Source organism: Streptomyces sp. NPDC059917, assembly GCF_042730635.1.
Taxonomy (GTDB): Bacteria; Actinomycetota; Actinomycetes; order Streptomycetales; family Streptomycetaceae; genus Streptomyces.
Genome location: NZ_JBHWLC010000068.1, coordinates 1 through 43,173, shown reverse-complemented (window position 1 = coordinate 43,173; position 43,173 = coordinate 1). Strand labels below are relative to the sequence as shown.

Below are 43,173 nucleotides of genomic sequence, written 5' to 3'. Positions count from 1 at the left end.
GTGCCGGGCGCGGTGCCCGGCTCGGCGGCGGTCGATGCGTGGGGGGTCATCTGCGCGTCAGCCGGCGATCGCCTTGGCCCAGCCGCCGGCCAGGGTTTCCTTGGCCTTGGCGGTCTGCTCCTGGCTCGGGAACTTCGGGGTGCCGGTGACCGGGGGCAGCGCGGCGGCGGCGGCCTTGTCGAGGGTGCCGTCGGCCTCCATCACGGGCATCAGCACGGGACGGGCGTGGCCCTTCAGCCACAGGTTCTGGCCCTCGGCGCTGTAGAGGTACTCCTGCCACAGGCGGGCGGCCGCCGGGTGGGGGGCGTCCTTGTTGATGGCCTGGGAGTAGTACTGGGCGAACTGGCCGTCGGCGGGGACGGCGACCTTCCAGTCGATGCCCTTGGGCTTGAACTGCTCGGCGTAGCCGGCGTTCAGGTAGTCCCAGTCGATGCTGATGGGCGTCTCGCCCTTCTCGACGGTGGCGGGGGTGGACTCGACGGGGTTGTAGTTCCCGTTCTTCTTGAGCTTGCCGAAGAAGTCGAGGCCGGGCTGGATGTCGTCGAAGGAGCCGCCGGCGGCGAGCGAGGCGGCGAAGACGCCCGCGTAGGCGGAGCCGGACTTGGTGGGGTTGCCGTTGAGGGCGACCTGGCCCTTGTACTCGGGCTTCAGGAGATCGGCGAAGGTCTGCGGGCAGACCGCGACCCGCTTGGCGTCGCAGCCGATGGAGACGTAGCCGCCGTAGTCGTTGGCCCAGCGCCCCTGCGGGTCCTTCTGGGCCTCGGGGATCTTGTCGAAGGCGGCCACCTTGTAGGGGGCGAGGAGGTTCTCGGCGGCCGCGGACTGGGCGAAGGCGGCGCCGAGGTCGAGGACGTCGGGGGCGCGGTCCTGGCCCTTGCGGGACTTCACCGCGTTGATCTCGTCCTGGCTGGAACCGTCCGGGTTCTCCACCTTGACCTGGATCCCGTACTTCTTGGTGAAGCCGTCGATCAGGGCGCCGTAGTTCGCCCAGTCGCGCGGGATGGCGATGGCGTTGAGGGTGCCTTCCTTCTTCGCCGCGGCGACCAGGGCGTCCATGCCTCCGAGGTCGGCGACGGAGGCCGCGGTGGCCAGGTTCTTGCCGTTCCCGGCGGTGGTGACCGCCTTGTCGGGGGCGGCGCCGCAGGCGGACAGGGCCAGGGTGGAGAGGACGAGACCGGCGGCGAGGGCGACGGTCCGGGTGTGGGCGGTGATCACGTGGAGGCTCCAAGTTGTATGGACAACTGAGCCCATTACCGGAGTCCCGGATGTCGCCCCGGTGAATGGCACGCGGCATCCGGACAGCGAGTGGTGGTCGTTTCCGGCCACCACTCGCCGATGCCCTGCGTCACCCCATGAGCCGCGCCGCCTGCCGGACGGTGTCGGCGAGCGCGCGCACGTCCGTGTCCCGGGTCATGTCCGCCACCCCCGAGGCCCGGTCGGCGAGCCCGTCGAGCGGGAGCGCGCCGGGTACGGGCTCCCAGCCGCCCCCGCGCTCGCGCAGGGCGGAGGCGAAGTACGCGGCCACGGCGGTGACCTGGAAGCGGGCGTCGGCCTCGGTCCAGGTCCGGGCCGTCAGCCCGGCCACCTCGACGGCGGCCGATTCCTCGTGCGGGGCCCGGGTGGTGGGGTCGAGCCAGCGGACGGTGGCCGTCGCCACGTGACCGGCGGCCCCGGGGCGCGTGCGGACGGCGTACAGGGCGGTGACGCTGTGCCCCGGGCCGACCTCGCCGCCGTCCACCGCGTCGTTGCGGAAGTCCTGGTCGGCGACGCGCCGGTTCTCGTAGCCGATCAGCCGGAACGACTCCACGGTCCGCGGGTCGAAGGCCACCTGGGCCTTGGCGTCGCGGGCCCGCAGGTCTATCTGGGCGGGCAGGTCGTCGCAGAAGACCTTCCGCGCCTGCTCGGGGTCGGAGACGTAGGTGGTGTGCCCGTCGCCCCGGTCGGCGAGGGTCTCCATCAACTGGTCGCCGTAGTCGCTGCCGACCCCGACGCCGAAGAGGGTGATGCCGTTGTCCTTGCGGGCCTTCGCGACCCGCTCCAGGATCCCGTCGGCCGAGGTGTCCCCGGAGTTGGCGAGGCCGTCCGAGAGGACCACGACCCGGTTGGTGGCCTCCGCCCGCAGGCCCTTGACCGCCTCGTCGTAGCCGCGGGTCACCCCGGCCTCGACGTTGGTGGAACTGTCGGGCCGCAGCGCGGAGATGGCCTCGCGGACGCGGGTGCGCTGACCGCCGAGCCGGGTCATCGGGATCCGGGTCTTCGCCTTGTCGCTGAAGGTCACCAGCGCGATCGAGTCGTCGTCGCGCAGCCGGTCGGTCATCAGCTCCATGGAGGTGCGGACCAGGTCCAGGCGCCCCGGCTCGGCCATGGACCCGGAGATGTCGACGACGAAGGTGAGCGCGGCCGGCTTGCGGACGGAGTCCGGGGCGGGGGCCGCGGTGGTGAGCCCGACCCGCATCAGCGACCACCCGTCGGCGGAGGTCCGGGCGCCGTCGGCGGTGACGGAGAAGCCGTTGCCCGCCGGGCTCCGGTAGTCCTGGCGGAAGCTGTTGACGAACTCCTCGGGCCGCACGGTCTTCGGATCGGGCAACCGGCCCGACCCGATCGTGCGACGGGCGAAGCCGTAGCTCGCGGTGTCGACGTCCAGGGCGAAGGTCGAGAGGTAGTCGGCCGGCGGCGCGGTCCGCTCGGCCCCGTTGCTCTCCCCCTCCCCCGCCGCCCGGTCGGCCGTCGCGCCCCCGGCGTCGGGGGCGACGTTGCGGGATCCGGAGCTGCCCCTCTCCTGGCTCTTCACGGGCTCGGCCGCACTGCACCCGGTCAGCAGCAGGCCGCCCGCCGCGAGCGCGGCGACCGCCCTCGTACAACTCCTCGCGCGAAGTCTCATGCCGTACCCCTCCGTTGGCCGTTCTCCGGTGCGCTACTGGTGAATGTGACGCCCCGGCAGGGCTTTCGGACGAGTCGGAGTCGTTGCGAATGCGTCTCGAAGCGACAACGGCAGGCGGAACATCAAGGTCTGGGCTCGATACGGGCACGAACGCCTCACGGCGGACAACCTCCGAGGCGCCGATTTAACGAAATCCCTATGTGCGACACCCTCGGCATTCCCGCCGGTGCGCTCCGGGCCGCCGCGAATATCCACGGCAACACCCGGCCGGATCCGAGGGAATGGCGCGCCCGACGGTTAGGGTCGACGCATGAACGGTTCGCTTACCGAGCCCCCACCACCAGCTCCCGCTCAACCCGCGAGCTTTGTTCAGGAAGTATTACGGGGCGTCGCCCAGGTCGATTTCATGCCCAATGCGATCACGGGCATTTTCTTCCTCGCCGCCCTGGCAGCGGCCGGATGGGAATTCGCGCTCTACGGCCTGCTCGGCAGCGTGGTGGGCACGGCCACCGCTTATGCCTTCGGTATCGACCGCGGCCTCGTCTCAGTCGGCCTGCGCGGATTCAACGGCACCCTCGTCGCCCTTTCCTTCGCCGTTTTCCTCGGCGCCGATCACCTTTCGACCGTGCTGCTGGCCATCGGCGGCTGCGTCACGGTCGTCGTCGTCACCTCGGCCCTCGCGACCATTCTGGGCACCTGGAACATCCCCACCTTCACGATGCCCTTCTGCATCATGGCCAGCGTCATGACGGTCGCGGCGCCCAGCTTCTCCCGCGTCTGGCACACCGGCCCCGGCCTCGCCGCACTGCCCAAGTCCGTGGCGGACACCACCTCGTTGGGCTGGGAGCAGCTCTGGCACGGCTTCTTCGCCAATGTCGGCCAGATCTTCTTCATGCCGCAGTGGTACGTGGGGCTGATCTTCCTCGCCGGGATCACGGTGGCGAGCCGCCTCGCCGGGGCGATGGCCTGCGTCGGCAGCGCGGTCGCCGTCTTCGTCGCCTGGAGCATGGGCTCGCCCGCCCAGGGCATCTCCGAGGGTCTGATGGGCTACAACAGCGTGCTCGTGGCCATGGCCCTGTGCGGGGTCTTCCTCGTGGCCGGGAGCTGGAGCTTCGGCTACGCCGTGCTCGGCGCCGCCGCCGCGACCGGTCTGACGGCCGCCATGACCTCCTTCTTCGCGCCCTTCGGCGGTCACACCTTCACCTGGCCGTTCGTGCTGACCGCCCTCGTGTTCGTCGCCGCGGTACCGGCGATCCCCCGGCTGCGCCGCACCTGAACGCCCCCGGCGTCGCGGCACCCGAGCGCGGCCGCCACCGGAACCCTCCCCGCCCGAAAGTGAGTGACCGATGAATCTCGCTCCCCGTGAGATGGACAAGCTCTGGATCTACGTCGTCGCCGACCTCGCCCGCAAGCGGCGCGACCGGGGCGTCAAGCTCAACTACAGCGAGGCCTGCGCGCTCATCAGCGAGGGCATCCTGGAGGGCGCCCGGGACGGCAGGACCGTCGCGGAGTGCATGGAGCTCGGCAAGCAGGTCGTCGGCGCGGACGACGTGATGGCCGGGGTGCGCGAGATGCTGCCCCTGCTCCAGGTCGAGGCCGCCTTCGTCGACGGCACCAAGCTGGTCTCCTGCCACGACCCCGTCGGGGCCTGAGCGTGAGCGCGGCCGCGGCCGAGCGGACCGGGCCGATCGAAGGGGTCCGGCCCGCGCCCACCGGCGGCCCGCCCGCGGCGGTGGTCCTGGGGGCGGGGCACGAGGGCGGCGCCGCCCTCGGCGCGGTACCGGCCGGGCGGCCGCTGACCGAGGCGGTCGCCGCGGCGCTCGCCGCTTCGAGCGGGCCGGTGTGCGTGGTCCCCATGACCTTGGGCCGCGACCGGAAGCTGATCGCCGACTGCGCCCGTGCGCTGCGCTGGCTGGCTCGCGCCGAGGGGCCGGGCGGGGCGGGCGGAGCAGGCGGGGCGGGTCGACTGGTGCTGGCGCCGCCCTTCGCCACCGCCGACCACCTGACCGCCTGGCTGCGCACGGCCGCGCTGCGGGCGGTGCGCTCGGCGCCGCGGACCTCGGCGGTGCTGGTCACCGCGCCGACCGCGGGCCCCTTCGAGGACGCCGACCTCTTCCGGGTGGCCCGGCTGGTGCGGCAGTACGGCGCGCACCGCTGGGTCGAGGTCGCCTTCGACGGGGGCGACCCGGACCTCGCCGAGGGCGCGGAGCGGTGCCGCCGCCTCGGCGCCCGGCACGTCGCGCTCGTCCGTGCGGCGTTCGCCCCGCCGGACGACGGGGCGGCCGCGCGGGACGCGGACGTCGTCGACACCGGGCCGCTGCTCGGCGCGGCCGCGATCGAGGAGGTCCTGCGGGCCCGGGTCGCGCACGCCCTGCACGGCCTGGCCCACGGGGACGACGGCACCGGCGCCGGGCTGGACGCGGAGCACGGCCACGGCTACGCGCACGCGCACGGCCCGGACGGCGCCCACGACCACGCGCACGGCCCCGCACACCACCACCACTGAAGGGAAGTACCACCATGTCCGGTGGCGCCACCTACCTCTACGGCGAAGGCACCGTGGAGATCAACGCAGGCCGCCGCAAGGCCACGGTCTCCGTGTCCAACACCGGTGACCGCGCGATCCAAGTCGGTTCGCACTACCACTTCTTCGAGGCGAACCGGGCCCTGGACTTCGACCGCAACGCCGCCTACGGCATGCACCTGGACCTGCCCGCGGGCACCGCGGTGCGCTTTGAGCCGGGCGACACCCGCGAGGTGGAGCTGACGGCCTTCGCCGGGCACGGCCGCCTCATCGGCTTCAGCTCGCTGGTCGACGGGGGCCTCGGGTCCACCGACACCCGCAACCGCGCGCTGCGCCGGGCGGTCGAACTCGGCTTCCTGGGCGCCCGGATCGAGGAGCCGGAGCGCCCCGCGCACGACGGGGACGGAGCGGGAGCCGACACGGCCGACGCGGCCGACGCCGAGGCCGGTCACGACGGCGGCCACAAGAAGAAGAACAAGAGCCACAAGAAGGGCGAGAACTGATGGCCGTCCTGAGCCGCAAGCAGTACACCGACCTGTTCGGGCCGACCGTCGGCGACCGCTTCCACCTGGCCGACACCAATCTGGTCGTCGAGGTCGAGAAGGACCACAACGAGGGGCACTACGGCGACGAGGCCGTCTACGGCGGCGGCAAGGGCATCCGCGACGGCATGGCCCAGGACCCGCAGGCCACCAACCTCCAGGGCGCCCTCGACCTCGTGATCACCAACGTGGTGGTGCTGGACGCGGTCCTCGGCGTGGTCAAGGGGGACCTGGGCGTCAAGGACGGGATGATCGCGGGCCTGGGCAAGGCGGGCAACCCGCACACCCAGTCCGGGGTGCACCCGAAGCTGGTCATCGGCCCCGGCACCGAGGTGATCTCGGGCGAGCACCTGATCGCCACGGCGGGCGGGATCGACACCCACATCCACTTCATCGCCCCGCAGCAGGCCGAGCACGGCCTCTCCAACGGCATCACCACCCTCATCGGCGGCGGCACCGGTCCCTCCGACGGCACCAACGGCACCACCTGCACCCCCGGCCCCTGGAACATCGGCCGGATGTACCAGGCGGTCGAGGACCTGCCGGTCAACGTCGGTCTGCTGGGCAAGGGCAACGGCTCGCTCCCGGAGGCACTGGTCGAGCAGGTCGAGGCGGGCGTCTGCGGGCTGAAGGTGCACGAGGACTGGGGCACCACCCCGGCCGCGCTCAGCAAGGCCCTCGACGTCGCCGACGACTACGACGTCCAGGTCGCCGTGCACACCGACACCCTCAACGAGTCCGGCTTCTTCGAGGACACCCGCTCCGCCATCGACGGCCGCACCATCCACACCTTCCACACCGAGGGCGCGGGCGGCGGCCACGCGCCGGACATCATGCGGATCGCGGGCGAGCCCAACGTCCTGCCGTCCTCCACCAACCCGACGCTGCCCTACACGGTCAACTCCGTGGACGAGCTGCTGGACATGGTGATGGTCTGCCACCACCTCTCCCACGACATCCCCGAGGACGTCTCCTTCGCCGACTCCCGCGTGCGGGCCGAGACGATCGCGGCCGAGACCGTCCTGCACGACGAGGGCGTCATCTCGATCTTCTCCTCCGACTCCCAGGCCATGGGCCGGATCGGCGAGTCCTGGACGCGGGCCTTCCAGACCGCGCACCACTGCAAGGACCAGCGCGGCAAGCTGGCCGGGGACACCGAGCGCAACGACAACTTCCGGGTGCTGCGCTACCTGGCCAAGATGACCATCAACCCGGCCCTGGCCACCGGCACCGCCGAGCACATCGGCTCGCTGGAGACCGGCAAGCTCGCCGACATCGTGCTGTGGCCGATCCACTCCTTCGCGGCGAAGCCCAAGATGGTCATCAAGGGCGGGCTGATCAACTGGGCGCTGATGGGAGACCCGAACGCCTCGCTGCCGACCCCGCAACCGGTCTACTACCGGCCGATGTTCGGGGCGTACGGCAAGGCGAAGCAGAGCACCCGGGTCTCCTTCATGTCGCAGGCCGCGATCGCGCTCGGCGTGCCGGAGCGGCTGGGGCTGGACAGCCGGGTGCTGCCGGTGCGGCACTGCCGGACCGTCGGCAAGCAGCACATGCTCCACAACGACGCGCTGCCCGAGATCACCGTCGACCCGGAGACCTACAAGGTCAGCCTGGACGGGGTCCCGGCCACCATCGAGCCGGCCCGCGAACTGCCGCTGAACCACCTGTTCTTCCTGGCATGAGCGGGCCGTCCGGCGCGAGCGCCGACCCCGCGGCCGACGACGAGGGCATCTCCGCCGCGGCCCTCCTGGTCAGCCTCCAGCTGACCGACTCCGCCTTCCCCAGCGGCTTCTACACGCTCTCGCACGGCCTGGAGGGCTACGCCCAGGCCAAGGCCGTGACCCCGCAGGGCGTGCCGGAGCTGCTGGCCGACCTCCTGCGGCACTCGGTGGGACCCGCCGACGCCACCGCGCTGGCGCTGGCCCACCGGGCCGCGTCGGCCGGTGACTGGGCGGGGATCGGCGAGATCGACCGCAGGCTGTGCGCGGCCAAGCTGGGCGAGGGGCTGCGGCGCGCGGCCACCCGTACCGGGCGCCAGTTGCTGGACGTCGCCCGCGAGTGCGTCGGCGGCGAGGCCCTGGAGCGCTACGCCGAGTTGGTCGGCGCGAAGCGGGCGCCCGGCACGCAGGCGGTGGCCGCCGGGGTCGCGTACGCGGCGGCGGGCGTCCCGGTGCGGGCGGCCGTCGTCAGCGACCTGTTCGCCTTCTCGGCGAGCTTCACCGGGGCCGCGCTGCGGCTGCGGCTCACGGACCACCGCCGGGCCCAGGTCGTGCTCCGCGAGACCGCCCCCGTCATCGAAGAGGTGGCGCGGGCGGCCCTGCGGCGCGAGCTCGCCGACCTCGGCGGGTGCGTGCCCCTGGCCGATGTGATGTCGGCCCGGCACGAGCGGGCCGAGGCCCGCCTGTTCGCCACCTGATCCGTCCCCCCTGCGAAAGATCGAGAGCGACACATGAGAGACGACCACGTCCTGCGGGTCGGCATCGGCGGCCCCGTCGGCTCCGGCAAGACCGCGCTGATCGAGGCGCTGGTGCCGGTGCTCATCGAGCGCGGCCACCGGCCCGCCGTGATCACCAACGACATCTACACCCAGGAGGACGCCCAGCACGTGCGCCGCACCCTGGCCGGGGTGCTGGACCCCGAGCGGGTGGTCGGGGTGGAGACCGGGGCCTGCCCGCACACGGCGGTGCGCGACGACCCGACCATGAACCTGGCCGCGGGCGCCGAGATGCTGGAGCGCTTCCCCGATGTGGACACGCTCCTGTACGAGTCGGGCGGGGACAACCTCACCCTGACCTTCAGCCCGGTGCTGGTGGACCTGTTCCTGTTCGTCCTGGACACCGCCGAGGGCGAGAAGATGCCGCGCAAGCGGGGGCCGGGCATCACCGAGTCCGATCTGCTGGTCATCAACAAGATCGACATCGCCCAGTACGTGCGCGCCGACCTCGGCGTGATGGAGCGCGACGCCCACCACGTCCGCGAGGGGCGGCCGGTGGTGCTGACCAACTGCCTGACCGGACACGGCCTGGAGGAGATCGCGACCTTCGTCGAGTCCTTCCGCCGGGTGCCCGCGTGAGCGTCGTGGCCGACCCGCCGACCGTCGTGCCGGGGCCGACCCCGGGTGCGGGGCCCGGCCCCGCGCCCGAGGTCCGCCGCGCGGCGCCCGCCCGGCCCCGCGGGCGGCTGGAGCCGGAGCACTACGAGCCGCCGCGCGTCCCCCCGGAGGTGCGCCGCCACTCGGCCGTCCCCGACACCCTCGGGGTCGGCCGCCCCGGCAAGGTGGGCCTGTTGGAGCTGGGCTTCGAGCGGCGCGGCGGCCGCACCGAGCTGGTGCGGCACTACCAGAAGTCCCCGCTCCAGATCATGCGCCCGCTGTACTTCGACCCGCACCGCCCGGACCTGCCGGTGACCTTCCTGCTGTCCACCGGCGGCGGCGTCGTCCAGGCGGACCGGCTGCGCCAGGACCTCTCCTTCGGCCCCGGTACGGCGGCGCACGTCACCACCCAGGCCGCGACGAAGGTCTACCGGATGGAGTACGACTACGCCGTCGCGCAGACCCACCTGGACGTCGGGGCCGACGCGTACGTCGAGTACCTGCCCGATCCGGTGATCCCGTACGTCGACTCGCGCTTCTACCAGCGCACCGTGATCACCGCGGACCCCTCGGCCACCGTGCTGGTCTCCGAGAGCGTGCTGGCGGGGCGGCTCGCGCGCGGGGAGCGGCACGCGTACGCCGTCTTCGCCTCCGACCTGGAGGTGCGGCGGCCCGACGGGGACCTGGTCGCGCTGGACGCCGTACGGCTGGAGCCGGGCGGCGGCGGGGTGGGCGGACCGGCCGTGCTGGGCGGGTACGCGGTGCTGGCCGGTTTCTTCGTGCTGACCCCGCTGGCTCCCGCCCGCGAGGTGGCCGACCTCTTGCACGCGGCGCTGGCGGACAGCGCTCTGGCGTACGGCGTCAGCGTGCTGCCGCAGGAGAGCGGTGCCTGGGTGCGGGTGCTGGGCGACCGGAGCCAGGAGGTCTCGCGGGCCCTGGCCCGCGCCTGGAACGCGGTGCGCCTGCGACTCATCGGCGTGCCGGCGCCCGACCTGCGCAAGACCTGACCGGCCGCGCGCCCCGTCCCGCGGGGCGCGGCAGCCGCCGACCCGAAGGATCCGCACCCCCATGCCCACTGGCTACGACACGGGTAACACCGCCTGGATGATGGCGAGCACCGCGATGGTGCTGCTGATGACCCCCGGCCTCGCCTTCTTCTACGGGGGGATGGTGAAGACCAAACACGTGCTGGTGATGCTCAAGATGAGCTTCGCCTGCCTGTCGTTGGTCACCGTCCTCTGGCTCGCGATCGGCTACTCGCTCGCCTTCGGCAAGGACGCCGGCGGCGGCCTGATCGGCGGTCTGGAGCACGCCTTCTTCCGCGGCGTCGGGATGACCACCCTGCACGGCTCGATCCCGACCGTGATCTTCGCCTGCTTCCAGATGTCGTTCGCGATCATCACGGTGGCGCTGATCAGCGGTTCGATCGCGGGCCGGGCCACCATGAAGGGCTGGCTCGTCTTCGTCGTCGCCTGGACCCTGATGGTGTACGTGCCCACCGCCCACTGGGTCTTCGCGCCCGACGGGTGGATCGTGAAGTCCCTGGGCGCCCTCGACTACGCGGGCGGCCTGCCGGTGGAGCTCAGCTCGGGCGCGTCCGGGCTGGCGGTGGCGATCGTGCTGCGGGGGCGCCGGGACTTCGAGCGCGACCCGATCCGGCCGCACAACCTGCCGCTCGTGGTGATCGGGCTGGCGCTCCTGTGGTTCGGCTGGTTCGGCTTCAACGCCGGATCGGCGCTCCAGGTCGAGGGCAGCGCTCCGACCACCTTCTTCAACACGCAGCTCGCGGCCGCCGGCGCGATGATCGGCTGGCCGATCATCGAGAAGTGGCGGCTCGGGCACGTGGAGATGCTGGGCGTGGCCTCGGCGGCCGTCGCGGGCATGGTCTCGATCACCCCGGCCTGCGGTGAGGTCTCCCCGGTCGGCGCCCTGATCATCGGCTTCGTCGCGGGCGTGGTCTGCTGCTTCGCCATCAACATGAAGTACAAGATCGGCGTGGACGACACCCTGGACGTGGTGGGCGTGCACGGCTGGGGAGGCATCGTCGGCGTGCTCTCCGTCGGCCTCTTCGCGACGGCCGCGATGAGCGGCAAGAAGGGCCTCTTCTACGGGGGCGGGGCGGACCAGCTGTGGCGCCAGGCCGTCGGCATCCTGGCCGTCGGCTCCTTCGCCTTCGCGATGACCTGGCTCATCGCCCAGGCCATCGACAAGACCGTGGGCTTCCGCACCTCCGAGGAGTACGAGAACGTGCCCGGGCGCGAGGAGGAGGTCGCCTACGACTCCGAGACGCTGGAGCAGATCCGCGACCGGATGGGCGAGCAGGGCGGGGAGAGCGGTCGCACCCCCGCCCGCGCGGGGGCCGGGGCCGGCGGAGCCGCCTCCGCCGCCGGGACCGACCCGGCCGCGCAGGACGCCGCACTGCTGGCCGAGGTCCTCTCGGTCCTGGAACGACGGGAGCGGGACAAGTGACGACGACCGGGGATTCGGGCAACGCGTCGTGGCTGATGATGGCCACGGCCCTGGTCCTGCTGATGGCGCCCGGACTGGCCTTCTTCTACGGCGGGATGGTCCGCACCGGCCAGATCATCGCCATGCTCAAGATGTGCTTCTTCTGCGTGGTGATCGTCACGGTGCTCTGGTTCGCCGTCGGCTACTCGCTGGCCTTCGGGCCGGACGCGGGCGGCCTCGGGGTGATCGGCACCCTCGACCACGCCTTCCTGCGCGGCGTCGGCATCGACTCGCTCACCGGTGACGTGCCGACCGTGACCTTCGCGGTCTTCCACATGTCCTTCGCCATCGTCACGGTGGCCCTGATCAGCGGCTCCATCGCGGGCCGGGCCACGATGAACGGCTGGATCGCCTTCGTCTGCGCCTGGACCCTGCTGGTCTACATCCCGATGGCCCACTGGGTGTTCGACCCGCGGGGCTGGGTCGCCGAACAGCTGGGAGCCGTCGACTTCGCCGGCGGCACGGTCGTCGAGATCGGCTCCGGAGCCGCGGGCCTCGCGCTCGCGATCGTCGCCGGCAAGCGCGCCGACTTCGACCGCCAGGGCATCCGCCCGCACAACCTGCCGCTCGTCGTCATCGGCCTGTCGCTGATGTGGTTCGGCTGGTTCGGCTTCAACACCGGTTCCTCCCTCGGCACTCCGGGGGGCGCCGCGATGGCGTTCTTGAACAGCCAGCTCGCGGCGGGGGCCGCGATGGCCGGATGGGCCGTCACCAGCTGGTGGCGGACCCGGCAGGTCGGCCTGCTCGACATGTGCATGGGCGCGGTGACCGGCCTGGTCGCCACGACCCCGCTGGCCGGCGGGATCGCCCCGGTGTGGGCCACCGTCACCGGCTTCGTCGCGGGACTGACCTGTGCGCTCGCGATCAGCTGGAAGTACCGGCTGGGGGTGGACGACACCCTCGACGTGGTCGGCATCCACGGCTGGGGCGGGATCGTCGGCATGGTCATGGCCGGTTTGACCGCGACCGGTGCGCTCACCGGCAAGAAGGGCCTGTTCTACGGCGGTTCCTGGGACCTGCTCGGCAAGCAGCTGACGGCCGTGGTCGTCCTCGGCCTGTACGCCTTCGTCATGACCGCGCTCATCGGCAAGGCGATCGGGGCCACCATCGGCCTGCGCCAGCCCGGCGGGATGATCGAGCACGAGCAGGCGTACGCGGAGGTGCTCTCCGACCACCTCAAGCAGCTGTCCGCGGACGACACCGCCGCGCCGCTGCGGGAGGAGCCGGAGAGCGCCTCCGCGCTCGTCGCGCGACTGCGGGAGGTGCTGATGACCGGCCGCCAGGACAACTGACCCGCGGATCAGGGCCGTTCCCCGCTCTACGGTCCCCTCATCGGGGCCGGTGGGGGACGGCCCTTCCCGTGCTATCTTGCTTTGCATGGTACCTGGCAATGCAAGCCAACCCGGAGCCGACGGCCACGTGGCCAGTCAGCTGCGCAAGGGCGTACTGGAGTACTGCGTCCTCGCGCTGCTGCGCGACGGCCCGCGCTACGGGGTGGAACTGTTGGAGGAGCTGGCCCGGGTCGAGGTGATGGCGACCAGCCAGGGAACGATGTACCCCCTGCTGTCGCGCCTGCGCCGGACCGGACTCGCCGACACCCACCTGCGCGATTCCGACAGCGGACCGCCGCGCAGGTACTACACGCTGACCGACGCGGGCCACAGCGCGCTGGAGGAGTTCGCCGCCCACTGGCCCTCCTTCCGCACCGCCGTGGACCACTTCCTCTCTCCTGGAGACCCGACGTGAACGACACCCTGCCGCACCCCCTGGTCCGCGCCTTCCTCTCCGCGGTGGACGAGCGGACCCGCACCCTGCCCGAGGAGCGTCGCCGGGAACTGCTCGCGGACCTCGCCGAGCACATCGAGGTGACCCTCGCGGAGCGACACCCCGCGGACGAGACGACGGTGCGCGCGATGCTGGACCGGCTCGGGTCGCCCCAGGCCATCGCCGAGGCCGCACTGGCGGAGGAGGGCGGCGGCCCCCGGCTCCCCGAGGCGCAGGGCGCGGCGCGCACGGCCGTCACGCTGGCCCTGCTCGTCCTGGCGTTCCCTCTCGCGCTCGTGCCGATCGCCGGCTGGGTCCTGGCCCCGATCTCCCTGGTCGTCGGGCTGGTCACGCTGTGGAAGTCGACCCAGTGGGCGCGCCGCGAGCAGCGGTCGGCGACCCTCCTGCTGCTCTCCCCGGTGATCACGGCGCCCGTGATCGCGGGCGTGCTCATGGTGGCGACCAGCGGACTGGGCCCGACCGCCGTGATCGCGGCCCTCGCGCTGTCCTGGATCCTGCCCGTGGTCGCCGTCGTGCGCCTGGCCCGCTCGGCGGCCCGGCTGCGCTCGGCCTAGGTCCGGGCCACTCCGCGGCGAACGGCGCCCCGGTCGAGGTGTCCGACCGCGCGGCCAACTCCGGGCGGGCGGTGGGCCTTCACGTACAGTGCGGTGGCGAGGGGGGCGTGTCCGTCGGGGCGATCCGGCCGGGGCTCCCCCCTCCTCATGTCGGCGGGCGCGATGGCGGGGGTGGCTGGATGTTGGGGACGGCACGGGCGTGGGTCGAAGGGTGGGCCGCGGCCCGGCTGATGCCGGAGCCGGTGGAGGTGCCCTGGGGGCTGCGGATCGACATCGGGCGCCCGGACCAGATGGTCCGCCACGTCCTGCTCGACGCCGACCCCGGCGCCGCGCGCGAGTTGATCGCCTCCGTCACCGAACCCACCACCTGCGTCAAGGCGTTCCTGCCGGGGGCCGAGATGCGGCCGTGGTTCTCCTCCGGGTGGGAGCCCGTGGAGTCCTGCTTCCTCATGGCCGTCGACCTGCGTCCGGCGCGCGTGCACGTGCCGGACGGGTACCGCGTCACCGTCGAGGCCGCGGGCGACATGACCTGCGTACGCGTCCTGGACGCCGACGGTCGGGTCGCCGCCTCCGGCCGGACCGGTCGGGCCGGGTCCGCCCGCGCCTTCGACCAGATCGTCACCGAACCGGCCCACCAGCGCCGCGGCCTCGGGACGGTGGTGATGGGAACGCTCACCGAAGCGGCCCTCGACGAGGGGGCCCGCACCGGTGTCCTGGGCGCGACCGACCAGGGCCGGGCGCTGTACGAGGCGCTCGACTGGAAGGTCCTCGCGCCGCTCGACGGATTCGCCTACCGGCCCGTCGCCCGGTGACCGGGCGCGGGTGAGCCCCTCCCGCCGCGGGAGGGGCCGCCCGGTGACGCTCAGCCCGCCGGGACGGTGTCCTCGAAGGACGTGCCCGCCGCGCGGTAGGCGTTCACCTTGGCCGTGACCTGGGCCGGGGTGAGCACCTGGTCCTTGACGTGCAGGACGTAGTCGACCTGCTGGTCGTACGCGCGCGCGGCGGTGCCGCTCTGGCCGTTCAGGTCGATCAGCCACTGGTTGAAGTTGATCGACATGGGCCGTTCGGGCAGGTAGCGGGCGTCGTGGGTGCCGAAGACCTGACCGTCGATGTAGTAGGTGATGGCGCGGTCGTCGATGGTGACGACGAGGTCGTGCCAGCCCGCGTAGCTGGTACGGGCCTCGGTGTGCTGGTTGACCGCCTCCCACGGGTCGGGGCGGTAGGTCTCCCATGACGTCGTGTACAGGATGTTCCCGGGCTCGCCCCAGCCCCCGTTGGGCAGGTACTCGAAGTCGTACTCGGCGTAGTCGTCGGCCATCGGGGCCTTGAGGTCGTTGATGGTGAAGAAGGTCTGCACGAGGTGGTCGCCGTCCGGGCCGTACTTCGGGGCGTCGGAGAATTTGACCCGGGCCGCGTAGGTGCCGTTCTTGAACTTCGTCGCCTTCGTCAGCACTTCGGTCTGCTTGGTGCTCTGCGCCGAACCCGCGGTGGAGGTCTCCAGGTTCATGACGGTGTTCCCGCCGCCGGCCGCGGCGAAGGTGACGTTCTCGGGGGACCAGGCGGCGCCGGGGACACCCGGCCCACCGGAGTTGGAGCGGACGTTCCACCCGTGGGCGGCGATGGCCGGGTCGCCGTACGCGGTGTAGGAGAAGTCGTCGAAGAGGGTCGCCCCGGTGGGCGGCGGGTCGGTCGGCGTGGGGGTGGGGGTGGGACCGGTCGGCGTGGGGGTCGGGTCGCCGCCGTTGCCGGCGGGGGCGGTTCCCCAGACGGTGGCGCCGCCGAGGCGCGCCGTGACCTTGCCCCAGTCGCCGTAGGCGCCCTGCCCCGCGCCGAAGGAGTAGTCGTCGGCCTGGTTCAGGGTCTGCCAGTCGGCCCGGTAGAAGCGCAGCTGCATGTCCCCGGTGTCGGCGCCGGGGGCGAGGGATCCGGCGCCCGCGGTGAAGCCGATCTCCAGGTAGCGGTCGGCGGTGGCGGTGGGGTGTTCCAGGGTGCCGAAGGAGGCGGTGACGTTGGCGCAGCCCTTGACCGCCCAGGAGCAGGCGAAGCGGTACGGGAGCCCGGGGCCGTCCGCCTTGAAGTAGTAGCGGAAGGTCACCCCGCTCAGGGCGACGGTCGTCGAGCCGTTGTTGACCACCTTGAACCAGGGCTCCGCCTGGTCGGCGGTGGCCCCGTTCGCGCTGGTGCGGTACTGCACCTTGACGGAGTCGGTCGCGGCGTTCGCGACCGGGGCGGTGAGGGCGGCGCTGCCGAGCCCGGCGGTGACGGCCAGGGCGAGGGCGATCGCGGCGCGGGTACGCGTGGCGGGGCGCATCGGGGGTCCTCTCGGGTGGGGGGAGCAGGGGTGGAGCGGTGCGGAGGTACGGGCGAACGGGCGCGGGGTCAGGCGCCGTCGCGGTGCGGGGGCCGGGCGCGCACGCCGAGCGCGGCGAGCCGGTCGTGGTGGTGGTCCAGTCGGCGCCGGAAGTCGGGCCAGTCGCGGTGGGTGGACCAGGCGGTGTCGGCCAGGGCGCAGAGCCGGGGGAAGGCCAGGTATTCCAGCTGCGCGGGGGTGCTCGCGTACTCGGTCCACAGCTGGGCCTGGGTGCCGAGGATCCGGCGGGTGGCTTCCGGTTCCCAGTGGGGCGGGGCGGGTTCGTTGTCGTACACCCCGCGCAGGTCGACCACGCCGCCGTCCTGCCCGCGCGGTTCGGCGGGGTCGGCGGACTGCGGGTAGTCCAGGTAGGTGGAGCGGTGGGGCGTCATGATCACGTCGTGGCCGCGCAGGGCGGCGGTCCGCCCGTGGTCCGGGTCGAGCCAGGCGGCGACCGTGAACGCGCCGGGGAGTTCGGCGCCGTTGCCGGTCCAGCCCAGGGGGCGGCGGCCGCGCGCGACGACGTGGTCGGCGACGGTCCGCATGAACCACCCGTGGAGCGCTTCCGGGCCGCTCAGTCCTTCGCGGGCGGCGCGTTCCCGGGCCGCCGCCGAGGCGTGCCATTCGGTGGCGGGGCACTCGTCGCCCCCGATGTGCACGTAGGGCCCGGGGAAGACGTCCATGACCTCGTCGAGGACGGCGCGGCAGAAGTCGAGCACCTCGTCGTGGACGCCGAGGATGTTCTCGCAGACCCCCCAGCGGGTCCACGGCTCCAGGGTGACGTCGGGGCGGTTGCCCAGGTGGGGGTAGGCGGCGAGGGCGGCGCGGGTGTGGCCGGGCATCTCGATCTCGGGGACGATCGTCACCCCGCGGCGGGCCGCGTAGTCGACGAGCCCGGTGAGTTCGGCCCGGGTGTACGCGCCCTCGTGGGGGGTGCGGTCGCCCTCGCTCTCGCGGCGGCGGGCCCCGGTCCCGGTGAGCCGGGGGTAGCCGGGGACGGGGATCCGCCAGCCCTGGTCGTCGGTGAGGTGCAGGTGCAGGACGTTGAGTTTGTGCAGGGCGAGCAGGTCCACGAACCGGCGTACGTACGAGGCCGGTTGGAAGTGGCGGGCCACGTCCAGCATGGCCCCGCGCCACGCGAACCGCGGACCGTCGGTGATCCTCAGGCAGGGCAGGGAGAGCCCGGGCCGCGGCCCCGCCCCCGCGTCGAGGGCGGCGGGCGGGAGCAGTTGGCGCAGGGTCTGGATCCCGTGCAGCAGCCCCTCGTGCCGGGCGGCGCGCAGCAGGACGGAGTCCGGGCCGATGGTCAGGGCGTAGCCCTCGGCCCCGAGGTCGGCGGGGTCGGCGGAGTCGGCGGGATCGCTTTCCAGGAGCAGTACGATCCGCCCGCCCGCAGGGCCGGGCGGCGCCGGGCGCAGGGGGCCGCCGGTGACCGGGGAGAGCAGCTCGCGCAGCAGGGCGGCGGCGGCCCCGGCGCCGGGGCCGGCGCGCAGTGCGGTGTCGGGTCCGAGGGGGAAGCGGCCGGGGTGGGTGGTGAGGGTGCGGGGGCGGGGGACGAGCTGCGGGAGGGCGGCGCGGCGGGCGGACATGGCGCGGTGGTTCCTCCAATGCCTTACCAATTGGTCAACTGGATAGCTGCGTGGCACGAAGGTGACATGAGCGGGTCATGACGTCAACCCTGCGCGACATCAAGGAATTTGCTGACGATCCGGCGTCGAAGTGGTTAGATGCACTTGACCAGTTGAACACCACGGGCACACAGGGAGGAGCGGGGCGTGACGGCGAGCGGCGCGGGACCGGTGTTGAAGCGGGAGCGGGTCCGCGAGTACCTGCTCGGCATGATCGACACCAGACGACCGGGTGACGCCATCCCCTCCGAGCGCACCCTGTGCACCGCGCTGGGAGTGTCGCGGCCCACCCTGCGCGCGGCCGTCGACGAGTTGGTGGCCACGGGCGCCCTGGTCCGCGAGCACGGCCGCGGCATGTTCGTCGCGCCCGCCAAGATCACCCAGGAACTGGCCCCCGACGAGGCCTCCTTCGCGGTGCGGCGGGCGGCGGGCCACTGGTCGAGCCGGGTGCTGGAGCACGCGGTGATCCCGGCGGACGCCCGGATCGGGCGTCGGCTGCGCATCTCCCCCGGCGCGGGGCTGCTCTACGTGGCACGACTGCGCCTGGTGGACGGCGCCCCGATGGCGATCGAGCACCTGCACATCCCCGCGGACCTGGTGCCCTCGCTGACCCCGGCCGAGCTGGAGGCCGGCGACCTGTACGAGCACCTGCGCGAGCGGCACGGGCTGTTCGTGCACGAGGCCCGGCAGTCGATCGAGCCCACCGTGGTCAACGAGGCCGAGGCCGCGCTGCTGGAGGTGCCCCTGCACTCCCCCGCCCTGCTGATCGAGCGCCTCACCACGGACTCGACCGACCGCCCGGTCGAGTACGTGCACTCCGTGTACCGCGGCGACCGCTACCGCATCGTCTCCCGCCTCGCGCTGGGCGCCGCCGCCGCCCGGAGCACGGGCCACCATCCGGGCATCCCGCCCGGCGACCTGGGGCGGCGCGAGATCATCACCTCGACCACCACCGGGGACGTCCACACCCTGAACTGAGCCCCCGGTGGCCCCCGTTCAGGAACCGTCCGGCGCGCGCAGCGGATTCGGCAGCGGCAGGTAGCGGGCGGCGGCGCCGTCGGCGCGGGTCCACCGCAGCAGCAGGTTGGTCTTGCCCGGCAGGGTCGGGGCGCTCAGCAGCTCCCGGACCTCGGGCAGCCCGTGCTCCGCGTCGTAGCGGCGGAACTCCTCCCGCGCGGCCGGCCACAGTCCCGCCGCGACGGCCGGGTGGTGCTCGGCGAGCGCACCGGCGATCTCGGTGAGGTGGTTGACGACCAGGCAGTAGACGAGCCGCTGCCAGCCCTCCTCGCGGCCGGTCTCCGGGAGCAGTTTGACGCCCTCCGCGTCCCGGAAGAGCGCCTGTACGGGCGTCCCGGATCCGTCGACCGCGATCAGGGTGTTCTGGAGGTGGGCCTCCAACACGACTCCGTGGCGCGCGAAGAGTTCGAGCGCCGGGGGCACCACCTGGCGCAGGTACGCGCGCCACCAGGCGGCCGGATCGGCGGTCCGCTCCAGCGGCCCGGGCTCGGAGCCCTCGGCGAGCGCGGCGGCCAACAGCGCGGTGGCGCCCGGCAGCAGGTGCGCGCGCAGCCCCTCGCGGACCAGCACGGCCAGCTCCTCGAAGGCGAAGGTCGCGGTGCGGTAGCCCAGGTCCGCCGTCCAGGCCGCCGTGGTCCCCGTCCGGGCGCGCACCGCCGCGAAGGCGGCGCCGACGGCCGCGTCGGTGCGGCGCAGCATCAGCAGGTCGTGCCGCCACAGCCGCCGCACGTCGTTGGTGATCCGGACGTCCAGGCTGAACTTCGCGAAGAGGTCGCCGCGCGGACCCGGCAGGTACACGGTCCGCACGGAGGCCGTGGGCCAGCCGGGCCGGGTGCCGCCGGGGAGCCGCAGCAGCCGCCCGTCGGCGAGGGCCGCGCGCAACCCGGGGCTCGCGCAGGTCAGTTCCAGCTGCCAGGGGTGGGCGGGCAGCAGGACGTGGCCGGGCGGCACCGGCGGCGCGCCCGCGGCGTCGGCGAGTTCCTCGAAGAGTCGCGCGGCGGGCGCGCCGCCCTCCTCGTGCACCTGGTCCGCGCGCAGTGCGAGGAAGGCCAGCGGGAAGCGGCCGTGCGCCTCGGGGGCGTAGGGCAGCCAGGACCGCGCCGGTGCGCCGCCGCGGGCCTTGGGCGCGGGGTGGTACGGGTGGCCCATCAGCAGCGCCTGTTCGGAGCGGACGTAGGGGTCGTCCGGCGCCGTGGCCGAGGCGCGGGCCGCGAGGATCGCGCCGATCGCGGCGCGGCTGTCGGCGATCTCGGCGGGCAGCTCGTCGTTGGCCGCGCCGGTGTAGCGGCGCAGCTCGTCGGAGGTGAGCTTGATCAGGTCGGTGTGGCTCAGCGGGTACCAGCCGTCGGCGCCCCGCAGCTCGGGGCGGCCGGGGCGGCGCCCGGCCCGGACCCGCAGGAGCCGCCCGCTGCCGAGCAGCCGGTGGACGCCCCCGGCGGCGTCCCCTTCGGGTTCGGCCGCCTCCCGCAGGAGGCAGTTCAGGAGCGGCGCCGCGGCGTACTCGTCGGCGGCGGCGGTGACGGCGGACGTCACGGCGGCGTTGGGTTCCACGGGTCCACGGACTTCCCTCTAGGGCCGGCAGTGATCTTCAGTATCGACGATGCGGGCCGTCGCCGTGGCGTTCGGGTGATGATGGCCCGAGGAGAATACGAACGGGAACCCGGCGCGGCGCTCGCGCGACGAGCCGCCCGCCCGGTGCCGTGCCCGACCGAAAGGATTCCGCCCTGTACCGCAGTGGTCATGCCCCCGGATCCGCCGCCGAGGACGCCGTCGCCGCCCGGCTGGGCGACGTACGACCGGCCCTCGGCCCGGCCTACGCGGCCGCGCTGCCCGGCGCGCGGGCGGCCGTCCTGACCCGGCTCTGGCGGGCGCTGGCCCACGAGCCGCTGCCCTGGGTGGCGCGCCGTTCGGTGTCCGGCGACGCGATGACCGTGCTGCTCACCGACGGCGCCCGGCTGCACGGGCCGCTCCCCGACCCGTACGCGCACGACGACCGCGTCCGGGAGCTGTACCTCGACGGTGCGGCGCACCGGCGCGCCGCGGATCTGATGGCGGCGCTGCGGGTACCGCACGGCCCCGGCTTCGCGGCCGAGCTGGACGGCAGCACGGCCTCCCTGGCGCTCTCCCGCGCGGGGCAGTCTGCGCACGGGGGGACAGGGCGCGCGGTCGAGGTCTGGGAGTGGGAGCAGCGGGTGGTCGACGGGCACCCCTACCACCCCAACTGCCGCTACCGCCCCGGCTTCTCGGTGGCCGAGGAACTGGCCCACGCGCCGGAGCACCGGCCGGTCGTCACCCTCGGCCTGCGCGCCGTACGGGCGGACGCGAGCCTGGTGACGGGCGCCTGGCCCGCGGCGCTGCGGGACGGGGCGCGGATCCTGATCCCGGTGCACCCCTGGCAGGCCGCGCACGTGCCGGGCCTGCCCGGGGCGGCCGTGACGGGCGGGGCGGGCGGGGTGTCGGGCTTCCCGGCGCATCCGCTGATGGCGCTGCGCTCGCTGGCCCCGGTCGCGGGCGGTCCGCTGGACGGCTGGGCACCCGGAGGGACGACCCCGCAGGTCAAGACGGCGCTGAGCACCCGGCTGACCTCCTCCGTGCGGGACGTCTCGGCGTACTCGATCGAGACCGCGCAGGTGGTGTCGGCCTTCGCCACCTCGCTGGCCGCCCGGCTCGACGGGCGGCTGCACGTGACCCGGACCCTGGGCGCCGTCACCGCGCACAGCCCGGACCTGGCGGCCGTGCTGCGCGAGCCGCCGGAGCGGTACGCCGACGCCGGAGCGGGCGAACGGGTCGTGCCGGTCGGGGCGCTCGGGGGCACCGGGTGGGCCCGCTCGCCCGCCTGGCGGGCCGACTTCGCCCGGCTCGCGCTCTCGGTGTGCCTGCGCGTGCTCGACCTCGGCGTGGCCCTGGAGGCGCACGGACAGAACCTGCTGGTCGTCCTCTCCCCAACCGGAGAACCACTGCGGCTGGTCTACCGGGACCTCGCCGACATCCGGATCAGCCCGGCCCGGCTCGCCGCGCACGGGATCCCGGCGCCGCCGCTGGCGGGGCGGCTGGTCACGGACGACGAGGTGCTGCTGCGCCGCAAGCTGTTCGGTTCGCTGGTGACCGGGGCCCTGGGGGCGTTGGCGGGCTCGGCCGGGGCGCTGGCCGAGGACCTGGCCGCCGCCGCGCCCGCGCTGGAGCGCACCCCGGACGCGCTGGCCCTGTTGGGCGAACCGCTGCCCGCCAAGGCCCTCACCCTGATGCGGCTCGATCCGGGCACCCCGGGCGACCTGTGGACGACCCTGGGCCGACCGGCGGGGCTCGCCCTGCGGTAGCCGCGCGCGTCGGACACCCCCGGGGGCGCCGGGGGCGGGCCGGGGTGGGCCGTTCGGGGGGAGCAGGGACCGTGCGCGGCCCTGTCCCCCGGGCGATCGGGGGCCGCGATGGCACTAGTGGGACATGAGCCTCGATCGCCGTCACCTCCTCGCCGGTGCCGCCGCAGCCGTTCTCGCCTCCGTCGGGGCGGGGCGGCCACCGGGAAACCGGGACCGGCGGCGCGCCGCCGATTTCGAGGCGCTCGCCCGGGACCTCGACGGACAGGTGGTCCTCCCCGGGCAACGGGACTACGCCGAGGCCCGCCGGCTCTTCCAACCGCGCTACGACACGATCGCGCCCGGCGCCGTCGCCTACCCCGCGCACGCCCGTGACGTGGCGACCTGCGTGGCCTTCGCCCGTCGCGCGGCGGTGCCCGTCGTGCCCCGCGGCGGCGGGCACAGCTACGCCGGCTACTCGACCGGACCGGGCCTGGTCGTCGACGTCGGTGCCATGGCGGCCGTCGAGACCGGCACCGGGGAGGTCCGGATCGGGGCCGGGGCGCGGCTCGGCGACGTGAACGCGCGCCTGGCGGAGCGGGGCGTGGCCGTGCCGACCGGGCTCTGCCCCTCCGTCGGGATCGCGGGGCTCGCGCTCGGCGGCGGCCTCGGCGTCTCCAGCCGGGCCTTCGGAACGACCAGCGACCAGCTCACCGGGGTCCGGATCGTCACCCCCGACGCGGTCGTGCGCGAGGTGGACGCGCGCACCGACCCGGACCTCTTCTGGGCGCTGCGCGGGGGCGGCGGCGGGAACTTCGGGGTGGTCACCGAATTCCGGCTGCGCACCCGCCCGGTCGGGGACTGCGCCTTCGCGGAACTGCACTGGTCCTGGCCGGACTCCGGCGCGCTGCTGCGCGGTTGGCAGCGGTGGCTCGGTGCGCTGGCGGACCCCTTCTGGACCCAGGTCGAATGCGTGGTCGAGCCCGGTGCGGCGCCGGGGCCGACCGCGGTGCGGGTGCTCTGCCTGGACGGCCGCCGCGCGCTGGAGGAGCAGCTCACCCGGCTGGCGGACGCGGTCGGGATCCGGCCCCGCGACAGCCACGTGGAGGTGCGGACCTACGGCGACACCATGCGGACCCTGTCCGGCTGCCGGGAGGAGTCGGCGGCCGGGTGCCACCTGCCCGGGCGGCTGCCGGGGCACGATCCGCAGGGGCGCCTCGGCCGGGACGACTACGCGGCCCGCTCCGACTTCTGGCCCGCGTCGGGCCTGCCCGCGGACGCCGTCGCCACCGTGCTGGACGGCGTACGGCGCTACGCCTCGGCGGTGCCCCCGGGCGGGCTCGGTGTGGTGCAGTTCGACGGGGTGTGCGGGGGCGCGGTGGGCCGGGTGGATCCGGCCGCGACCGCTTTCGTCCACCGGTCCGCCGGCTTCCTCGCCCAGTACCTCGCCTACTGGCCGTCGGGCTCCTCGCCCACCGACGTCGGGCGCCACCAGGCCTGGTTGGACGGGCTCTGGCAGCGGCTGCGGCCGTGGGCGAGCGGGCGCGCGTACCAGAACTACGCGGATCCGAAGCTGGCGAACTGGGGCGAGGCGTACTACGGCGGCAATCTCGCTCGTTTGAAGGAGGTCAAGCATGCCTACGACCCCAGCCGTCTCTTCGACTTCCCCCAGGGGGTCTAGTGCCTGAGCCGTCCGGTCAACAGCGGGAAGAGGAGTTCAGCATGCGGTGTGGTGCGATGCTGCGTCGGACGCTCGTCGTGGTGGCCGCGGCCTCCGTGGTGGTGGGCATCGGGCAGGTGCCCGCCGGGGCCGGGGCCGCCGGGACCCGGGCGCCGGGCGGCGGCCACTGGACCGCCCGGGACGCGCAGGCCTTCTGGACCACGGACCGGATGGCCTCCGCCGCGGTCATGGGCGGCGACCCGGGCGTCCCGGCGGCGGCCGGGCCCGGTGACGGGCAGGACTTCGACGGGGTGCCGGTGGTCGGCCGGCTGTTCGTGATGAAGGACGGCGGGGCGTACTTCTGCACCGCCAGCGTGGTCGCCTCCCCGCACAAGGACCTGGTGCTCGGGGCGGCGCACTGCCTGTTGGGCGCCGACACCCGGCAGGTCGCGTTCGTACCGCACTACACGGCCAAGACCCCCCGCCCGTACGGGATGTTCCCCGTGCTGAAGGTGTGGGTCGACCCGCGCTACCAGCAGCAGGGGCCCGACCTCGCGGCCACGCTCGACGTGGCCTTCGCCCGGGTCGGACCGAACAGCCAGGGCACCGAGGTCGAGGACGCGGTCGGCGGGAACCGGCTGGTCACGGGCGACGGGTACGAGCACGACGAGGTGCGGCTGATCGGCTATCCGGCCTCGGCCGCCCGGCCCCGGCTGTGCGTCAACCGGACGACCCGGTTCACCAGTACCGATCCGGCCAGCCCCGGATCGTTCCTGCGGATCGACTGCACCGGCTACCCCGGCGGGACCAGCGGCGGCCCGTTCCTGAAGAACTTCGACCGGTTCACCAACACCGGTGACGTCATCGGGGTCATCGGGGGCTGGAAGACGGGCGGTCCCGGCCCGGACACCTCGTACAGCTCCTACTTCGGCACGGACGTCAGGAACCTGTACCAGACGGCGGTCGACGCGGCGCGATGAGCCCGTGGGCGCGCCGGGTGCGCCGCGGGTTCCCCACGGTCCGCGGGGTCGGCGGCACGCCCGGCGCGATGACGGTGTCCGCCGGGGGCAGTTCGAGCCGCCGCCGCAGGTCGGCGAGGGCCGCGTGCACGGGGCCGAGGATGACCTCGGCCCGCGGGTGGACGTTCGCCAGCGCGTGCGCGGTGGTCTCGATGGTCTCGGCGGCGTCCTCGGCCGCGGTCCGGCTCCAGCCGCCGAGGAAGGCGGCGTCGTACAGGTGACAGGCCGCGTCGGCGGCCGCGTCGGCCCGCTCGCCGACCCCGGGCGCCGCGACGGACGGCAGTTCCACGCCAGTTTCCATACCGCTCTCAACGAGGCTCCCCCGCGCGGGGGAACGCGTCGGGGCCGCGCGGCGCGCGCGGATATCCGTTGGTCAGGGAGCACCGGGGTGTGGTGGTGTGGGGCCGTTCTGCGGGTCGGCGAGGCGGAAGGGCGCGATGACGGAGCGATTGCCGTTCGGGGACGGGCTGCGGGACCGGTTGGGGCCGCCGGGGCGGGCGCAGCGGCTGGAGAGCAGCCCGCGTTCGCTGGTGTGGCGGGTCGAACTGGCCGGTGGGCCGGCCGTCATCAAGCAGCTGGTCGCCGGGCCGGGCGCGCGGGACCGGTACGCGCGGGAGGTCGCCGCCCTGCGGTTGGCCGGTCGGCGGCCCGCCGGGCCCGTGGCGCCCGTGCTGCTCGCCGCCGATCCGGTCGAGCGGGTCCTCGTACTGGAACACCTGGAGCACCTGCGGCCCGGGCCCGAGTGGATCGTGGAGTACGCGGCGGCGCTGGGCCGGCTGCACGCCTGCGGGGCCGCGCCCTGCGGAGCGGACGCGGCGGGCCTGCCGCGGTGGCGGGGACCGGGCGAGGAGGACGTCGCGGCCTTCCTCGGCTTCGCCGGGGCGCTGGGGGCGCAGGTGCCGGCCGGGGCGCGGGCGCAGCTGTCGGCCCTGGTGGAGCGGCTCGCCGCGGCCCCGGTGGACTCGCTGCTGCACGGCGATCCGTGTCCGGGCAACGACCTGCACACCCCGGCGGGGATCCGGTTCGTCGACTTCGAACAGGCCGCGCTGGGCAGTGGTCTGGCCGAACTGGCCTACCTGCGGATCGGGTTCCCCTCCTGCGCGTGGGTGACGGCCGCGGCGCCGCCGCTGCTGGCCCGGGCCGAGGCCGCCTACCGTGCGGTGTGGCGGGAGGAGCGGGGCGAGGACCTCCCCGACGGCCTCGCCGACGCGTGTGCGGGATGGCTGCTGCGCGGGGACGCGCTCGTCCCGCGGGCCCAGCGGGAGACCGGGGACCACCTGGCCCGGGCGGCGCGCGAGGACTGGACCTGGGGCACGGCCACGGCCCGCCAGCGGTTGGCCCACCGCCTCGGCGTGGTCACTGCGCTGGGCGCGGACCACCCGGACCTGTCGGAGCTGTCCCGCCTGGCGGCCCGGATGCGGGCCCGGATGCGGACACGCTGGCCGCACCTCCTGCCCGTCCCCTCGACCCGCCCGGACCCGGAACGGACCGCCCCGACGCCCTAAGGCGTGTCCTTCGGATCGCGTCCCCGGAGGGCAGGCCGAGGGACCGGCACGGTGTGGTCGGAGTCGTCGCCGTGCAGCACCCGCGCCGGTGTCCCGAGAGCGGTGTCTGGGAGCGGCCCCTCGCCATGCGGTCCGGCTTCCGCTCCGCCGTGGTCACCGGCTCCGTCGCGTGTTGGTCGCCCCGGGGCGGATCCTCTACAGTCACCCTCGTCTTCTACACGCTTGTAGACGGCCAGGGGTCATCCGTGCGAACCAACCTCAGGGACGGGGCAATTGAGCACCATCGGCATAGGCCAGGCAGTCGTTCTCGGCATCGTCGAAGGAGTCACCGAGTTCCTGCCGGTCTCCTCCACCGGCCATCTGAAGATCACCGAGGGGTTGATGGGGATCCCCGTCGACGACAAGGCCGTCGTCGCCTTCACCGCCGTGATCCAGGTGGGGGCCATCGCGGCGGTCCTCGTGTACTTCTTCAAGGACATCGTGCGGATCGTCTCCGCGTGGGGTCGCGGACTGGTCGACCGCGAGGAACGCCACCACCACGACTACAAGTTCGCCTGGTGGGTCATCTACGCCACCATCCCCATCGTCGTCGTCGGACTGGCCGCCAAGCCCCTGATCGAAGGACCGCTCGCCTCGCTGTGGGTGGTGGCCGGCTCCCTGATCGTCGGCAGCGGCCTGATGTGGGCCGCCGACCAGATGGGCCGCCACCGGCGCGGTGAACAGGACACGCGCCTCAAGGACGCGATGCTCGTGGGGTCGTCCCAGATCCTCGCGCTGCTCTTCCCCGGCTTCTCGCGCTCGGGCGCCACCATGTCCACCGGGCTCATCCTGGACCTCGAACGGGTCGCCGCCACCCGCCTGTCCTTCTTCCTCGGCATCCCCGCCCTGACCGGGGCCGGACTGTACGAACTCAAGGACGCGGTCGGCGCCGGGGTGGACCTCGCTCCCCTGGCCGTCGGCACCCTGGTGTCCTTCGTGGTCGCCTACGCCTCGATCGCCTGGCTGCTCAAGTTCGTCGCCAAGCACTCCTTCAACGCCTTCGTCATCTACCGGATCGCCGTCGGCGTCCTGCTCTTCGGCCTGCTCGGGACCGGTGTGCTGAGCGCCTGACGGCCGCGCCTCGGCTCAGGCGGCCGCCCACTGGATCCACAGCGGGAGCAGCAGCAGCGCCGCGACCGAACTCTTGATCACCAGGGCGGCGGAGAGGTCCACGCCGACGTCGTAGCGCTGGGCGAAGATGAAGAGGTTCTGCGGGGTGGGCATCGCGGCGATCAGCACGAGGTACTTCAACCAGTCCCCCGTGACGCCGAACAGGCCGCCGCAGACGCCCCAGGCCAGCAGCGGGAAGGCCAGGCACTTGAAGGCGATCAGCCCGATCTCCTCGCGGGTCGTGCCCCGGACGTCGAGGCCGAGACCGCCGAGGTGCAGGCCGAGGGCGAAGAGCGCGACCGGCGAGGCGCTGTCGCCGACGAAGGCGAAGCCGTCGAGCACCACCTTCGGGACGGGCAGCGAGAGCAGGTTGAGGAGGATGCCCGCGTTGCAGGCGAGCACGAGCGGCGTGGTCAGCGAGGCGACGACGGCCCGGGCGAGCCGCCCGGGCCCCGAGGCCCCGGCGACGGCCGCTCCGTCGCCGGCCGCGCCGCCCTCGGCCGCGTCGTCGGCGCGGCCCAGCTCCATGATCGAGATGACCACGAGGGACAGCACGCAGACCTGGAAGAGCAGCACCGGGAAGATGGGCGCCGCGGTGCCGAACACGGTGATGAAGACGGGCACCGCGAAATAGGCGGTGTTGACCTGGACGCCCGCCATGATCCGCAGGGCCACTCCGCGCGGCTCCCGCACCCCCCGGGCCCGGGCGGCGAGACCGACCAGCAGCACGGCGAGCGCGGCGGTGGCCGCGTAGCCCGACAGGGCGCGCCAGTTGAACAGGGCGCCGAGGTCGCTCGCGTAGATGTTGCCGAAGAGGTAGCAGGGGACGGCGAAGAGGAAGGCGTAGTCCGCGAAGGCCTTGGACGCCTCGGCGGGTACGACCTTGCGCTTGGCGAGCACCGCCCCGCAGCCGAAGGCCAGCAGGACCGGCAGCAGTTTCTCCAACGTGGCCACCGAACCCATGCCCCGACCCCTGACGCTCGCGCTGTCCCTGGTGACGTCGTCCCCCGGCGCCACCGAGACCCTATCCCCACGCAAGATCGACGAGGCACCGGCGGCGCTGCCACCGGCGTCGCGGCCGCGGGGGTTCGCCGGGGGACGGCACTACGCTGGACGGATCATGCGAAGCGAAGAGACGTCCGGACCCCCGCCCGGGCTGACCGCGGTACTGCGTACCCCGGCCAGAGCCGCGGAGCCGTTGTTCGCGCAGGCCCCCAAGCGCTGGCAGCGCCGACTGCCCTACGCCGTCCTCGTGGTCGCCGTGCTCAGCCTGCTTCCCTCGACGATCACCGTCCTCACCAACGACTACAAGGCGGGCGGCGGCTGGGCGGGCGCGCTGGGCGTGGCCCAGACCCTGCCGCTACTGCTCGCGCCGACGCGGCCGATGCTCGCGTGGGGCCTCGTGCTCGGGGCCGACACGATCGGCGCCCTCGTGCTGGTCCACGCCGACCGGATCACCGGGCAGACCTGGCCGTGGACGCCCATGGTCATCGTCGGCTACCTGTTGCTGATGGCCTGCCTGGGGCTGCGCGAGTCGATCCGGACACTGGTCGGAGTCTGGCTGGCGACCGGGGTGGTCGGGTTGCTGATCGGCTTCTTCCAGCCGGACGGGGTGACGAACACGCACGCGCTGCTCTTCGTCCTGGCCGGGGTGATGTTGGTGGTGACCGGGGCGCTGCGCGGGGTGGGCGACGCGCAGCGGCGGGTCGCGGAGCAGGAGAGCATCAGCGAGGCCGAACGGGCCGGGCGCACCCTGCTGGAGGAGCGGGCCAGGATCGCCCGCGAACTGCACGACGTGGTCGCCCACCACATGTCGGTGATCACCGTGCAGGCGGACTCCGCGCCGTACCGGCTGCCGGACATGTCCGAGGAGGTGCGCCAGGAGTTCACCGCGATCGCGGCGAGCGCCCGGGAGTCGCTGGGCGAGATGCGACGGCTGCTCGTGGTGCTGCGGGGCGACGGGGCCGACGGCGAAAGGGCCCCGCAGCCGGGGCTCGCGCGGGTGCAGCAGCTGGTGGAGGCGACCGTACGGGCGGGGCTGCCGGTGGAGCTGTCGATGACGGCGCGGGCGGCGCGCGCGGCCGAGGCCGTGCCCGCGGTGGACCTGTCGGCGTACCGGATCGTGCAGGAGGCACTGGCCAACGTGGTGCGGCACGCGCCGGGGGCGACGACCCGGGTGTCGGTGCGCCACGACGCGGGCGCCGCGGACGATGTGCTGGTGCTCGTGGTCAACGGGCGGGCCCGCAGCGCGCCGGTGCACCTGGAGGGGCCGGGCACCGGTCACGGTCTGATCGGCATGCGCGAGCGCGTACGGTTGACGGGCGGGACGCTGGACACGGGTCCGCTTCCCGACGGCGGCTTCCGGGTCGCCGCCCGCCTGCCGTTGCACCCCCCTGCCGAGGAATCCAGTTGACCATCCGCGTGATCATCGTCGACGACCAGGCCATGGTGCGGGCGGGGTTCGCCGCGCTCCTGTCGGCGCAGGCGGACATCGACGTCGTGGGCGAGGCGCCCGACGGCCGGCGCGGCATCGAAGTGGCGCGGGCCGCGCACCCCGACGTGGTGCTGATGGACGTGCGGATGCCGGAGATGGACGGGTTGACGGCGGCGCGCGCCCTGCTCGAGCCGGCGCCCGGGGTGGTGCACCGGCCGAAGGTGCTGATGCTGACCACCTTCGACATCGACGACTACGTGTACGAGGCGCTGCGCGCGGGCGCCTCCGGCTTCCTGCTCAAGGACGCGCCCCCGGCCGACCTGATCGCGGCGGTCCGGGTGGTCGCCTCGGGCGAGGCCCTGCTGGCGCCGTCGGTGACCCGACGCCTGATCGCGGACTTCGTGCAGCGGCGGCCCGCGCCCCGCAAGGATCCGGCACTGCGGCTGAACGGGCTGACCCCGCGGGAGACCGAGGTGCTGGAGCTGATCGCGCGCGGGCTGTCGAACCAGGAGATCGCCGGGCACCTGGTGCTGGCCGAGCAGACGGTCAAGACCCACATCGGGCGGGTGCTGGGCAAGTTGGACCTGCGGGACCGGGCGCAGGCCGTCATCTTCGCGTACGAGGCGGGGCTGGTGCGCCCGGGCGACGGCGCCTGACGGCCCGCCCCCGCGCGCGCGGCGGTCAGGGCCGCGGGACGGCGTCGTCGGGGAGGGCGGCGAGGACGACCCGGACGGCCCGCGCCGCATCGTCCACGTCCTGGAGCCGGCCGTCGTCGAAGCGGATCCGGTAGCCGCCGCCCTTGACCGGCATGGTCCGCGGCAGGTCCTGGCAGATGGGCGGCGCGGCCCCGCGGCTGAACGTGAGCCAGCACAGGCTCCGCCCCGGCGACAGGACCCGCAGCCTCGGCTCCGCGAAGGCGGCCCCCAGCAGATCCAGCAGCGCGGCGTCGCCCCTCTGCTCGGCCGAGGCGCGCAGCGAGCGCCAGCGCGCCGGTACCGCGTCGCCCCGCTCGTAGGCCTCGGCCAGCTCCCAGGTCCGCAGGAACGGCCACCGCGCGACGAGTTCCCGCAGGCGGTGCCCCCGCGTCCAGGAGTGCAGCGCCCCGGCGACGTCGGACAGCTCCTCGGTCCGACCGGTGGCCATGCTGACGCCGGCGGCCCAGCAGTGGACGGAGAAGGAGCGGTCGCCGATGCTCATGAGGACCTGCGCCGCGCGGTCGCCGACCGTCACCTGCGCGGCCGTGACGCGCCAGCCCGGTGCGGCCGTCAGCTCGACGGCGAGCGGGAGGCCCGCCCGATCGGCCACCTCCTGCAGGGCGTCGCGCAGCGAGCCCGATGCGAGGACCTCGGGATAGTGCGTCAGGTACGCGGGGACCGGGTCTGCCGGTGGCCGGTCCGCGGGCGGGGTGTCGGACATGCCGTCGAGTCTGCCAGGGGCGGGGGCGGTGCCTGTCGGCGGCGGGGGCGAAGGGGCCGTCCGGGGCGGCCCGTTGACGGGCTTCGTGCGCCGGGCCACCGACCACCGCCACGACCGGATCCCTCCTCCACCCCCTACCCAGGTATGACAGTGCACTTGGCTCCCTGGTGCGATGCCCGGTTCGCCACCTTCTTCCTACCTTCCTCCTCGACACGAGGAGAGGAGAAGGGGCATGCGCCGCTTCGGAAGGACGCTGGTGGCCGCCGTACTGACGGCGGCCGTCATCACGGGGACCGCCGGCTGGGCGTCCGCCGACGCGCAGCCGGCGGTCACCGGGCCGCTCCCCGGCACCGCGGCCTGGCTGGCGGCGCCGGGGCTGCCCGATCCGGGCACGGCCGCACCGGGCGCGGTGGCCCGCTTCTTCGCCGCGCTGACCCCGCAGGAGGCGCACGACCTGGTGCGCCGGCACCCGCTGGTCGTCGGCAATCTGGACGGCGTGCCCGTGGCCCTGCGGTACCGGGCGAACCGGATCTCGATCCTGGCCTCCGGTGACGGCCGCTACCTCTCCCTCGCCGGAGCCGAGCGGCAGGTCCTCGCCTTCGACCCGCGCGGGCGCGGGCAGGTCGTCGAGGTCTTCGGGGACCTGGCGCACGCGGAGCACGTGGCCGTGGTCGTGCCCGGTTCCGACAACGACGCGCGGTCGCACGACCGTCCGCGCAAGGCGTACAGCGGTCCCGCCGGGATGGCCCGCGCGCTGCGCGCCGCCAGCGGCGGCAGCACGGCCGTGGTGGCCTGGACGGGCTACACCACCCCCGTCGGGGTGGGGTTCGACGCCGCCCGCAGCCGACTCGCGGAGGCCGGCGCGACCCGCCTGACCCACTTCCTCGCGGGCCTCGACGCCGTCGGTGCGGCGCGGCCCGCGCTGTTCTGCCACAGCTACGGCTCGGTGGTCTGCGCGCTGTCCGCCCGCCGGGCGGACGCGCGGGACATCGTGGTGGTCGGCTCCCCCGGCATGCACGCGCAGAGCGCGGCGGCGCTGGGGACCCGGGCCCGGGTGTGGGCCGCCAAGGGCCCCTCCGACTGGATCGACGACGTGCCGAACGTCGAGTTCGCCGGGCTCGGGCACGGCGCCGACCCGGCGTCGGCCGCGTTCGGCGCCCGGCGGGTCCCGGCCGCCGACGTCGAGGGCCACACCGGCTACTTCGTCCCCGGGACGCAGTCCCTGGCGGCCTTCGCGGCGATCACGACGGGAGCGGCCCGATGAGCGGCGCGACCCGCACCGGCCCGTCCGTCGAGGGGCTGCGCCGCCTGGCCCGGCGCATCGATCGGGACACCCCGGCCCACCGTGACCGCGCGATCGACGCGCTGCGCGCGATCGCGCTGCTGGCCGTTCCCGCCGGGCACTGGATGCTGGGCGGTTTCACCCTGGACGGCGCGGGCGCGCTGCACAACGCGAGCCCGCTGTCCTCCTTCGCCGCGCTCGCGCCCGCCAGTTGGGTGCTCCAGATGCTCGGCATCTTCTTCCTGGTCGGCGGGTACGCCTCGGCGTCGTCCTACCACCGCCGCGCGGGCTCGACGGGGGCCTGGTTGCGGGGCCGGATCGCCCGGCTGGGCCGCCCGGTGCTCGGCGTCACCGCCGTCTGGGCGGTGCTCGCGCCGGTGCTGTACGCGGCGGGGGTGCCGGTGACGACCCTGCGGACCGGGGCGACGCTGGTGGTCCAACCCCTGTGGTTCGTGGGGGTGTACGTGGTGGTGACCGCCCTGACCCCGTACTGCGTGCGCGCGGCGCGGCGGCTCGGCGGCTGGGCCGCGGCGCCGCTGCTCGCGTCGGTGGCCGTGGTGGACTTCCTGCGCTACGGGCCGTACGCGGACGCCGTGCCCTCCTGGGTGGCCCTGGTGAACATCCTGCCGGGCTGGCTGTTCGCCTACCAGCTCGGCGTCTCCTGGGGCGAGGGCCGGATCGGGCGGCGCGGCGCCGCACTGCTGTGCGCGGGCGGCACGGCGCTCTTCGCGGTCCTGCTGCTGCTCTTCCACTACCCGGCGTCCATGGTCGGCGTACCGGGCGCGGCCCGTACCAACTCGCACCCGCCGTCGCTGCTGGTCCTGGCGCTGGCCGCGGCCCAGTGCGGGGCGGCGATCCTGGTCCGGGACCGGCTCGCGCGGTGGCTGGCGCGGCCGGCCCTGTGGGCCCCGGTGGTCGTCGTCAACCTGTCCGCGATGACCGTCCTGTGCTGGCACCAGAGCGCGATGCTGGCCGCGGCCGTGCCCGCCGCCGCCCTGGGCGGGCTCCCCGGGCTGACGACGGCCCCGGACACGGCGCTGTGGATCGTGCAGCGGCTCGCCTGGCTACCGGTGTTCGCGGCGCTGCTCGTGCTCATCGCCCGCTACGCGCGGCGCTTCGAGGCGCCGTGGGCCCGGTCGACGGCCGCGCGGCGCGCCGCGGCGGGCCTGCTGTCGGCGGGGTTCGCCGTCTTCGCCCTGGGCCTGGCCTGAGGCGTGGCGCGAGGGCGGGGTCAGGAGATCGAGGCCGCCACGATGGCCGCGACCGCGAGGTTGCAGGAGGCGGTGACCCAGACGGCCGGGTGCGGCTGCGGGTCGACCACGATCGCGCCGAGCTTGCCGGGGGTGAAGAGGTCCAGGACCAGGAAGGCCAGCCCCATCAGGACCAGGCCGAGCACGCCGAAGGCGGCGGTGTTCAGCAGCCCCTTGCCGAAGTCGTCGTAGGTGGTCCAGATCGAGGTGAAGACGATCCCGCCGACGCCGAGCAGTGCCGAGCTGAGCTGCAGGGCCGCGTTGCGGTTGCGCTCCTCCCAGATCTGCTTGCGGAGCGCACCGGGGGTCAGCACGTCCACCAGGACGATGCCGAGGATCAGCAGCACCAGGCCGAGGGCGCCGAAGGCGCTGGTACGGCCGAGTCCGTTGATGATGTCGCTCATTGAGGGGCCTGTCTCCGCGTGGGTGGAAAGGGGATGCGAGGAGCCGCGTGGGGAAGGGAAAACCTATCGCACGGCCGTCCCGGCCGGGGATGGGGAGGCACGGATGGTTCGGGAAGCGGTGCGGGTACGGGCCGCCCGGCCGGACGAGGCGGCGGCGCTCAGCGCGCTGGCGCTGCGGTCGAAGGCGCACTGGGGGTACGACGAGGAGTTCCTGGCCGCCCGTGCCCCGGAGTTGGCGATCCGGGCCGAGGAGGTCGGTTCGCGCCGGGTCGTGGTCGCCGAGGCGTCGGGGGCGTACCCGGAGCTGCTCGGCGTCGCCACGCTCGAAGGGCGCCCGCCCGTGGCCGAACTGGGGCTGCTCTTCGTGGAACCGTCGGCCATCGGCCGCGGGGTGGGGCGGCGGCTGTACCGGGACGCGGTGCGCCGGGCCCGTGAACTGGGCTGCCGGGCGCTGGTGATCGGGGCCGACCCGCACGCCGCCGGGTTCTACCGGGCGATGGGGGCCCGTCCGGCCGGTGGCGCACCGGTGGCGGGGCTGGTGCGCTTCGAGGTGCGGCTCGGCCGGGCCGCGCCCTGGGTGGCGCTCTGGAGCGGGGACCGGCCCGCCGTGCACCTCGGCAACGTGGCCGAGTACAACGCGCAGTTCGGCGACGCCTCCCTGGACCGCGAGCAGCTCGCCGCGCACCACTACGCCGCGCTCGCCGCCTTCTACGGTCCCCGCCCCGGCGCGCTGGTGCTGCCCCGGCCGGTGCCCGCCTGGTGGGTGGCGCAGGTCGCGCGGCAACTGGACTGGTCGCGGGTGGCGGTCCACGACGGGGTGGCGCCCGACCGCCGCTCGCTGTCGGCCGCGGTGGCGGCGCGGCACGCGCTCGCCGCCCGGCTGACCGGATCGGGGGCGGTACTGGTGCCGTGGGGGCAGAGCCCGGACTTCGCCCGGCTGGCCGGGGGCGGGCCGTGGCGCCCCGAGGTGCTGCGCCACGAATCGAAGGCGGCCTCGCACGCCCTGTTCACCGGGATCGTGCGGGCGGGCGGCCACCCGGACGTACTGGTCCCCCGGCAGTGGCGGCCGCGCAACCGGTGGGCCGCGGCCCGCCTGGTGGCGGCGCGGACCCGGGCCGGGCTCGCCACCGTGCTCAAGTCGGAGCACGGGGTGGGGGGTTCGGGGACGCGGGTGCTCACGCCGGAGCGCGTGCGCGCGGCGGGCGGGGCCCTGGCGGCGCTGCGCGGGCTGCCGCGCGGACCGCTGCTCGCCGAGGAGTACGCGCACGACCCGGACGCGCCGGTGCGCGACCTGACGTACGACGCGTTCGTGGACGCCGCGGGCCGTGTCCATCCGGTGGGCGCGGCGGTGATGGACGTGGTGGGCACCGCCTACCACGGGGCCACGGTCGGCCCGGGAGTGGTTCCGGACGGGGCGCGGGAGGTGCTGTCGGCCTTCGGCGGGGCGGTGGGCCGCGAGCTGGCCGCGGCGGGGTACCGGGGCTGGTTCGACGTGGACTTCGTGGGCGCCGGGCAGGGGCGCCTCGCGCCGACCGAGACGAACCTGCGGCTGACGGGTCCCTCCGCGGCCTTCGTCGTCAAGGCCCGGCTCGACGAGCTGCGCGGCGGGGACCACGTGGTACGGATCATGGACCGGGTCGAGCTGGGGGCCCGGCTGCCCGAGGCCATGGCCGGGGAGCTGTGTGCCGCGCTGGCCCGCGGCTGCGCGGAGCTCGGCGCGGTCTTCGTCCCGGCCATCCCGACCGCGGCCTTCGACCCGGCGCCCTGGCTGGGGGTGCTGGTGGCCGCGCACACCCGGGAGGCGGTGGACGCGGCCGAGGCGCTGGTGCGCGCCCGGGCGGCGGCCGTCGGGGCGATGTTCGGGGAAGCCGCTCAGGACCCGGCGGCCCCTTCGGAGCGGGGTCGGCGGGTGGCGTGGAGGGCGACGATCCCGGCGGCGATCATCAGCGGGACGTTGAAGGCGTAGACGAGGGCGGCCTGGCGGGGCCAGTCCTGCTTGGCGGCGAGCCGGTACAGGTTGTCCTGGGGCCACCAGGCGACCAGCAGGTAGGTGATCGCCAGGTGCGCGGCCGTCCCGAGGGCGCGGCCCCGCCCCCGGCCGAGCGTCCGGCGACGCCCCGCGAACAGGAAGACCACACCGAGGCCGAAGGACAGCCATTCGAAGACGTACAGGACGAAGAACAGGTGCGCGTAACCGCCGGGGACGCCGCCGAGGTCGGTCGAGCCGGGCCAGAGGACCCCGGTCAGGGAGGCGGCGAGCAGGGCGAGGGGCACGGCCGCGCAGCCGACCGCGCACGAGGGGGGCACCTCGCCGCCGGGAGCGGTGTACTTGCCCGAGCCGCGGGCGGACCGCGCGGCGCCCGGTGCCACCGGCAGCGGGAGGGCCTCGCGGTCCTCGCGGCCCGCGCGGTCGCGGGGCAGGGCGCGCAGCCGGACCACCGTGCGGGGTATCTCCTGCGGGGGCAGCGCCTCTGCCAGGTGGCGGGCGACGGCCCCGGCGTCCGGCAGCTCCTCGTCGGCGGCGTCGAAGGCCTCGGCGCGGACCGGCGGGGCGAGGTACGCGACGAGACGGCCCAGCACGGAGCCGTGGCGCTTCCCGACCGGTTTCCCGCCCGGTTTCCCGTCCGGCTCCGCGTCGAGCACCTCCCGCACCAGCGCCCCGCCGATCCGTGGATGGCCGCGCAGCAGGGACTCGATCCGGTAGGTGTCCAGGGTCCGGCGGCCCGTCACCACCCGGTCCCGCTGCCGGCCGGCGAATTCCAGCAGCCCGTCCTCGCGAAGGCGGGCGAGGTCCCCGGTGGCGACGGCCCCGCCGCCGTCCGGCGGGGTGAGCCGGACCTCGCCGCCCACCAGCTCCACCCGGCAGCCGGGAAAGGGGACGCCGAGCAGGCTGAGCCCCTCGGGCCCGGCCACCGGCCGCGCCAGCATGGGGAGCTCGAACCACGTGCCGACCCCCGCGGTCTCGGCCGGGCCGTAGACATTGACCAGGCGGGCGCCCGGGCGCAACGCGGCGTGCAGGGAGGTTTGTTCGTCGAGGTAGAGCCGGTCTCCGGTGACCGTGACCAGGCGGACGGACCAGGTGTCGGGGTCGGACCCGCGGCCCGGGCCCGGCGCGCCGTCCCCGGCGGTGAACAACCGCTGCGCGGACCCGGGGTCGGTGTGGACGACGGAGACCCGCTCGTCGCGGATCAGGCGGCGCAGCTCCTCGGGGCTCGCGGACGAGCGGTCCGGCAGCACCAGGGCTCCACCGGAACACAGCGCCCGGGTCCACCCGGTGGCGAATCCGCCGAGGTCGGGGCGGGCGGTGATCAGGTGTCGGTCCTCGGGGGTGAACCCGGCGACCTCGGCCCAGCCGTCGTGGGCGGCCAGCAGCCGGGCGTGGTCGATCCGCACCGCGCGCGCCGACGCATCCCCGGTCGGGACGAACGCGGCCGGGTCACCGCCCGCGGGGTCGCCCGCCCCGTCCGTCACCACCGGCCGAGCGGCGATCCGCGGCGCCTCGGTGTCGAGGCAGACGACCCGATGGCCGCCGCCCCCGTCGAGGAAGGCCAACCGCGCGCGGCGCGTGAGCAGGAGGGCGGGCGGGTCCTGCGCCAGCCGGCGCCGCGCCGCGGCGGGCTCGTCCGGATCGAGGAGGACGTAGGCGCCGCCCGCCTTGAGCACGGCGAGCAGCGCGGTCACGGCCTCCGGCCGGTCCGCGGTGGCGATGGCCACGGTGTTCCCGGGCTCCAGGCCGACGGCGAGCAGATGGGCCGCGAGGCGGCCGGAAGCGCGGTCCAGTTCCCCGTAGTCGAGGACGACCGCGCCGCTGACGACGGCGGGCGCTCCGGGGGCCCGTCCCGCCCATCGACGGAAGTGGTGGAGCACGCTCGCGGCGGGATCCGGATTCATGTCCCGATGATGCCACCGGGCACCGACAGCCCACGGGGGTACGCGGGAACGGCTCTCCACCGGTCGTTGACCTCAAGTTCGGTTGAGGTCCTAGAGTTCCTCGCATGTCTATGGAAATGACCGCCTGGTCCTCGCTGCACAACGCGCTCAACGCCCAGCAGGAGCGCCGGGTGCCCACCCGCGAGAGTCTGCGGCGGGTGGTCGCCTTCGCCCGGCCGCACCGTCGCGGGCTGCTGCTCTTCCTGGTGCTGAGCATCGTCACGGCCCTGCTCGCGGTGGCCACCCCGGTGCTCGCCAGCCGGGTCGTCGAGGCCATCGTCGGCGGCCGGGAGAGCGGTACGGTCACCGGGCTCGCCCTGCTCATCGCCGCCATCGCGGTGGTGGAGGCGGGCCTCGGCCTGTTCACCCGGAAGTTGTCGGCCACCCTCGGCGAGGGCCTGATCCTCGACCTGCGCACGGCGGTCTTCGACCACGTGCAGCGGATGCCGGTCGCCTTCTTCACCCGCACGCGGACCGGGGCCCTGGTCAGCCGCCTCAACAACGACGTCATCGGCGCGCAGCGGGCGTTCAGCAACACCCTCTCCGGGGTGGTCGGCAACACCGTGACCCTGCTGCTGACCTTGGCCGTCATGCTCAGCATCTCCTGGCAGATCACCCTGCTCGCGCTGGTGTTGCTGCCGCTCTTCGTGATCCCGGCGCGGCGCACGGGCGCCCGGATGGCGCGGATGCAGCGCGAGGCCTCCGCCCTGAACGCCTCGATGGGCACCCAGATGACGGAGCGGTTCTCCGCGCCCGGAGCCACCCTCGTCAAGCTCTTCGGGCGGCCCGCGGACGAGTCGGCCGAGTTCGCGGCCCGGGCGGCGCGGGTGCGCGACATCGGGATCCGTACCGCGGTCGCCCAGTCCGCCTTCATCACCGCCCTCACCCTGGTTTCGGCGCTGGCGCTGGCCCTGGTCTACGGGCTCGGCGGGTACTACGCGCTGCGCGGCACCCTGAACGCCGGTTCCGTGGTGGCGCTGGCCCTGCTGCTGACCCGGCTGTACGCGCCGCTGACCGCGCTCGCCGGGGCGCGGGTCGAGGTGATGAGCGCGCTGGTCAGCTTCGAGCGGGTCTTCGAGATCCTCGACCTCGAACCGCTGATCGCGGAGAAGCCGGACGCCCGGGAGGTGCCGCCGGGCCCGGTGACGGTGGAGTTCGACGGGGTCTCCTTCGGCTACCCGTCCGCCGACAAGGTCTCGCTCGCCTCCCTGGAGGAGGTGGCGACCCTGGACACCCGGGGCGGCACCCAGGTGCTGCACGACGTCTCCTTCCGCGCCGAGGCGGGCCGGATGATCGCCCTGGTGGGCTCGTCCGGCGCCGGGAAGTCCACCATCGCGCAGCTGCTGCCGCGGCTGTACGACGCCGACGCGGGCGCGGTCCGGCTCAACGGGGTCGACGTGCGCGACCTGAGCGCCGACTCGATCCGCGACACCCTCGGCATGGTCACCCAGGACGGGCACCTCTTCCACGAATCGGTGCGGGCGAACCTGCTGTTGGCCCGGCCGCAGGCCACCGAGGAGGAGGTCTGGGAGGCGCTGCGCCGCTCGCGGCTGGACGGGCTGGTCGCCTCCCTGCCGGACGGCCTGGACACCGTGGTCGGCGAGCGCGGCTACCGGCTCTCCGGCGGCGAGCGCCAACGCCTGACCATCGCGCGGCTGTTGCTGGCCCGCCAGCGGGTGGTGATCCTCGACGAGGCCACGGCGCACCTGGACTCCACCTCGGAGGCGGCCGTGCAGGAGGCGCTGGGCGAGGCGCTCGCGGGGCGGACGGCGGTGGTGATCGCGCACCGGTTGTCCACCGTGCAGGCGGCGGACCAGATCCTGGTCGTCGAGGAGGGCCGGATCGTGGAACGCGGCACCCATGCCGAGCTGTTGGCCGTGGGCGGGCGGTACGAGGAGCTGTACCGGACCCAGTTCGCCGCGGCGGCCGACGGCGCGGGCGAGCCGGTCAAGGGGGCCTGACGCCGCGAGGCCCCACCGGAGATCCGGCCCGCGCGCCCGACCCCGCACGCCGGGGCCGGGCCCGCCGTCATCCCTCGGTCGGCAACCCCGCCGCCACCAGCAGCTGGTGTTCCGCGGGGCCGCCGATCAGCCCCACGGGCGGTTCGTCCAGCCAGGCGTGGGGCGAGAGCCACCACGTCGCGGCGCCCCACGGGTCGTGGTCCGCGTCCAGCAGCCGGTTCACCTCGCGCACCACGGCGACGGGCTGCCCGTCGGCGGCGAACTGGAAGACCGGCAGCCGGACCGAGCCGCCCGCAGCCCGCAGCCGGATGAGGCCCGGCGCGTAGGGGTCGCAGCCGCCCTCCAGCGCCTCCGCGTCGCCGATGGCCGGCTCGGCGAGCAGCCGGTCGCGCAGCTCGCCCAGTACCGGACCGACCATGCGGTGCCCGTCGAGGACGAGGACGGCCAGGTCGTCCGCGATGAAGCCGCGATGTCCGGCGCTCGAAGCGGAGGCGGCCGGGGCCAGTCGGCTCTCGCCGGGGAAGCGGTCCGGCAGCTGCTCGCCCAGCAGCCGGGCGGCCAGCAGGGCGGCGCGTTCGGCCACTTCGCCACTGGCCAGGCGTAACGAAGCCAGGAGCAGGGCGAGTTGGCGCAACGCCACGGGTGCCATGCGGGGATGGAGATCGTCCCACTCGGCAGCGGCGACGGCCAGCCGCGTATAGGGGTTCGTCACGTGGGCATCCGTTCACTGATCGTTGGTCGCGGACCGGAGCGGGGGGAGCCACCGGGTCGCGCGGTCGGACGGTCCGGGCGGTCCGCCGCGCTTCCCGCACGGGCCGGGCCCCACGATCGGGCGGCACGGCGAGCGCCTTGGCGGAAGGATCGCACCGCACGCGCACCCGGACAAGGCGCACGCGCGCGGGGTCCGGCGCCGTGGCCGGGAACGATTGTTCGGGCCGGGAAGCGCCGGTCGCCGGGCCCGGCGGATCCCCCGCGGCTCCGGCTCAGGTCTCGCGCGGGTGCGGTCGGGCCCGCAGGGACTGGCCGTGCCGGACGCCTTCCAGGAAGGCGTCCTCGTAGGCCCGGTCGCCCAGGGCGCCGCGCGCGGTGCGCTCGTACTCCTCGCGCACGGCCTTGAGCTCGGGCGTGCCGCGCTGCGGGTGGCCGACCGCCTGCCAGTAGGCGTGGCCGGTGCCGTAGGCCCGGGCGGCGCCGAGGCCGTCGCCCTGGGCCGCGCGGGCGGCGGCGAGCAGGTCCAGGCCGAGCGCGGTGCCGAAGCTGTCGCCCAGTTCGCGTTTGCTCTCCAGCATCGCGCGGGCGTGCTCGGCCGATTCGTCCGGACGGCTCTCCAGCAGGCAGATCAGGGAGAGTTGGTAGTCGGCGTAGGCCCGGGTCCAGTACTCCTCCCGGGCGGCGCAACCGGCGCGCAGCACTTCCGCCTCGGCGCGGGCATCGGTGAACAGGCCCATGCCGGTGAGGGCGAAGACGCGTACGAGGTGGCAGCGCAGCCGGGCCGGGGAGTCGAAGGGGGTGCCGGGGGCCGCGCCGAGGGCGTTCTCGGCGACGATGCGCGCCGCGAGCGGCCGACCGTCCATGAGGTGGCTCAGACCCAGCAGGTACGCGGCGTCCAGGGCCAGGCGCGGATCACCGTCCGGATCCCCCTCCGGGGCGCCGTGGAGGTCGCCCGGCGCCATGGCCAGGGCTTCGCAGCCGACGGCGAGTTGGTGCGCGGCCTCCTTCTCCCCCTGGAGCAGCAGGGTGACCCCGAGGGCCCACAGGGCGCGCACCCGCACCGCACGGCTGACCACTTCGGGGCGCGCGGCGGCCAGGGCGCGCTCCAGATAGGCGCGGGCGGCGTGCAGGTATCCGCAGCAGGCCCAGAAGAAGCCGACCCGACCCGCCAGGTCCAGGGCCCGGGCCGGATCGGCGACCAGGCAGTGGTCCAGGGCCGCGCAGACGTCCCCGTGCGCCGCGCCGACCCGCCGGTATCCGGCGCGCTGGCCGGGTCCGAGCCAGTCCCGCTCGGCCCGGCGCACCAGGGCGAGGAAGTGGACGGCGTGCCGGGTCCGCAGGACGTCCTGTTCGCCGACCTCCTCCAGCCACATCGCGCCGTACTCGCGGATCGCGTCGAGCATCCGGTACGAGCCGTCGGCGCCGCGCCGTACGACGGACTTGGCGACCAGTGCGGCGAGCAGCGCGGGTACGTCCGCCTCGGTGAGCGGGGCGGCGGAGCAGACGGCGCGGGCCGCCGCCTCGTCGAAGGGCCCGCCGAAGACGGACAGCCGCAGCCAGAGCAGGCGTTCGCGCGGCTCGCACCACTCGTGGCTCCAGCCGATGGCCGTGCGCAGCGCGCGGTGGCGCGGCGGCTGGACGGGGCGGCCGGTGGCCAGGGCGCCGATCCGGCGGGCCAGCCGGTCGGCGAGTTCCTCGACGGTGTGGTCGGTCAGCTGGGCCGCGGCGAGCTCCAGCGCGAGGGGGACCCCCTGGAGGCGCACGCAGATGGACCGGGCGGCGGCGAGCCGCCCCTCGGACCAGGGGGTGGCGGCGGCCCGGGGCGCGGCCTCGGCGGCCCGGGCCCGGAAGAGGGCGAGCGCGTCCTCGGCCCCCGCGGCGTACGGGAGCGGGCCGATCTCCATGACGTGTTCGGCGGGCAGCCCGAGCGGCTGTCGGCTGGTGAGCAGCAGCACGAAGTGCGGTGCGGCGGCGAGGAATTCGCGGGCGAGGGTGCGCACGGCGGGCACCAGGTGTTCGCAGCAGTCGAGCACGAGCAGCAGGCGGCGCTCGCCGATCCACTCGCCGACGGCGTCGACGAGGGAGCGGGAGGTGTGGTCGGCGAGGCCGAGCGCGTCGGCGACGGCGTCGGCGAGCAGCAGCGCGTCGGCGACGGGGGACAGATCGGCCCAGTGGACCCCGTCGGGGAAGTCCTCCGCCGCGCCGCCGTCCACCGCGGCGGTGGGCGACCGGCCGGGCGGGGCGGCGGGTCGCCCGGCCCGCCGACGGCCGCGGCG

The 43,173-nt window shown here is 74.5% G+C and carries 37 protein-coding genes; 25 read left to right on the top strand and 12 right to left on the bottom strand.

Annotation, left to right across the window (positions count from 1 at the left end; translation table 11 throughout):
• Positions 1 to 57: 57 nt before the first annotated feature.
• The gene (locus ACFWAR_RS30655; RefSeq protein ID WP_385784071.1) at positions 58 to 1,215 is read right to left on the bottom strand and encodes an ABC transporter substrate-binding protein; all 1,158 of its coding nucleotides are present in this window, start codon (positions 1,213 to 1,215) and stop codon (positions 58 to 60) included.
• Between the two features lie 130 nt (positions 1,216 to 1,345).
• On the bottom strand, positions 1,346 to 2,881 hold the full coding sequence (locus ACFWAR_RS30650; protein WP_385784068.1) for a von Willebrand factor type A domain-containing protein: 1,536 nt from the start codon (positions 2,879 to 2,881) through the stop codon (positions 1,346 to 1,348).
• A 310-nt stretch (positions 2,882 to 3,191) separates the two neighbouring features.
• Between ACFWAR_RS30650 and ACFWAR_RS30645 the strand changes: the two genes are divergently transcribed.
• The 13 genes from ACFWAR_RS30645 (at position 3,192) to ACFWAR_RS30585 (ending at position 14,700) form a co-directional block, all read left to right on the top strand.
• Positions 3,192 to 4,157, top strand: coding sequence for an urea transporter (locus tag ACFWAR_RS30645; RefSeq protein ID WP_385784065.1), 966 nt, complete (start codon positions 3,192 to 3,194; stop codon positions 4,155 to 4,157).
• Between the two features lie 70 nt (positions 4,158 to 4,227).
• On the top strand, positions 4,228 to 4,533 hold the full coding sequence (locus ACFWAR_RS30640; protein WP_385784063.1) for an urease subunit gamma: 306 nt from the start codon (positions 4,228 to 4,230) through the stop codon (positions 4,531 to 4,533).
• Between the two features lie 2 nt (positions 4,534 to 4,535).
• Positions 4,536 to 5,387 carry a sirohydrochlorin chelatase gene (locus tag ACFWAR_RS30635; RefSeq protein WP_385784060.1) on the top strand — a complete coding sequence of 284 codons (852 nt, stop codon included), beginning with the start codon at positions 4,536 to 4,538 and terminating at the stop codon, positions 5,385 to 5,387.
• A gap of 14 nt (positions 5,388 to 5,401) precedes the next feature.
• Positions 5,402 to 5,908 carry an urease subunit beta gene (locus ACFWAR_RS30630; RefSeq protein WP_385784057.1) on the top strand — a complete coding sequence of 169 codons (507 nt, stop codon included), beginning with the start codon at positions 5,402 to 5,404 and terminating at the stop codon, positions 5,906 to 5,908.
• Entirely contained in the window at positions 5,908 to 7,632 is a 1,725-nt protein-coding gene (gene ureC / locus ACFWAR_RS30625; RefSeq protein WP_385784054.1) for an urease subunit alpha, read from the top strand. The genes ACFWAR_RS30630 and ureC overlap by 1 nt, the downstream gene beginning before the upstream one ends.
• On the top strand, positions 7,629 to 8,366 hold the full coding sequence (locus tag ACFWAR_RS30620; RefSeq protein ID WP_385784051.1) for an urease accessory protein UreF: 738 nt from the start codon (positions 7,629 to 7,631) through the stop codon (positions 8,364 to 8,366). The genes ureC and ACFWAR_RS30620 overlap by 4 nt, the downstream gene beginning before the upstream one ends.
• 33 nt (positions 8,367 to 8,399) lie before the next feature.
• Positions 8,400 to 9,023 (top strand): urease accessory protein UreG, encoded by a 624-nt coding sequence (gene ureG / locus ACFWAR_RS30615; protein WP_385784049.1) that lies wholly within the window; start codon positions 8,400 to 8,402, stop codon positions 9,021 to 9,023.
• Between the two features lie 107 nt (positions 9,024 to 9,130).
• The gene (locus tag ACFWAR_RS30610) at positions 9,131 to 10,048 is read left to right on the top strand and encodes an urease accessory protein UreD (RefSeq protein WP_385784074.1); all 918 of its coding nucleotides are present in this window, start codon (positions 9,131 to 9,133) and stop codon (positions 10,046 to 10,048) included.
• Between the two features lie 61 nt (positions 10,049 to 10,109).
• Entirely contained in the window at positions 10,110 to 11,510 is a 1,401-nt protein-coding gene (locus ACFWAR_RS30605; RefSeq protein ID WP_385784046.1) for an ammonium transporter, read from the top strand.
• Complete coding sequence (locus tag ACFWAR_RS30600; RefSeq protein WP_385784044.1) at positions 11,507 to 12,841, top strand: ammonium transporter; 1,335 nt, start codon at positions 11,507 to 11,509, stop codon at positions 12,839 to 12,841. Before ACFWAR_RS30605 ends, ACFWAR_RS30600 begins: the two co-directional genes overlap by 4 nt.
• A gap of 85 nt (positions 12,842 to 12,926) precedes the next feature.
• Entirely contained in the window at positions 12,927 to 13,295 is a 369-nt protein-coding gene (locus tag ACFWAR_RS30595) for a PadR family transcriptional regulator (protein ID WP_385784041.1), read from the top strand.
• Positions 13,292 to 13,888: an HAAS signaling domain-containing protein gene (locus tag ACFWAR_RS30590; RefSeq protein ID WP_385784038.1), complete on the top strand. Its 597-nt coding sequence runs from the start codon at positions 13,292 to 13,294 to the stop codon at positions 13,886 to 13,888. The genes ACFWAR_RS30595 and ACFWAR_RS30590 overlap by 4 nt, the downstream gene beginning before the upstream one ends.
• Positions 13,889 to 14,067: 179 nt before the next feature.
• The gene (locus ACFWAR_RS30585) at positions 14,068 to 14,700 is read left to right on the top strand and encodes a GNAT family N-acetyltransferase (protein ID WP_385784035.1); all 633 of its coding nucleotides are present in this window, start codon (positions 14,068 to 14,070) and stop codon (positions 14,698 to 14,700) included.
• A gap of 50 nt (positions 14,701 to 14,750) precedes the next feature.
• Here ACFWAR_RS30585 and ACFWAR_RS30580 read toward each other — a convergent pair whose 3' ends face one another.
• Entirely contained in the window at positions 14,751 to 16,199 is a 1,449-nt protein-coding gene (locus tag ACFWAR_RS30580; RefSeq protein ID WP_385784032.1) for a cellulose binding domain-containing protein, read from the bottom strand.
• A 68-nt stretch (positions 16,200 to 16,267) separates the two neighbouring features.
• Positions 16,268 to 17,827, bottom strand: coding sequence for a beta-N-acetylhexosaminidase (locus ACFWAR_RS30575; RefSeq protein WP_385784029.1), 1,560 nt, complete (start codon positions 17,825 to 17,827; stop codon positions 16,268 to 16,270).
• A gap of 186 nt (positions 17,828 to 18,013) precedes the next feature.
• Between ACFWAR_RS30575 and ACFWAR_RS30570 the strand changes: the two genes are divergently transcribed.
• The gene (locus ACFWAR_RS30570) at positions 18,014 to 18,844 is read left to right on the top strand and encodes a GntR family transcriptional regulator (RefSeq protein ID WP_385784026.1); all 831 of its coding nucleotides are present in this window, start codon (positions 18,014 to 18,016) and stop codon (positions 18,842 to 18,844) included.
• Between the two features lie 18 nt (positions 18,845 to 18,862).
• Here the strand turns inward: ACFWAR_RS30570 and ACFWAR_RS30565 are convergent, their stop codons facing one another.
• Positions 18,863 to 20,434, bottom strand: coding sequence for an IucA/IucC family protein (locus tag ACFWAR_RS30565; protein WP_385784024.1), 1,572 nt, complete (start codon positions 20,432 to 20,434; stop codon positions 18,863 to 18,865).
• Between the two features lie 149 nt (positions 20,435 to 20,583).
• On the opposite strand from ACFWAR_RS30565, the gene ACFWAR_RS30560 reads away from it, so the two are divergent.
• The 3 genes from ACFWAR_RS30560 (at position 20,584) to ACFWAR_RS30550 (ending at position 24,816) form a co-directional block, all read left to right on the top strand.
• A complete protein-coding gene (locus tag ACFWAR_RS30560; protein WP_385784021.1) occupies positions 20,584 to 22,200 on the top strand; it encodes an IucA/IucC family protein in 1,617 nt (538 codons plus the stop codon).
• A 124-nt stretch (positions 22,201 to 22,324) separates the two neighbouring features.
• Positions 22,325 to 23,857, top strand: a complete 1,533-nt coding sequence (locus tag ACFWAR_RS30555) for an FAD-binding oxidoreductase (protein ID WP_385784018.1) — start codon at positions 22,325 to 22,327, stop codon at positions 23,855 to 23,857.
• A gap of 56 nt (positions 23,858 to 23,913) precedes the next feature.
• Positions 23,914 to 24,816 carry a hypothetical protein gene (locus ACFWAR_RS30550; protein ID WP_385784015.1) on the top strand — a complete coding sequence of 301 codons (903 nt, stop codon included), beginning with the start codon at positions 23,914 to 23,916 and terminating at the stop codon, positions 24,814 to 24,816.
• Here ACFWAR_RS30550 and ACFWAR_RS30545 read toward each other — a convergent pair.
• Complete coding sequence (locus ACFWAR_RS30545; RefSeq protein ID WP_385784013.1) at positions 24,776 to 25,144, bottom strand: hypothetical protein; 369 nt, start codon at positions 25,142 to 25,144, stop codon at positions 24,776 to 24,778. The genes ACFWAR_RS30550 and ACFWAR_RS30545 overlap by 41 nt on opposite strands.
• A 148-nt stretch (positions 25,145 to 25,292) precedes the next feature.
• On the opposite strand from ACFWAR_RS30545, the gene ACFWAR_RS30540 reads away from it, so the two are divergent.
• Both ACFWAR_RS30540 and ACFWAR_RS30535 read left to right on the top strand, forming a co-directional pair.
• The gene (locus ACFWAR_RS30540; RefSeq protein ID WP_385784011.1) at positions 25,293 to 26,360 is read left to right on the top strand and encodes a phosphotransferase family protein; all 1,068 of its coding nucleotides are present in this window, start codon (positions 25,293 to 25,295) and stop codon (positions 26,358 to 26,360) included.
• 273 nt (positions 26,361 to 26,633) lie between these two features.
• A complete protein-coding gene (locus ACFWAR_RS30535; protein WP_385784008.1) occupies positions 26,634 to 27,470 on the top strand; it encodes an undecaprenyl-diphosphate phosphatase in 837 nt (278 codons plus the stop codon).
• 15 nt (positions 27,471 to 27,485) lie between these two features.
• Here the strand turns inward: ACFWAR_RS30535 and ACFWAR_RS30530 are convergent, their stop codons facing one another.
• Positions 27,486 to 28,472 (bottom strand): AEC family transporter, encoded by a 987-nt coding sequence (locus tag ACFWAR_RS30530; protein ID WP_385784005.1) that lies wholly within the window; start codon positions 28,470 to 28,472, stop codon positions 27,486 to 27,488.
• A 157-nt stretch (positions 28,473 to 28,629) separates the two neighbouring features.
• Here ACFWAR_RS30530 and ACFWAR_RS30525 point away from each other — a divergent pair, with 157 nt between their 5' ends.
• Positions 28,630 to 29,922, top strand: a complete 1,293-nt coding sequence (locus ACFWAR_RS30525) for a sensor histidine kinase (RefSeq protein ID WP_385784002.1) — start codon at positions 28,630 to 28,632, stop codon at positions 29,920 to 29,922.
• Positions 29,919 to 30,599, top strand: a complete 681-nt coding sequence (locus ACFWAR_RS30520; protein WP_385783999.1) for a response regulator — start codon at positions 29,919 to 29,921, stop codon at positions 30,597 to 30,599. Before ACFWAR_RS30525 ends, ACFWAR_RS30520 begins: the two co-directional genes overlap by 4 nt.
• Positions 30,600 to 30,624: 25 nt before the next feature.
• Here ACFWAR_RS30520 and ACFWAR_RS30515 read toward each other — a convergent pair whose 3' ends face one another.
• Positions 30,625 to 31,359 carry a DUF6193 family natural product biosynthesis protein gene (locus tag ACFWAR_RS30515; protein ID WP_385783996.1) on the bottom strand — a complete coding sequence of 245 codons (735 nt, stop codon included), beginning with the start codon at positions 31,357 to 31,359 and terminating at the stop codon, positions 30,625 to 30,627.
• Between the two features lie 232 nt (positions 31,360 to 31,591).
• Here ACFWAR_RS30515 and ACFWAR_RS30510 point away from each other — a divergent pair, with 232 nt between their 5' ends.
• Both ACFWAR_RS30510 and ACFWAR_RS30505 read left to right on the top strand, forming a co-directional pair.
• On the top strand, positions 31,592 to 32,623 hold the full coding sequence (locus tag ACFWAR_RS30510) for an alpha/beta hydrolase (RefSeq protein WP_385783994.1): 1,032 nt from the start codon (positions 31,592 to 31,594) through the stop codon (positions 32,621 to 32,623).
• Complete coding sequence (locus ACFWAR_RS30505) at positions 32,620 to 33,852, top strand: acyltransferase (protein ID WP_385783991.1); 1,233 nt, start codon at positions 32,620 to 32,622, stop codon at positions 33,850 to 33,852. Before ACFWAR_RS30510 ends, ACFWAR_RS30505 begins: the two co-directional genes overlap by 4 nt.
• A 20-nt stretch (positions 33,853 to 33,872) precedes the next feature.
• Here the strand turns inward: ACFWAR_RS30505 and ACFWAR_RS30500 are convergent, their stop codons facing one another.
• Positions 33,873 to 34,295, bottom strand: coding sequence for a DUF350 domain-containing protein (locus ACFWAR_RS30500; protein WP_385783988.1), 423 nt, complete (start codon positions 34,293 to 34,295; stop codon positions 33,873 to 33,875).
• Positions 34,296 to 34,398: 103 nt separating this feature from the next.
• Here ACFWAR_RS30500 and ACFWAR_RS30495 point away from each other — a divergent pair, with 103 nt between their 5' ends.
• Positions 34,399 to 36,261 (top strand): GNAT family N-acetyltransferase, encoded by a 1,863-nt coding sequence (locus ACFWAR_RS30495; RefSeq protein WP_385783985.1) that lies wholly within the window; start codon positions 34,399 to 34,401, stop codon positions 36,259 to 36,261.
• Here ACFWAR_RS30495 and ACFWAR_RS30490 read toward each other — a convergent pair.
• Positions 36,168 to 38,186 carry an AMP-binding protein gene (locus ACFWAR_RS30490; RefSeq protein ID WP_385783982.1) on the bottom strand — a complete coding sequence of 673 codons (2,019 nt, stop codon included), beginning with the start codon at positions 38,184 to 38,186 and terminating at the stop codon, positions 36,168 to 36,170. The two genes, ACFWAR_RS30495 and ACFWAR_RS30490, sit on opposite strands and share 94 nt — an antisense overlap.
• A 104-nt stretch (positions 38,187 to 38,290) precedes the next feature.
• On the opposite strand from ACFWAR_RS30490, the gene ACFWAR_RS30485 reads away from it, so the two are divergent.
• Positions 38,291 to 40,186, top strand: coding sequence for an ABC transporter ATP-binding protein (locus ACFWAR_RS30485; protein ID WP_385783978.1), 1,896 nt, complete (start codon positions 38,291 to 38,293; stop codon positions 40,184 to 40,186).
• Positions 40,187 to 40,253: 67 nt separating this feature from the next.
• Here ACFWAR_RS30485 and ACFWAR_RS30480 read toward each other — a convergent pair whose 3' ends face one another.
• Entirely contained in the window at positions 40,254 to 40,898 is a 645-nt protein-coding gene (locus ACFWAR_RS30480; protein ID WP_385783975.1) for a hypothetical protein, read from the bottom strand.
• Positions 40,899 to 41,169: 271 nt separating this feature from the next.
• Positions 41,170 to 43,173 (bottom strand): ATP-binding protein (locus ACFWAR_RS30475; protein WP_385783973.1); only part of this gene is annotated, 2,004 nt, incomplete at its 5' end.

Excerpts from the sequence above, each read along its gene's own strand:
- ureG (WP_385784049.1), top strand. The coding sequence starts at position 8,400 with ATGAGAGACGACCACGTCCTGCGGGTCGGCATCGGCGGCCCCGTCGGC.
- ACFWAR_RS30490 (WP_385783982.1), bottom strand. The coding sequence starts at position 38,186 with ATGAATCCGGATCCCGCCGCGAGCGTGCTCCACCACTTCCGTCGATGG.
- ACFWAR_RS30650 (WP_385784068.1), bottom strand. The coding sequence starts at position 2,881 with ATGAGACTTCGCGCGAGGAGTTGTACGAGGGCGGTCGCCGCGCTCGCG.
- ACFWAR_RS30630 (WP_385784057.1), top strand. The coding sequence starts at position 5,402 with ATGTCCGGTGGCGCCACCTACCTCTACGGCGAAGGCACCGTGGAGATC.
- ACFWAR_RS30595 (WP_385784041.1), top strand. The coding sequence starts at position 12,927 with ATGGTACCTGGCAATGCAAGCCAACCCGGAGCCGACGGCCACGTGGCC.
- ACFWAR_RS30550 (WP_385784015.1), top strand. The coding sequence starts at position 23,914 with ATGCTGCGTCGGACGCTCGTCGTGGTGGCCGCGGCCTCCGTGGTGGTG.
- ACFWAR_RS30510 (WP_385783994.1), top strand. The coding sequence starts at position 31,592 with ATGCGCCGCTTCGGAAGGACGCTGGTGGCCGCCGTACTGACGGCGGCC.
- ACFWAR_RS30485 (WP_385783978.1), top strand. The coding sequence starts at position 38,291 with ATGTCTATGGAAATGACCGCCTGGTCCTCGCTGCACAACGCGCTCAAC.
- ACFWAR_RS30500 (WP_385783988.1), bottom strand. The coding sequence starts at position 34,295 with ATGAGCGACATCATCAACGGACTCGGCCGTACCAGCGCCTTCGGCGCC.
- ACFWAR_RS30605 (WP_385784046.1), top strand. The coding sequence starts at position 10,110 with ATGCCCACTGGCTACGACACGGGTAACACCGCCTGGATGATGGCGAGC.
- ACFWAR_RS30525 (WP_385784002.1), top strand. The coding sequence starts at position 28,630 with ATGCGAAGCGAAGAGACGTCCGGACCCCCGCCCGGGCTGACCGCGGTA.
- ACFWAR_RS30515 (WP_385783996.1), bottom strand. The coding sequence starts at position 31,359 with ATGTCCGACACCCCGCCCGCGGACCGGCCACCGGCAGACCCGGTCCCC.
- ACFWAR_RS30530 (WP_385784005.1), bottom strand. The coding sequence starts at position 28,472 with ATGGGTTCGGTGGCCACGTTGGAGAAACTGCTGCCGGTCCTGCTGGCC.
- ACFWAR_RS30575 (WP_385784029.1), bottom strand. The coding sequence starts at position 17,827 with ATGTCCGCCCGCCGCGCCGCCCTCCCGCAGCTCGTCCCCCGCCCCCGC.
- ureC (WP_385784054.1), top strand. The coding sequence starts at position 5,908 with ATGGCCGTCCTGAGCCGCAAGCAGTACACCGACCTGTTCGGGCCGACC.
- ACFWAR_RS30640 (WP_385784063.1), top strand. The coding sequence starts at position 4,228 with ATGAATCTCGCTCCCCGTGAGATGGACAAGCTCTGGATCTACGTCGTC.
- ACFWAR_RS30620 (WP_385784051.1), top strand. The coding sequence starts at position 7,629 with ATGAGCGGGCCGTCCGGCGCGAGCGCCGACCCCGCGGCCGACGACGAG.
- ACFWAR_RS30555 (WP_385784018.1), top strand. The coding sequence starts at position 22,325 with ATGAGCCTCGATCGCCGTCACCTCCTCGCCGGTGCCGCCGCAGCCGTT.
- ACFWAR_RS30495 (WP_385783985.1), top strand. The coding sequence starts at position 34,399 with ATGGTTCGGGAAGCGGTGCGGGTACGGGCCGCCCGGCCGGACGAGGCG.
- ACFWAR_RS30580 (WP_385784032.1), bottom strand. The coding sequence starts at position 16,199 with ATGCGCCCCGCCACGCGTACCCGCGCCGCGATCGCCCTCGCCCTGGCC.
- ACFWAR_RS30645 (WP_385784065.1), top strand. The coding sequence starts at position 3,192 with ATGAACGGTTCGCTTACCGAGCCCCCACCACCAGCTCCCGCTCAACCC.
- ACFWAR_RS30505 (WP_385783991.1), top strand. The coding sequence starts at position 32,620 with ATGAGCGGCGCGACCCGCACCGGCCCGTCCGTCGAGGGGCTGCGCCGC.
- ACFWAR_RS30540 (WP_385784011.1), top strand. The coding sequence starts at position 25,293 with ATGACGGAGCGATTGCCGTTCGGGGACGGGCTGCGGGACCGGTTGGGG.
- ACFWAR_RS30585 (WP_385784035.1), top strand. The coding sequence starts at position 14,068 with ATGTTGGGGACGGCACGGGCGTGGGTCGAAGGGTGGGCCGCGGCCCGG.